39 protein-coding genes are annotated in these 44,318 nt (G+C 73.0%); 29 read left to right on the top strand and 10 right to left on the bottom strand.

The genetic code is table 11. The features are described 5' to 3' along the window. Both ACWCPM_RS30595 and ACWCPM_RS30590 read left to right on the top strand, forming a co-directional pair. Positions 1–842: biotin/lipoyl-containing protein (locus ACWCPM_RS30595; RefSeq protein ID WP_450979502.1), on the top strand; the 842-nt coding region annotated here is incomplete at its 5' end. A 5-nt stretch (positions 843–847) separates the two neighbouring features. Further along, positions 848–1,810, top strand: a complete 963-nt coding sequence (locus ACWCPM_RS30590) for a hypothetical protein (protein WP_450979501.1) — start codon at positions 848–850, stop codon at positions 1,808–1,810. Between the two features lie 10 nt (positions 1,811–1,820). Here the strand turns inward: ACWCPM_RS30590 and ACWCPM_RS30585 are convergent, their stop codons facing one another. After that, a complete protein-coding gene (locus tag ACWCPM_RS30585; RefSeq protein ID WP_450979504.1) occupies positions 1,821–3,449 on the bottom strand; it encodes an IS200/IS605 family accessory protein TnpB-related protein in 1,629 nt (542 codons plus the stop codon). A 270-nt stretch (positions 3,450–3,719) separates the two neighbouring features. Between ACWCPM_RS30585 and ACWCPM_RS30580 the strand changes: the two genes are divergently transcribed. The 15 genes from ACWCPM_RS30580 (at position 3,720) to ACWCPM_RS30510 (ending at position 19,855) form a co-directional block, all read left to right on the top strand. Then, the gene (locus tag ACWCPM_RS30580) at positions 3,720–5,186 is read left to right on the top strand and encodes an FAD-dependent monooxygenase (RefSeq protein ID WP_450979500.1); all 1,467 of its coding nucleotides are present in this window, start codon (positions 3,720–3,722) and stop codon (positions 5,184–5,186) included. Positions 5,187–5,257: 71 nt separating this feature from the next. Further along, entirely contained in the window at positions 5,258–5,587 is a 330-nt protein-coding gene (locus tag ACWCPM_RS30575) for a TcmI family type II polyketide cyclase (RefSeq protein WP_450979499.1), read from the top strand. Then, positions 5,584–6,855: a beta-ketoacyl-[acyl-carrier-protein] synthase family protein gene (locus ACWCPM_RS30570; protein ID WP_450979498.1), complete on the top strand. Its 1,272-nt coding sequence runs from the start codon at positions 5,584–5,586 to the stop codon at positions 6,853–6,855. The genes ACWCPM_RS30575 and ACWCPM_RS30570 overlap by 4 nt, the downstream gene beginning before the upstream one ends. After that, positions 6,852–8,072 (top strand): ketosynthase chain-length factor, encoded by a 1,221-nt coding sequence (locus ACWCPM_RS30565; protein ID WP_450979497.1) that lies wholly within the window; start codon positions 6,852–6,854, stop codon positions 8,070–8,072. The genes ACWCPM_RS30570 and ACWCPM_RS30565 overlap by 4 nt, the downstream gene beginning before the upstream one ends. A 489-nt stretch (positions 8,073–8,561) precedes the next feature. After that, positions 8,562–8,834 carry a phosphopantetheine-binding protein gene (locus tag ACWCPM_RS30560; RefSeq protein ID WP_450979496.1) on the top strand — a complete coding sequence of 91 codons (273 nt, stop codon included), beginning with the start codon at positions 8,562–8,564 and terminating at the stop codon, positions 8,832–8,834. A gap of 149 nt (positions 8,835–8,983) precedes the next feature. Further along, positions 8,984–9,769, top strand: a complete 786-nt coding sequence (gene fabG, locus ACWCPM_RS30555) for a 3-oxoacyl-ACP reductase FabG (RefSeq protein ID WP_450979495.1) — start codon at positions 8,984–8,986, stop codon at positions 9,767–9,769. 40 nt (positions 9,770–9,809) lie between these two features. Continuing rightward, positions 9,810–10,754 carry an aromatase/cyclase gene (locus ACWCPM_RS30550; protein WP_450979494.1) on the top strand — a complete coding sequence of 315 codons (945 nt, stop codon included), beginning with the start codon at positions 9,810–9,812 and terminating at the stop codon, positions 10,752–10,754. Between the two features lie 65 nt (positions 10,755–10,819). Next, positions 10,820–13,051: an SDR family oxidoreductase gene (locus tag ACWCPM_RS30545; protein ID WP_450979503.1), complete on the top strand. Its 2,232-nt coding sequence runs from the start codon at positions 10,820–10,822 to the stop codon at positions 13,049–13,051. 4 nt (positions 13,052–13,055) lie between these two features. Further along, on the top strand, positions 13,056–14,477 hold the full coding sequence (locus ACWCPM_RS30540) for an MFS transporter (RefSeq protein WP_450979493.1): 1,422 nt from the start codon (positions 13,056–13,058) through the stop codon (positions 14,475–14,477). 66 nt (positions 14,478–14,543) lie between these two features. Next, entirely contained in the window at positions 14,544–14,993 is a 450-nt protein-coding gene (locus ACWCPM_RS30535; RefSeq protein ID WP_450979492.1) for an acyl carrier protein, read from the top strand. After that, positions 14,990–15,799: a 4'-phosphopantetheinyl transferase family protein gene (locus ACWCPM_RS30530; RefSeq protein ID WP_450979491.1), complete on the top strand. Its 810-nt coding sequence runs from the start codon at positions 14,990–14,992 to the stop codon at positions 15,797–15,799. The genes ACWCPM_RS30535 and ACWCPM_RS30530 overlap by 4 nt, the downstream gene beginning before the upstream one ends. A 10-nt stretch (positions 15,800–15,809) precedes the next feature. Next, a complete protein-coding gene (locus ACWCPM_RS30525) occupies positions 15,810–17,492 on the top strand; it encodes an acyl-CoA carboxylase subunit beta (RefSeq protein WP_450979490.1) in 1,683 nt (560 codons plus the stop codon). Next, a complete protein-coding gene (locus ACWCPM_RS30520; protein ID WP_450979489.1) occupies positions 17,489–17,719 on the top strand; it encodes an acyl-CoA carboxylase subunit epsilon in 231 nt (76 codons plus the stop codon). The genes ACWCPM_RS30525 and ACWCPM_RS30520 overlap by 4 nt, the downstream gene beginning before the upstream one ends. Positions 17,720–17,789: 70 nt before the next feature. Beyond that, positions 17,790–18,716 (top strand): nuclear transport factor 2 family protein, encoded by a 927-nt coding sequence (locus ACWCPM_RS30515; protein WP_450979488.1) that lies wholly within the window; start codon positions 17,790–17,792, stop codon positions 18,714–18,716. 188 nt (positions 18,717–18,904) lie between these two features. Next, positions 18,905–19,855 (top strand): NAD-dependent epimerase/dehydratase family protein, encoded by a 951-nt coding sequence (locus ACWCPM_RS30510; RefSeq protein WP_450979487.1) that lies wholly within the window; start codon positions 18,905–18,907, stop codon positions 19,853–19,855. A gap of 47 nt (positions 19,856–19,902) precedes the next feature. Here ACWCPM_RS30510 and ACWCPM_RS30505 read toward each other — a convergent pair whose 3' ends face one another. The 5 genes from ACWCPM_RS30505 to ACWCPM_RS30485 form a co-directional block, all read right to left on the bottom strand. Further along, positions 19,903–21,066, bottom strand: a complete 1,164-nt coding sequence (locus ACWCPM_RS30505) for a serine hydrolase domain-containing protein (protein ID WP_450979486.1) — start codon at positions 21,064–21,066, stop codon at positions 19,903–19,905. 88 nt (positions 21,067–21,154) lie between these two features. Further along, positions 21,155–21,601: an organic hydroperoxide resistance protein gene (locus ACWCPM_RS30500; RefSeq protein ID WP_450979485.1), complete on the bottom strand. Its 447-nt coding sequence runs from the start codon at positions 21,599–21,601 to the stop codon at positions 21,155–21,157. A gap of 136 nt (positions 21,602–21,737) precedes the next feature. After that, on the bottom strand, positions 21,738–22,502 hold the full coding sequence (locus tag ACWCPM_RS30495) for an energy-coupling factor ABC transporter ATP-binding protein (protein ID WP_450979484.1): 765 nt from the start codon (positions 22,500–22,502) through the stop codon (positions 21,738–21,740). Further along, positions 22,487–23,251, bottom strand: coding sequence for a cobalt ECF transporter T component CbiQ (cbiQ, locus tag ACWCPM_RS30490; RefSeq protein WP_450979483.1), 765 nt, complete (start codon positions 23,249–23,251; stop codon positions 22,487–22,489). Before cbiQ ends, ACWCPM_RS30495 begins: the two co-directional genes overlap by 16 nt. A 1-nt stretch (position 23,252) precedes the next feature. Continuing rightward, on the bottom strand, positions 23,253–24,311 hold the full coding sequence (locus ACWCPM_RS30485) for an energy-coupling factor ABC transporter permease (RefSeq protein ID WP_450979482.1): 1,059 nt from the start codon (positions 24,309–24,311) through the stop codon (positions 23,253–23,255). Positions 24,312–24,478: 167 nt separating this feature from the next. Here ACWCPM_RS30485 and ACWCPM_RS30480 point away from each other — a divergent pair, with 167 nt between their 5' ends. Continuing rightward, the gene (locus ACWCPM_RS30480; protein ID WP_450979481.1) at positions 24,479–24,838 is read left to right on the top strand and encodes an SsgA family sporulation/cell division regulator; all 360 of its coding nucleotides are present in this window, start codon (positions 24,479–24,481) and stop codon (positions 24,836–24,838) included. A gap of 21 nt (positions 24,839–24,859) precedes the next feature. On the opposite strand, the gene ACWCPM_RS30475 is transcribed toward ACWCPM_RS30480, so the two are convergent. Continuing rightward, a complete protein-coding gene (locus ACWCPM_RS30475; protein ID WP_450979480.1) occupies positions 24,860–26,524 on the bottom strand; it encodes a penicillin-binding transpeptidase domain-containing protein in 1,665 nt (554 codons plus the stop codon). 136 nt (positions 26,525–26,660) lie between these two features. Beyond that, positions 26,661–28,292, bottom strand: a complete 1,632-nt coding sequence (locus ACWCPM_RS30470) for a penicillin-binding transpeptidase domain-containing protein (RefSeq protein WP_450979479.1) — start codon at positions 28,290–28,292, stop codon at positions 26,661–26,663. A gap of 152 nt (positions 28,293–28,444) precedes the next feature. Between ACWCPM_RS30470 and ACWCPM_RS30465 the strand changes: the two genes are divergently transcribed. Beyond that, a complete protein-coding gene (locus ACWCPM_RS30465) occupies positions 28,445–29,272 on the top strand; it encodes a hypothetical protein (protein ID WP_450979478.1) in 828 nt (275 codons plus the stop codon). Positions 29,273–29,287: 15 nt separating this feature from the next. Here the strand turns inward: ACWCPM_RS30465 and ACWCPM_RS30460 are convergent, their stop codons facing one another. Together ACWCPM_RS30460 and ACWCPM_RS30455 are read right to left on the bottom strand one after the other, a co-directional pair. After that, complete coding sequence (locus ACWCPM_RS30460) at positions 29,288–29,479, bottom strand: hypothetical protein (RefSeq protein ID WP_450979477.1); 192 nt, start codon at positions 29,477–29,479, stop codon at positions 29,288–29,290. 143 nt (positions 29,480–29,622) lie between these two features. Beyond that, a complete protein-coding gene (locus ACWCPM_RS30455) occupies positions 29,623–31,368 on the bottom strand; it encodes a dolichyl-phosphate-mannose--protein mannosyltransferase (RefSeq protein ID WP_450979476.1) in 1,746 nt (581 codons plus the stop codon). 62 nt (positions 31,369–31,430) lie between these two features. On the opposite strand from ACWCPM_RS30455, the gene rsmI reads away from it, so the two are divergent. The 10 genes from rsmI to ACWCPM_RS30405 all read left to right on the top strand — a co-directional run bounded on the left by rsmI (position 31,431) and on the right by ACWCPM_RS30405 (position 44,158). Continuing rightward, positions 31,431–32,276, top strand: a complete 846-nt coding sequence (gene rsmI, locus ACWCPM_RS30450; protein WP_450979475.1) for a 16S rRNA (cytidine(1402)-2'-O)-methyltransferase — start codon at positions 31,431–31,433, stop codon at positions 32,274–32,276. Positions 32,277–32,440: 164 nt separating this feature from the next. Next, positions 32,441–32,851: a hypothetical protein gene (locus tag ACWCPM_RS30445; protein ID WP_450979474.1), complete on the top strand. Its 411-nt coding sequence runs from the start codon at positions 32,441–32,443 to the stop codon at positions 32,849–32,851. A gap of 37 nt (positions 32,852–32,888) precedes the next feature. After that, positions 32,889–33,815, top strand: coding sequence for a TatD family hydrolase (locus ACWCPM_RS30440; RefSeq protein WP_450979473.1), 927 nt, complete (start codon positions 32,889–32,891; stop codon positions 33,813–33,815). Positions 33,816–33,933: 118 nt separating this feature from the next. Next, positions 33,934–35,502 (top strand): ubiquitin-like domain-containing protein, encoded by a 1,569-nt coding sequence (locus ACWCPM_RS30435; RefSeq protein ID WP_450979472.1) that lies wholly within the window; start codon positions 33,934–33,936, stop codon positions 35,500–35,502. Between the two features lie 53 nt (positions 35,503–35,555). Next, positions 35,556–36,455: a 16S rRNA (adenine(1518)-N(6)/adenine(1519)-N(6))-dimethyltransferase RsmA gene (rsmA, locus tag ACWCPM_RS30430; RefSeq protein WP_450979471.1), complete on the top strand. Its 900-nt coding sequence runs from the start codon at positions 35,556–35,558 to the stop codon at positions 36,453–36,455. Beyond that, positions 36,452–37,351: a 4-(cytidine 5'-diphospho)-2-C-methyl-D-erythritol kinase gene (locus ACWCPM_RS30425; RefSeq protein WP_450979470.1), complete on the top strand. Its 900-nt coding sequence runs from the start codon at positions 36,452–36,454 to the stop codon at positions 37,349–37,351. The genes rsmA and ACWCPM_RS30425 overlap by 4 nt, the downstream gene beginning before the upstream one ends. An 89-nt stretch (positions 37,352–37,440) precedes the next feature. Then, positions 37,441–39,246 (top strand): ABC-F family ATP-binding cassette domain-containing protein, encoded by a 1,806-nt coding sequence (locus ACWCPM_RS30420; RefSeq protein ID WP_450979469.1) that lies wholly within the window; start codon positions 37,441–37,443, stop codon positions 39,244–39,246. Positions 39,247–39,477: 231 nt separating this feature from the next. Beyond that, entirely contained in the window at positions 39,478–41,286 is a 1,809-nt protein-coding gene (locus ACWCPM_RS30415) for an outer membrane protein assembly factor BamB family protein (protein ID WP_450979468.1), read from the top strand. A 49-nt stretch (positions 41,287–41,335) separates the two neighbouring features. After that, positions 41,336–43,168: an outer membrane protein assembly factor BamB family protein gene (locus ACWCPM_RS30410; protein ID WP_450979467.1), complete on the top strand. Its 1,833-nt coding sequence runs from the start codon at positions 41,336–41,338 to the stop codon at positions 43,166–43,168. A gap of 303 nt (positions 43,169–43,471) precedes the next feature. Continuing rightward, complete coding sequence (locus ACWCPM_RS30405) at positions 43,472–44,158, top strand: helix-turn-helix transcriptional regulator (protein ID WP_450979466.1); 687 nt, start codon at positions 43,472–43,474, stop codon at positions 44,156–44,158. Positions 44,159–44,318 lie beyond the last annotated feature (160 nt).

Below are 44,318 nucleotides of genomic sequence, written 5' to 3'. Positions count from 1 at the left end.
TCGCCGACGGCGAGGCCCTCGGCTACGACGACCCGCCGCTGCGCGGACACTCCTTCGAGTTCCGCATCAACGGCGAGGACCCGGGCCGCAACTTCCTGCCCGCCCCCGGCACCGTCACCACCTTCACCGCCCCGTCCGGGCCCGGCGTGCGCCTGGACGCCGGCGTCGAGTCCGGCAGCGTGATCGGCCCCGCCTGGGACTCCCTGCTCGCCAAACTGATCGTGACCGGCCGCACCCGCGCCGAAGCCCTCCAGCGCGCCGCACGCGCCCTCGAGGAGTTCCAGGTCGAGGGCATGGCCACCGCCATCCCCTTCCACCGCGCGGTCGTCACCGACCCGGCGTTCGCCCCCGAACTCACCGGCTCCACCGACCCCTTCACGGTCCACACCCGCTGGATCGAGACCGAGTTCGTCAACGACATCAAGCCCTTCACCGCACCCATCGACGGCACCGACGACGAGGACACCGGCCGCGAGACCGTCGTCGTCGAAGTCGGCGGGCAGCGGCTCGAGGTGACACTGCCCGCGTCGCTCGCCCGGCTGCCGGAGCGGCGGCCGAGCCTCGTCGGCGCCGCCGCCACACCGCGGCGCCGCGGCTCCGGCGGGGGCAAGGGCGCCGCGGCCTCCGGCGACACGCTCACCTCTCCGATGCAGGGCACCGTCGTCAAGATCGCCGTCGCGGAGGGGCAGCGCGTCGAGCAGGGCGAACTGGTCGTCGTCCTGGAGGCGATGAAGATGGAGCAGCCGCTCACCGCCCACAAGTCCGGCACCGTCACGGGCCTGACCGCCACGGCGGGTCAGGCACTGTCCTCCGGTGCCGCCGTCTGCGACATCAAGGACTGATCCACGTGGCAGCACTCACCTACACCGACGCCGTGGGCGAGGCACTCCAGCGACTGCGCGGAGTGGGCTTCGAGCACGGCGGGTCCTTCGTCAACCACGCGCCGATGGCCGCGGAGGCGCTGGCGCACATGGGATACGCCGACGAGGTGCCCGGCTGGGTCGACCACAACCTGCGCAACCGCGAGTACCACGACGTCCCCGAACGCCGCTGGGCCATCGACCCCGCCGACCCGGCGGACTGGCGCTCCGCGCTCGGCACCTTCTCACGGGTCGCCGACTGGACCGCCCTGTTCGAGCGGGAGCTGGCCGAAGAGCCGTGGACCGAGGTGCTGGCACGCTGGTGGCCCCGGCTGCTGCCCGGCATGTCGGCGATGCTGACGCACGGCGTGATCCGCACCGCGCACGCGGTGCGGGCCGTCGCCGCCGCCGGCGAGGACGACCGGCTCCGACTGGCCGAGCTGGCCCAGGGACTGGGCTACTGGGCCGCGCGGCACTCCACCGGCGGGATCGTCCTCGACGAGGAGCCGACGCCGGTCCTGCCGGACGGCGACGACGCGCGGGACCCGGTCGCCCGCGCGCTGGACGAACTGGTCGCCGAGTACGCCGGGATCTACGCCACCGTCGCCCAGCGGCACCCGATCCCGCTGATCCACGCGGTCACCGGACCGGCCGCCGTACGGCTGGTCGTCGGGCATCTGCCCGAGGAGCAGCGGCTGCCGTCGTACCGGGTCGCGCGGGCCGTCAGCCGCAGGATGCTCGACTGGTTCCACGCCACGCCCCGGCCGGCCGCGCCGCTGCCCCGGGCACCGGACGTGGCCGAAGTGTTCGCCCGGGCCGCCGAGATCGGCGACGAGCACACCATCAAGCTCGCCGAGGTCGCGGTGCGGCACGAGGCGATCGCCCCCGACCCGCGGCACGCCGCCGCCGCCCAGGTGGCGAACGAGGGCATCGGCCGCTTCTACCGCTGAACCACCGTTCCTATTCAGTGTGCAGGAGTGGGTCTTGGGCCCATGCCTGGTCACTGCGGACATCCCGAACGGTTTTGGGTGTCCTGGTCGCCCGCGTTCTCGCCGCGTCCGGCGGCACGGATCGTGTCCGTGGTCCGGGAACGCGGGGGCGGGGTCCCTCACGCCCAGGGGCACGCCGGTCGGCCTGGACGGTCCGATGCCCGTGCGCATCGCTCTGGTGTGCACGGGGCGGTGTCGTCCGTCGCCGGATCGGATGCCCTTGGGCGCGCCTGCCGATCGCGATGCTCGCCGCATCGTGACGGGTGGTCTTACGTCGCGGTGCGGCCAGCGGCTTCTGCCAGTGCTGCGCGCCCCACTTCGAGGTGTAGGCCGGGTCGACGGCGATGACCGCGATGCCGGTGGCGTCGGCCATGGAGGTCAGCCGGGCGCGCAGCCTGCCGGTGGGCATGCCCGAGATGAGCTGCCGGAAACGGCGTCGACGGCCGTGCTTCTCGCGGGTCTTGTCCGCTGTGAAGTCGAGGTCCTCGACCGCGATGGCCTTGACGCCGCAGGACTTCGCCCAGTGCAGCAGCCGCGACAGGGCGTGGCGGACCTGGGCGTCACGATGGTCCGCGCTGCCGGACAGGTCGTAGAAGAAGCGGCGGGGACGGCCGGTCGGGTTGCCGTGGACGTCGAGGCGCCAGGCGGCGAGGTGGTCGGCGTTGGTGTCGACACCGATCACGCCGTGGGCGAGGGCTGCCTCGATCGGGACGGTCTTTGTCGGTGGGAGCTGCCAGGAGGCCGTCACATACCAGCGTCCACGCCGCGTGTCGTGGTGGATGCGGTAGGCGACCGCCCGGTTCGCTTCGACACGGTCGGCCCACTCCGCGCCCCGGTGAGGGAAGCGCACCGTGGCGGCGAGGACGTACCGGCCGTGCCCCGTGTTGGCCAGAGCGGCGAGCGGGGCCGGGAGCCTGATCGACACCGCACCCTGCGGCGAGATACGGATCGTCTCGTTCCCGAACCTCTTGCCGGACTCCCCGTCAGCGGACAGGAACCAACGCTCAGCCTCCCAGCGTGTCCGCCACTCGGTCTCGGTGAGCTGCGCCTCGTCGAGATGGTGGCGGGTGCCCAGCAGACGCTTACCGCCCCGCACCACGTGGACGACGCCCTTGTCCCGGTCGGCGCGGACCGTAGCGAGCCGATCCTCGAGGACATGGAGGCGACGCGTCTTGTTGAACCATTCGCGGGCGGAGCGGTAGCCGCCGGGAGCGCGCTTGCTGCCCTTCTCGCCGACCGGGAGCGACAGGCGGTACCGGATCGTCTGGACGCCGGCCTCGAGAGACTGCACATGCGCGGCCTGTCCGCGCCGGGCCAGCGCCCACTGGTCGTGCGTGGCCTTCGTGATCGACCCGGCCCACCTGGATGACGACTGCGCCGTCAGCTCCCGCTTCCGCGCCGCCCACCTGTCGGCGGAGTGCGCAAGCCCGTCCACGCACCGGGCTTTGAGGTCTTTCGACGCCAGCGACCCCAGATGCGCGCCCACCAGCCCGAGCACCCTCTCGTCCTCGGGCGTCAGATGCCTCAGACGGTCACGCACCGCCACCCCGGACGGGCCAAGGACGACGAACGGCGCCGCCACCTCCCGCAGCCCACCCACCACGAACACCCTCGCTCCAAGCCAAGACCCGAGACACCCGCCATCACACCCAACGAACACCACCGGGAAAGGTCACCCATTCGAAACAAGAACCCCCGTTCCAAGCGCAGCCTCACCACAAGGCACCGACCCTCACCCATGCGCACCCGAACCCACTCAAACGCTGTCATCTGACAGCAGCTCACAACCCCCGCCCGGCGCCGGATCGCCGCCGAGCCGCCTTTGACCCGTTCCTTCCCCGCCCGGAGGGCGGTTGTCCCGAGGAGTGTCATGGACGCACAAGTCATCGTCGTGGGCGCAGGACCGGCCGGGATGATGCTGGCCGGAGAGCTGCGGCTCGCCGGCGTCGACGTCATCGTCCTGGAGAAGCTGCCCGCGCGGACCGGGGAGTCACGCGGCCTCGGCTTCACCGCCCGCACCATGGAGGTCTTCGACCAGCGCGGACTGCTGCCCCGGTTCGGGGACATCGAGGTCAGCAACGTGGGCCACTTCGGTGGCCTGCCGGTCGACTTCGGTGTCCTCGACGGGGCCCACCAGGCCGCCAAGACCATCCCCCAGTCGGTCACCGAGACCGTCCTGGAGGAGTGGGCCGGCCGGCTCGGCGCGGACGTCCGGCGCCGGCACGACGTGCTCTCCGTCAAGGAGAAGGAGGACAGCGTCGAGGTCGAGGTGCGCGGCCCCGAGGGCGTGCACCGGCTGCGCGCCGACTACCTCGTCGGCTGCGACGGCGGCCGGTCCACCATCCGCAAGGCCGCCGGCTTCGACTTCCCCGGCACCGCCTCGACCCTGGAGATGTTCCTCGCCGACGTCAGGGGCATCCAGCTGGAGCCCCGGATGATCGGGGAGACCCTGCCCGGCGGCATGGTCATGGTCGGCCCGCTGCCCGGCGGGATCACCCGGCTGATCGTGTGCGAGCGGGGCACCCCGCCGCAGCGCCGGGAGCAGCCGCCGACCTGGGACGAGGTGGCGGCGGCCTGGCAGCGGCTGACCGGCGACGACATCTCGCACGCCGAGCCGGTGTGGGTGTCGTCCTTCGGCGACGCCACCCGCCAGGTCACCGAGTACCGGCGGGGCCGGGTCCTCCTCGCCGGCGACTCCGCGCACATCCATCTGCCGGCCGGCGGCCAGGGCATGAACACCAGCATCCAGGACTCGGTCAACCTCGGCTGGAAGCTCGGCGCGGTGGCCCGGGGCCGGGCGCCCGAGGCGCTGCTCGACACCTACCACGCCGAGCGCCACCCGGTCGGCGTGCGGCTGCTGATGAACACCCGGGCGCAGGGGCTGCTGTTCCTGTCCGGGCCCGAGGTGCAGCCGCTGCGCGACGTGCTCCACGAGCTGATCCGCTACCCCGAGGTCAGCCGGCACTTCGCGGCGATGGTCTCCGGCCTGGAGATCCGCTACGACCTCGACGGCGGCCCCCACCCGCTGCTCGGCCGCCGGCTGCCCGACGTGAAGCTGACGGGGCACCGGCTGGTCGCCTCCAGCACCGAGGCGCTGCACCCGGGCCGGGGCGTGCTGCTGGACCTGGCGGACAACGAGCGGCTGCGCGACCGCGCCTGGGACTGGCAGGACCGCATCGACATCGTCACGGCCGAGCCCGTCCTGCCCGAGGACAGCCCGCTCGCCGGCACCACCGCCGTCCTCGTCCGCCCCGACGGCCATGTGGCCTGGGCGGCCCCGGGCAGTCACGCGGACCTCCCGATGGCCCTGGAGCACTGGTTCGGCCCGGCGCGCTGACCCCGGGCGACACCCGCACGCCGTCGACCGACCCCCGCGACCCCCGCGACGCACCGCCGAATGGAGAGATCATGCACAGCACCCTGATCGTCGCCCGGATGGAACCGGGTCTCAGCCCCGAGGTGGCCCGGCTCTTCAAGGAGTTCGACCGGACCGAGATGCCGCATCTGATGGGCACCCGGCGCCGGCAGCTCTTCGCCTACCGCGGCTTGTACTTCCACCTCCAGGACTTCGACGGCGACAACGGCGGCGAGCTGATCGAGGCGGCCAGGACCGACCCCCGCTTCGTGCAGATCAGCGAGGACCTCAAGCCGTTCATCGAGGCCTACGACCCGGCGACCTGGCGGTCCCCCGCCGACGCGGTCGCCACGCGCTTCTACGACTGGGAGGGCCGGGCGTGAGCGCCAGGCGAGTGGTCATCACCGGGGTCGGCGTCACGGCCCCCGGCGGTGTCGGCACCAAGGACTTCTGGAACCTGCTCAGCGAGGGACGCACCGCCACCCGGGGCATCACCTTCTTCGACCCGTCCTCCTTCCGCTCCCGGGTCGCCGCCGAGATCGACTTCGATCCGCACGGGCACGGGCTGAGCCCCCAGGAGATCCGCCGCATGGACCGGGCGGCCCAGCTGGCGGTCGTCACCGCCCGCGAGGCGCTCGCCGACAGCGGCCTGGACCTGACCGGCGCGGACCCGCACCGGGTCGGCGTCACCATCGGCAGCGCGGTCGGCGCCACCATGGGCCTCGACCAGGAGTACCGCGTCGTCAGCGACGGCGGGCGCCTGGACCTGGTGGACCACACCTACGCCGTGCCGCACCTCTACGACTACCTGGTGCCCAGTTCCTTCGCCGCCGAGGTGGCGTGGGCGGTGGGCGCCGAGGGCCCGGCCACGGTGGTCTCCACCGGCTGCACCTCCGGCCTGGACTCGGTCGGCCACGCCGCCGAACTCATCCGGGAGGGCTCGGCCTGCGCGGTGGTGGCGGGCGCGACGGACGCCCCGATCTCACCGATCACCCTGGCCTGCTTCGACGCGATCAAGGCCACCACCCCGCGCAACGACGACCCCGAGCACGCCTCGCGCCCCTTCGACGGGACCCGCAACGGCTTCGTGCTCGGCGAGGGTTCGGCCGTGTTCGTCCTGGAGGAGCTCGAAGGAGCGCTCCGGCGGGGCGCGCACATCTACGCCGAGATCGCCGGCTACGCCTCGCGCTGCAACGCCTTCCACATGACCGGACTGCGCCCGGACGGCGTGGAGATGGCCGAGGCCATCACGGTCGCGCTGGACGAGGCCCGGCTGAACCCCGAGGCCGTCGACTACGTCAACGCGCACGGCTCCGGCACCAAGCAGAACGACCGGCACGAGACCGCCGCTTTCAAGAAGAGCCTCGGGGAGCACGCCTACCGGACCCCGGTGTCCTCCATCAAGTCGATGGTCGGGCACTCGCTCGGCGCGATCGGCTCGATCGAGATCGCCGCGTCCGTCCTCGCCATGGAGCACCACGTGGTGCCCCCGACGGCGAACCTGCACACCCCCGACCCGGAGTGCGACCTGGACTACGTGCCGCTGACGGCCCGTGAGCACCGCACCGACGCGGTGCTGACCGTCGGCAGCGGCTTCGGCGGCTTCCAGAGCGCCATGGTCCTCGCCCGACCGGAGAGGAGCGCGGCATGAGCACGGCCGCGACGCGCACCGTCGTCACGGGGCTGGGCATAGCCGCCCCCAACGGCCTCGGCATCAGCGACTACTGGGCGGCCACCCGCTCGGGAAAGAGCGGCATCGGCCGCATCACCCGCTTCGACCCCACCGGTTATCCGGCGAAGCTCGCCGGTCAGGTGCCCGGCTTCCACGCCGGCGACCATCTGCCCAGCCGGCTGCTCGCGCAGACCGACCACATGACCCGCCTCGCCCTGGTCGCCACCGAATGGGCACTGGCCGACGCGGGCATCACGCCCGCCGAACTGCCCGCGTACGACATGGGCGTGGTCACCGCCAGCTCCTCCGGCGGGTTCGAGTTCGGCCAGGGCGAGTTGCGGAAGCTGTGGAGCCAGGGCAGCCAGTACGTCTCGGCGTACCAGTCCTTCGCCTGGTTCTACGCCGTCAACAGCGGCCAGATCTCCATCCGCAACGGCATGAAGGGCCCGAGCGGGGTGCTCGTCTCCGACCAGGCCGGAGGTCTGGACGCGATCGCCCACGCCCGGCGGCAGATCCGCAAGGGCACCCGGCTGATCGTCTCCGGGTCGATCGACGCCTCGATCTGCCCGTGGGGCTGGGTCGCCCAGCTGGCGAGCGGACGGCTGTCCGAGGGGGAGGAGCCCGACCGGGCCTATCTGCCCTTCGACGCCGCCGCGGGCGGGCACGTGCCCGGTGAGGGCGGCGCCATCCTGATCCTGGAGTCCGCCGAGGCCGCCGCCCGGCGCGGGGCCAGGGTCTACGGGGAGATCGCCGGCTACGCGGCCACCTTCGACCCCGCTCCCGGCAGCGAGCGCCCGCCCGGCCTGCGCAAGGCGATCGAACTCGCCCTCGCCGACGCGGGCGTGGACGCCGGGGACGTCGACGTCGTCTTCGCCGACGGGGCGGCCGTGCCCGAGCTGGACCGGATCGAGGCGGACGCGCTGAACGAGGTGTTCGGTCCGCACGGGGTCATGGTCACCACCCCCAAGACGATGACCGGCCGCCTCTACTCGGGCGCCGCCCCGCTGGACGTGGCGACCGCGCTGCTGGCCATCCGGGACGGCGTAGTGCCGGCCACCACCCATGTGCGCCCCGACGCCTCCTACGACCTCGACCTGGTCACCGGCGAGGCACGCGCCACCGAGGTCCGCACCGCGCTGGTCCTGGCCCGCGGCCACGCCGGCTTCAACGCGGCGACGGTGGTCACGGCGGCGTAGGCCGTCCGGCGGTCTCGGAGCGGGTGCCGCGGGGGCGGGTGCCGTGCGCGTGGGTGCCGGGGGTCTGTCCGGTGCCCGCGGTGCGGGCCGGTCCCCGGCGATTCCGCCCCGCGGCGCGCCGCAGCGGCGCGTACCTCGCCGGTGCCCGCCCGCGACCGCGCTGACCGCGTGGACCGCGCAGGTCGGCCGGCGCTCGTCGTGGCGTTCCTCGCCCGCTGCCGGCCCCCGGAGCCCGCCGCTTCGGCACGCCCTGGTCGCCTCGGTCGCTTCCGGTGACCGGAATGCCTCCGGTGGCCCGGAACGCGTCCGGCGCCCGCCGTGCGATGGCGCTTCCGGCGGCCCGGAACGCTTCCGATGCCCGCCGTGCGACGGCGCCCGCGCCGTCCCTCGAACGCGCCCGCGTGCCCGGTCCGTTCGTCTCTCCCACGCCCGGTCCGGGCCGCGGGCGTCCGCATGTTTCCCGCAAGACCCAGACGAGAGGAACCTCCCGTGTCCACCCAGTCCTTCACCCTCGACGACCTCAAGCGCATCCTCCTGGAGTCGGCCGGGGCCGACGAGAGCGTCGACCTGGACGGCGACATCCTCGACACCGACTTCGAGGAGCTGAGCTACGAGTCGCTGGCCATCCTGGAGACCTGCGGCCGTATCGAGCGCGACTACGCCATCTCCCTCGACGACGGCGTGGTCACCGAGGCCAGGACGCCGCGCGCCCTGCTGGAGGTCGTCAACGCCCAGCTGGCGGAGTCGGCGCGGGCCGCCTGAGCCGCCCTGGCCACGCGTCGCTCCGAGGCCGTACCCCTCACCCTCACCCCTCACCCCCAGGTGCGCCGGTGCCCGTCCCCGAGCGGGGCACCGGCGCCCCCTCGACCTGCCCAGACACGCCCACACTTCGCGACAAGGGAGCAGCAGACATGTCCGACAAGCACGAGCGGGTCGCCCTCGTCTCCGGGGCCACCAGCGGAATCGGCCTCGCGGTGGCGCGGCTGCTGGCCCGGCAGGGCCACCGCGTCTTCCTCGGCTCCCGTGACGCCGACAACGTCGCCCGGACCGTCAAGGAGCTGACCGCCGAGGGCCTCGACGTCGACGGCGCCACGCTCGACGTGCGTTCGGCGCTGTCCATCGAGAGCTTCGTCCAGGCCGCCGTGGACCGCTTCGGCCCCGTGGACGTCCTGGTCAACAACGCGGGCCGGTCCGGGGGCGGTGTCACCGCCGACATCGACGACGAGCTCTGGTACGACGTCGTCGAGACCAACCTCAACAGCGTCTTCCGGCTCACCCGCGCGGTCCTCACCACCGGCGGCATGCGGCACAAGAACCGCGGCCGGATCATCAACGTCGCCTCCACGGCCGGCAAGCAGGGCGTGGTCCTCGGCGCCCCCTACTCCGCCTCCAAGCACGGCGTCGTCGGTTTCACCAAGGCACTCGGCAACGAGCTCGCCCCCACCGGCATCACCGTCAACGCGGTCTGCCCCGGCTATGTCGAGACGCCCATGGCGCAGCGGGTGCGCGCCGGTTACGCGGCGGCGTACGACACCACCGAGGACGCGATCATGGAGAAGTTCACGGCGAAGATCCCGCTCGGCCGCTACTCCACCCCCGAAGAGGTCGCCGGGCTGGTCGGCTACCTCGCGTCCGACACCGCCGCCTCCGTCACGGCGCAGGCCCTCAACGTCTGCGGCGGCCTCGGCAACTTCTGACCGGCCCGCCACCCGCCCCCCTTCTCCGAGGAGTTCACGCATGTCCGCATCCGAGCTGCGGGAAGTCGAGCACGAGATCACGATCGCGGCCCCGGCCGCCGACGTCTACCGGCTGATCGCCGACGTGGCGAACTGGCCGCGGATCTTCCCCCCGACCATCTACGTCGACCATCTGGAGCGCTCCGGCGACGAGGAACTGATCCGGATCTGGGCGACCGCGAACGGCGAGCCCAAGAACTGGACCTCGCGCCGTGTCCTCGACCCGGACGCCCTGCGGATCACCTTCCGCCAGCAGGTCTCCACCCCGCCGGTCGCCACCATGGGCGGCACCTGGATCATCGAGCCGCGGGACGCGGACGTCTCGCGTGTGCGGCTGCTGCACGACTACACGGCCGTCGACGACGACCCGGCGAGCCTGAAGTGGATCGACGAGGCCGTGGACCGCAACTCCCGCTCGGAACTCGCGGCCCTGAAGACCCACGTCGAACTCGCCGTCGCCTCCGAGGAGCTGACGTTCTCCTTCGAGGACACCGTCGAGGTCGAGGGCTCCGCCAAGGACGTCTACGACTTCGTCAACGAGGCCGGTCTGTGGTCCGAGCGGCTGCCGCACGTGGCCACCGTCCGGCTCACCGAGGACGCCCCGGGACTGCAGACCCTGGAGATGGACACCCGCGCCAAGGACGGCTCCACCCACACCACCCGGTCGTACCGGGTGTGCCTGGAGGGCCGGAGGATCGCCTACAAGCAGACCACGCTGCCGGCCCTGATGAACCTGCACACCGGCTACTGGACGTTCACCGACTCCGGCGCCGGCAGCACCGCCTCCTCGCAGCACACGGTGGTGCTGCGGCCGGAGAACATCGAGAAGATCCTCGGGCCCGGTGCGGGCGTCCCCGAGGCCCGCGACTACGTGCGCTCCGCGCTGAGCACCAACAGCCGCGCCACCCTCGGCCACGCCAAGGCGTACGCCGAAGCGAGGCGCTGACCGTGGCCGGCGCCGGCGCCGCAGTGACGGACGTCGTCGTGGTCGGCGCCGGACCCGTCGGGCTGATGCTCGCCGGGGAACTGCGGCTCGGCGGCGCCGAGGTGACCGTACTGGAACGGCTGGACGCCCCCACCGCGGAGTCACGGGCCTCCACGCTGCACGCGCGGACCATGGAGCTGCTGAGGCAGCGCGGACTGCTCGACGGCCCGGACGGACTCGGCGACCCGCTGCCGCCGCACGAGCCGCGCGGCCACTTCGGCGGGCTGCCGATGGACCTCACGCTGCCCGGCCCCTACCCCGGGCAGTGGAAGGTGCCGCAGGTGCGCACCGAGGAGCTCCTGGGCGCCCGCGCGGCCCGCCTCGGCGTCCGTGTGCTGCGCGGCCACGAGGTCACCCGTCTGACCGAGCGGGAGGGCCGGGTGACGGTGACGGCCCGGCACTCCGGGCGGCCGGTGGACCTCACCGCGCGGTACGTCGTCGGCTGCGACGGCGAGCGGTCGGCCGTACGCCGGCTCGCGGGCGTCGGCTTCCCCGGCGATGACGCCGAGCGGGAGCTGATCCGCGCCGACGTCGCCGGCATCGACATACCGGCCCGGCGGTTCCAGCGGCTGCCGAACGGGCTCGCCATCGCCGCCCGGCGCGGCGACGGCGTGACCCGTGTGATGGTCCACCGCTTCGGCACCCCGCCCCGGGACGGTGAGGCACGCTTCGCCGACCTCGTCGACGCCTGGCGGGAGGTCACCGGAGAGGACATCGCCCACGGCACCCCGCTGTGGGTCAACTCCTTCGGCGACGCCTCCCGGCAGGCGGCGCGCTACCGCCGCGGCCGGGTCCTGCTCGCCGGTGACGCCGCCCACCAGCAGATGCCGATCGGCGGCCAGGCCCTCAACCTCGGCCTCCAGGACGCCGTCAACCTCGGCTGGAAACTGGCGGCGACCGTGCGCGGGCGCGCCCCCGAGGGGCTGCTCGACACCTACCACGAGGAACGGCACGCGGTCGGCCGCCGGGTCCTGTCCGGCATCCGCGCCCAGGCCCGGCTGCTGCTGGGCGGGCCGGAGGTGGAGGCGCTGCGCTCGGTGATCGGCGAGCTGACGTCCTACGAGCCGGTGCGCGCGCATCTGGCGGGCGTGATCAGCGGCCTGGACGTGCGCTACGGCACCCGCGACGGAGCCGCGCTCACGGGGACCCGGCTGCCGGAAGCGGACCTCGTGGGCGCCACCGGGCCGTGCTCCACCCTGGACCTGCTGCGCGAGGCACGCGGTGTGCTGCTCGTCCTGACCGGCGCGGAGGAGCCGTTCGCGGAGGCCGCGCGGGCATGGTCCGGCGCCGTCGACACCGTGACCGCCCGCCCCGCCTCCGGCGGCGCCCTGCCCGACGTGGCCGCCCTCCTCGTACGCCCCGACGGCTACCTCGCCTGGGCCGGAGACACCCCCCACGGACTCGAAGCGGCACTCGCCCGCTGGTTCGCGCCCGGCACGCACACCGCACCGCACCGCACTCACCCCCACCCACAACACGACGTCAGGAGAGAGAAGATGGGCAACCTGACCGGCAGGACGGCGCTCGTCACGGGCGCCAGTCGAGGCATGGGCCGGGCCACCGCCGAGCGGCTCGCCCGCGACGGCGCGCTGGTCGCCGTGCACTACGGCACCGGCGAGGACGCCGCCGCCGAGGTCGTCGCCGGGATCGAGCGGGACGGCGGCCGGGCGTTCGCCGTACGCGCCGAACTCGGCGTCCCCGGCGACGTGCACGAGCTGTTCCTCGCCCTGGAGCGCGGGCTCAAGGAGCGCACCGGCTCCACCGAGCTGAACATCCTGGTCAACAACGCCGGTGTGATGGGCGGGGTCAAGCCCGAGGACACCACGCCGGAGATGTTCGACCGGATCCTCGCCGTCAACGCCAGAGCGCCGTTCTTCCTCGTCCAGCGGGCCCTGGCCAACATGCCCGACGGCGGGCGGATCGTGAACATCTCCTCGGGCCTGACCCGGTTCGCCAACCCCGACGAGATCGCCTACGCCATGAGCAAGGGCGCCGTCGAGCAGCTCGCGCTGCATTACGCGAAGGCCCTCGGCCCGCGCGGCATCACCGTCAACAGTGTCGCCCCCGGCATCACCCGCAACGGCAACGCGCTGTTCGACATCCCCGAGGCCGTCGAGGCGATGGCGGCCCTGTCCACCTTCAACCGGGTCGGCGAACCGCAGGACGTCGCCGACGTGGTCGCCTTCCTCGTCTCCGACGACGCCCGCTGGGTCACCGGCTCCTTCGTCGACGCGAGCGGCGGCACCCTCCTGGGGTGACGCCGTGACCAGGACGCATCCCGCGCCCGCGGTCGCCGCCGGGGACGGGCGGTGGAGCCCCCGGCTGTGGGGGCTCCTGCTGGTGCTCGCCGGCAACATGCTGATCGACGCGCTCGAGGTGTCCGTGGCGGTCGTGGCACTGCCCTCGATCGGCTCGGACCTCGGGCTGCCGCTGACGGACGCGCACTGGGCGATGACCGGCTTCGCCGTCGGCTTCGGCGGACTGCTGCTGTTCGGCGCGCGGGTGGTGAGCCTGCTGGGCCGTCGCCCGGTCTATCTGGCGGCGCTGCTCGTGTTCGCCGCCGCCTCCGTCCTCAGCGCGCTCGCCCAGGAACCGGCGCTGCTCGTCGCCACCCGTCTGGTCAAGGGCTTCTGCGCGGCGCTGACCGCCCCCACCGGCCTCGCCATCATCGCCACGGCCTTCCCCCAGGGCCAGGCCCGCGACCGGGCGGTGTCCGTCTACGCGCTGTTCGGCGCGGGCGGCTTCACCGCGGGACTGCTGCTGTCCGGCCGGCTCACGGAGATCAGCTGGCGGCTGGCCTTCGCGTTCCCGGCCCCGGTCGTGCTGATCCTGTTCGTCCTCGGCCTGAAGCTGATCCCGCGGGAGCCGCCGGCCCCGGCGCGAAGCACCCCCCGCCGCTACGACCTCACCGGCGCCGCCACCTTCACGGCGGCGCTCCTCGCCCTGGTGCACGGCATCGGCGCCGTGCCCGCGCACGGCTGGACCGCGCCCCGGACCGCCGGGTCGCTCACCGCGGCCGTGCTGCTGTTCGCGGCCTTCGCGGTCGTCGAACGCACCACGTCCGCACCCCTGGTGAGACCGCTGCGCGACGCCGCGCTGCTCCGCTCGGCGCTCGGCGCGGCCTGCCTCAACGGCTCCTATCTGGGGCTGCTGTTCGTGCTGACCCACCAGATGCAGACCGTCGCCGGCCGGCCGCCGTCGACGGCCGCGCTGGCTCTCGTCCCGGCCGCCGCCCCACCGGCGCTCACCGCGCTCGCCTCTGCGCGCCTGGTTGCCCGCTTCGGCGCGCCCCGGCTGATCGCGGCGGGCGCCGTCTGCGCGTTCGCCGGGTATCTGCTCCAGCTCGGCCCCGCCTGGCCGTCGCACTACCCCACCCGGCTGCTGCCGACGCTGCTGCTGGTCGGGGCCGCCTTCGTGCTGTCCTTCGCCGCGCTGAACATGCAGGCGACCTCGGGGCTGGGCCCCGAGGAGCGGGGCGCGGCGAGCGGCCAGTACCAGACGGCCGTACAACTGGCCGCGGCCGTCGCGGTCGCGGCCGTCGCCGCGCTGCTCACCTCCGCCGCGGCGGGCCCGGGCGCCACCGCGGCCGAGGCCGTCGAGGCGTGCCGGCCCGCGCTGGTCCTCGTGGCCGCGCTCGGCGGGCTCGGCACCCTCGTCGCCCTCACCGGCCTCAGGCGCCGCTGAGCCCTCCGGGCCCGGCCGTCCCACCCCGCGCCTCCTCCATCTACCTCCTCCCAACGGGGCACGCCCATGGACCAGACAACGAAGACCTGGGTCTTCGACGACCTCGACGAATTCGACGACCTCGACTACGAGTTCGCGCAGGACACCGTCGTCGACGTGGACCCGCCGGACCCGGCCCACCTGGCCGTCTGCGGCGAGAGCGAGCGGGTCCGGCTGATCGACGACTACGTACGGGCCGAACTCGCCCGGGTGCTGCGGGTGCCGCCGCACACCATCGACACCGAGGGCCGCCCGATGAACAGTCTCGGCATCGGCTCCATCACCGGCCTCGAACTCCAGCGCCGCATGGAGGCGGCCCTCCACCTCGACGTCAACCTCAACATGCTGCTGCGCGCCAACAGCGCCGCGGAACTCATCGCGTGCCTGTCCGGACAGCTCGGCCCCGGGGACAGCCCGCACAAGCGCGGCGGGCGGGGCGTCCACCCGGTCCCGCACGACGGGCCGGGCACGACGTGATCCCGGAGCTGGTGGTCCGCGAGGGACCCGGGACCGCGAGGACGCGGCTGCCGGCCCCGGGGCAGCTCGACGTGTGGCTGGTGCGCCGGCCCCGGCTGGAGGCGGCGGCCGAGCTGCTGGACCTGTCCGAGCTGGACGAGGCGGAACGTCGGCGCACCGCCTCCTTCGTCCGCCCCACCGACGGCATCACGTACGCGTCCGCGCATGTCGCGCTGCGCCGGCTGCTCGGCGGCTACCTGGGACTCGCTGCGCGTGCGGTGCCGTTCGTGCGGGAGCCCTGTCCCGGCTGCGGCGGACCGCACGGACGGCCCGCCGTCGCCCACCCCGACCCGCCGCTGCACTTCTCCCTGGCGCACAGCCACGGCGTGGCCGTCGTCGCCGTCGCCGCCACGGTGCTCGGCGCCGATGTGGAGCGGCTGCCGAGGGACGAGACCGTCGAGGTGTGCTCCCCCGCGCTGCACCCGGGGGAGCAGCGGGAGCTGGCGGGCCTGCCGCCCGAGGAGCGGCGGGCGCTCTTCGGGCGGATGTGGACCCGTAAGGAGGCCTATCTCAAGGCGCTCGGCACCGGCCTGTCCCGTGACCCGGGCCAGGACTACCTGGGGGCCGACCGGCGCCGCCGCCCGGCCGGGTGGACGCTGCTGGACCTGCCGTCCGGGCCCCGCCACAACGCCGCCGTCGCGGTGCTCGGCGGGGCCCCGGACCGGGTCACCGTGCGCTGGGTGCCGCCCACCGCGCTGTACGCCGGCGGGACGGTGGACCTGGACACCGACGGCATGACCACGCACGAACCTGACTGGGGAGCGTGAGAGGCACCAGATGACGACCGACCAGAAACCCGATCAGAAACCCGATCAGAAGGCTGATCGCAGGGCGGACCAGAAGTCCGCGGTGAAGCAGTCCGCCCCGGCGGCCGACCGGCCGAGCCTGCACGACCGTGAGCACCGCGGTCAGTGGAGCGCCGCGGAGCGGCTGGAGGAACTCGGCCTGATCAAGCAGGCCGCACGGCACGGCGATCCCCTGGCGACCGAGCGGCAGCACGCCAAGGGCAAGCTCACCGCGCACGAACGTATCGAACTCCTGCTCGACGAGGGGTCGTTCGCCGAGGTCGAGATGTTGCGCCGGCACCGTGCCAGCGGCTTCGGGCTGGAGAAGAAACGTCCCTACACCGACGGTGTGATCACCGGCTGGGGCACGGTCCACGGCCGTACCGTCTTCGTCTACGCGCACGACTTCCGGATCTTCGGCGGCGCCCTCGGCGAGGCCCACGCCCAGAAGATCCACAAGATCATGGACATGGCCATGGCGGCCGGAGCGCCGCTGGTGTCGCTCAACGACGGCGCCGGCGCCCGGATCCAGGAGGGCGTCAGCGCCCTCGCCGGCTACGGCGGCATCTTCCGGCGCAACACCCGCGCCTCCGGCGTCATCCCGCAGATCAGCGTGATGCTCGGCCCCTGCGCGGGCGGCGCCGCCTACAGCCCCGCCCTGACCGACTTCGTCTTCATGGTCCGCGACATCGCCCAGATGTTCATCACCGGACCCGACGTGGTCAAGGCGGTGACCGGCGAGGAGATCACCCAGAACGACCTCGGCGGCGCCGACGTCCACGCCACCACGTCCGGCGTCGCCCACTTCGCCTACGACGACGTCCGTTCGTGCATGGAGGACGTGCGCCACCTGCTCTCCCTGCTGCCGGCCAACAACCGCGACCTGCCGCCCCGGGTGCCCAGCGGCGACCCCGCGGACCGGCGCACCGACCGGCTGCTGGAACTCGTGCCCGAGGACCCGAGCCGGGTCTACGACATCCGCTCCGTGATCGAGGAGATCGTCGACGACGGCGACCACTTCGAGGTCCACCCCGGCTGGGCGACCAACGTGGTGTGCGCGCTGGCCCGGCTGGACGGCGAGGTCGTCGGCGTCGTCGCCAACCAGCCCGCCTCCTACGCCGGGGTGCTCGACATCGACGCCAGCGAGAAGGCGGCGCGGTTCGTGCAGTTCTGCGACGCCTTCAACATCCCCCTCGTCACCCTGATCGACGTACCGGGCTTCCTGCCGGGTGTCGACCAGGAGCACAACGGCATCATCCGGCGCGGCGCGAAGCTGCTGTACGCCTACTGCAACGCCACCGTGCCGCGCGTCTCGCTGGTGCTGCGCAAGGCGTACGGCGGCGCGTACATCGTCATGGACTCCCGGTCCATCGGCACCGACCTGGCGCTGGCCTGGCCGTCCAACGAGATCGCCGTGATGGGCGCGGAGGGCGCGGCGAACGTCATCTTCCGCCGGGAGATAGCCGGTTCGGACGATCCGGACGGAACCCGCGCGCAGAAGATCAAGGAGTACCAGGCGGAGCTGATGCACCCCTACTACGCCGCCGAGCGCGGTCTGATCGACGACGTGATCGACCCCCGGGACACCCGAGGGACCCTTGTCCGCGCCCTGTCGATGCTGCGCAGCAAACAGGCCGACCTGCCGTGCCGCAAGCACGGCAACCCGCCGCAGTGAGCACGGCGGACGCGCCGGTCGTCAAGATCGTCAAGGGCACGGCGACACCGGCCGAACTCGCGGCCCTGACCAGCGTGCTGCTCTCCCGTGCCGCCGCCCGCGCGGCCGCCGGCCCCGGCCCGCAGGACCGGGCCCGCCGCCCCACGGCGGCCTGGCGCCGCCCGGAACGCCTCCCGGTGCACCGCGACCCCCGCGGCTGGCGGGCGGCGGGCAGCCGGGTGGCGTAGGCGCCGCGCCGAAGGTCCCGTCGATCGCCCCCCTCAGCGGGGGGCGCTGCCGAAACGGAGCTTGTTCCCCATGACCTTCCCGCACCACGAACGGACCGATACCGTCACGCTCCCGCGGGCCGAACTCGGCGCCCTGCGGGAGCGGTTGCGCGACCTGGCCGACCGGGCCGAGATCACCGAGCTCGTCGACCGCTATGTCACCCTGCTCGACGTCCAGGACGCCGACGGCTACGACGAGAGCTGGCCCCGCACGGTCTTCACGGACGACTGCCGGCTGGACTTCCCGGTCGGCACGGTGCGCGGCCTCGACACCGCCGCCGCCTTCCACTTCGACCGCAAGTCGCGCTTCGCCCGCACCCACCATCTGGCCGCGAACCACGGCATCACGCTGGACGGTGACACGGCCCGTGTCCGGGTCCACATCCTCGCCTCCCACATCCACCACGACGACGGCCCCGACCCCGGCGGGCGCTTCGACATCGGCGGCTACAGCGAGGCCGAGGCCGTGCGCACCCCGCGGGGCTGGCGGATCAGCCGCTGGCGGTTCCACCTGGTGTGGTCCGACGGGGCGGGACCGCGCCCGGGTCCGCCGCCCGCGGCCCTGCGCAGCTCCCAGCCCCGCCCGCGCACCGCCCCCACCTCACGAAAGGACGACACCGTGTCACGGACTCCGGCCGCCCTCCTGGACCTCGGCGCGCTGCGCACCGCCACCGGCGAGGACCGGTTGCGGGCCCTCGAGGCGTTCGTCTCGCGCACCCTGGAGACGTACCTCGACGTCCCGCCCGCCCACCGCGTCCACCGCGACCGCCCGCTCTACGCCCAGGGCATCGACTCCCTGACCGCCCTGGCCTTCCAGCGCAAGCTGGAGAACGCGCTGCGCGTCCCGGTGCCCACCCACCACCTCCTGCGCGAGCAGTCGGTCAGCGAACTCGCCGCCACCCTCGACGAACTGCTCTCCCCCGCGGAACGCCGGGAGGCCGCCACCGCGTCCGTGTAGGGGCTCGGGCACGCGGGCGTGCCGCCACCGACGGGCGGCGGCACCCGCGCCCTCCCGGTCCCCCTGACCGCGGGGTCGTCCACGGGGAGACCGGTGTGGAAAGGTGACGCGACGGGACCGGCGCGGGGAGAGCGGCGCGACGGCACGGCACGGGCACCGCTCACCGACCTCTCGGCGGAAGGCCGCACTTGAGCACCGAACGCATCCTGGTGACCGGCGGCACCGGTTTCATCGGCTCGCACGTCGTCCCCCTGCTGAGGGCCGCCGCGAGCGCCCCGCACGGCCCCGCCCTGCGGCTCCTCACCCATCGCCGCCCCGGTCCCGACGCCGCCGGCCTGGAGAGCGTGCACGGCGACCTCGCCGACCCGGCCTCGCTGCAGGGCGTCTGCGACGGCGTCACCACCGTCCTGCACCTCGCGGCCCGTATCGGCGGCACCCCGTCGGAGTGCCGGACCGTCAACGAGGAGGGCACCCGCGTCCTGCTCGCCGAGGCGGAAAGGGCCGGCGTACGCCGGATCGTGCAGCTCGGCACCGCCGCCGTCTACGGCGACGGACCGCATCGCGGGGAGCGCGAGGGCCGTATCGCCGAGGCACCGGTCTCCGTGACCAGCGAGACCCGCCTCGCCGGCGAACGGCTGGTCCTGGCCGCCGGCGGCACCGTCGTCCGCCCGTTCCTCGTCTACGGCGAGGGCGACACCTGGGTCGTACCCGGCCTCGTCCGGCTGCTGCGCCTCCTGCCGCACTGGGTGGACGGCGCCGGCTCCCGCCTCTCCCTGATCTCGGCGCCCGTCCTCGCCCGCGCCCTGGCGGAGCTGGCCCTGGCGCCCGGGGCGCCCGTCGCCGGTGTCCTGCACGCCGCGCACCCCGAGCCGGTGACCCTGCGGGACCTGCTCACGACGGTCTGCGGTGCCCTGGACCTGCCCCTGCCGGGCGGTGAGATCACCCTCGACGAGGCGCTGGCCCGGCTCGACGCCCACGGCCCCGGCGCCAGGCGCCCCCTGACCCTGGTCGCGGCCGACCGCTGGTACGACACCACCGCCCTGTGGTCCCGGCTGGCCACCACGCCGGGAGCCCCCTTCGCCGTCGCGTTCGAGGAGTGCGCCCCCTGGTACCGCCGCGTCCTGGCCGACGTGTCGTAGCCGCTTCCGGCCGGTGAGGCCGCGGCCGCTCCCGGCCGGCGCGGGGCTCAGCCGCCCAGCACGCCCCGCAGCGCCCGCACCAGCGCCTGGGCGCGCGGGTCGGCCGTCACGCTCTTGCGGAAGCCGTTGGTGACATAGCCGAACGCGATGCCCGATCCGGGGTCCGCGAAGCCGAGGGAGCCGCCGCGGCCGGGGTGGCCGAAAGAGGTGCCGGACAGCAGCGGTGCCGCGCTGCCGTGCAGCATGTAGCCGAGGCCGAAGCGGGTCCCGATGACGAGCACCCGGTCGGGCCCCGCCGCCTGCTCCCCGCGCGCCAGCTCCGTCGTCTCCGGCGTGAACAGCCTCACTCCGCCGTCCACCTCACCGATCAGCGCGGCGTAGAAACGCGCCAGCCCGTCCGCCGTCGCGATGCCGTTGGACGCGGGCAGGACGGCGGCCCGGTAGCCGGGGTCGTTCTCGTCCGGCAGCGGCGATATCGCCCCGAAGGCCCTGCGGGTGACCGACTCCGGGTCGGCGTAGGCGTCGGACACCGCCTGCTTGGGCCGGGTCCTGAGCCCTTTCGCCGCTTCCGGGCTCTCGACGTTGCCGACCCGGCCCACGCGGGCCGCCTCCCGCTCCGGCAGTCCGAGCCACAGGTCGGCGCCCAGCGGCGCGGCGATCTCGTCGGCGATCCACTCGCCGGCCGAGCGCCCGGTGACCCGCCGTACCACCTCACCGACCAGCCAGCTGTACGTCTGCGCGTGATACCCGTGCGCGCTGCCAGGCGCCCACACCGGCGCCTGCGCGGCCACCGCCGCCGCGCCGAGATCGGGGTCCGCGGCCTCGGCCGGGGTCAGCGGCCGGTCCAGGACGGGCACCCCGGCCCGGTGCGAGAGCAGATGCCGCAGGAGGGTCCGCTCCTTGCCCGCCGCCTTGTACTCCGGCCACACCTCACCGACCGGCGCGTCCAGGTCCAGCTCGCCCCGCTGCCGCAGCAGCAGCGGGACGGCGGCGGCGACGCCCTTCGTCGCCGAGCGCACGATCTGCGCGGTGCCGTGCTCCCACGGAGCCGTGCCGTCGACGTCCTTGGTGCCGCCCCACAGGTCGACGACCTTGTGCCCGTCGCGGTAGACGGTCACCGCGGCGCCCCGGTCGCCGAGCGTCTCGAAGTTCCGCGCGAACGCGTCCCTGACCGGCTCGAAGCCCTCGGCCACTGTGCCGTTCACGTCCACGTCCGTACTCCGTCCACTCCGCTCTCCGAACACCCGTTGCAACGCCGCCGGGCGGCCCGCGATTCCGTCGGGCCCGCGCCGGTGCGTCTCAGCCCAGCAGGACCGTGACGTCGATGTTGCCGCGCGTCGCGTTGGAGTACGGGCACACCTCGTGGGCCTCTTCCACCAGCTTCGCCGCGATCTCCGCGTCCAGGACCGGCAGCGAGACGCTCAGGGCGACGGCGAGGCCGTAGCCGCGCCGGGCGTTGGGGCCGATGCCGACCTTGGCGGCGACGGTGGAACCGGCGAGGTCGTAGCCCGACCGGTTGCCGACCAGGATCAGGGCGTTGTGGAAGCAGGTGCTGTAGCCGGCCGCGAACAACTGCTCCGGGTTGGTTCCGTCGCCGTCGCCGCCCAGCTCCGGCGGCATCGCCACCTTCAGCTCGATCTGCCCGTCCTGGCTGGTGACATAGCCCTCCCGGCCGCCGTGCGAGGTGGCCTCGGCGACGTAGGTGATCTTCCGCGGGCGGGTGTCGGTGGCGGTGCCGTCGGACAAGGGTGGCCTTCCCCAGAACAAAGAACGTGAACCTGGCAACTACTTCGAGCACAAGGTACTGGCCGGGTTCCCGCCCTGGTCAGCGGGGGGTGGCGAGGCGGTGTGGCACCGCCCCGTCCCCCTTCGCCGCCCCGCCTCACGCTCCCGTCGGCACGGAGCGCGGGTCGAAGCCGAAGGGCAGCTCCAGGCGGTGGGCGCGCATCAGGGTGTCGTCGCAGAGCAGTTCACGGGTCGGCCCGTCCGCCGCGATCACGCCCTCGCTGAGGATCAGCGCACGCGGGCAGAGCTCCAGGGCGTACGGCAGGTCGTGGGTGACCATCAGCACGGTCACGTCCAGCGCGCGCAGGATGTCCGCGAGCTCGCGCCGCGAGGCGGGGTCGAGGTTGGACGAGGGCTCGTCCAGCACCAGGATCTCCGGCTCCGTCGCGAGCACGGTTGCCACCGCCACCCGGCGCCGCTGCCCGAACGACAGATGGTGCGGCGGCCGGTCCTGGAACCCGGCCATCCCGACCTGCTCCAGCGCCCGGTCCACCCTGGCCCGCAGCTCCGCGCCCCTGAGTCCGGCCGCGGCCGGACCGAAGGCCACGTCCTCCCGGACGGTCGGCATGAAGAGCTGGTCGTCGGGGTCCTGGAAGACGATCCCGACCCTGCGCCGGATGTCGGCCATGTGCGCGCGGTCCACGGGCAGCCCGGCGACCCGCACCGAACCCGTGCCCCCGCCGAGGATGCCGTTGAGGTGCAGCACCAGCGTGGTCTTGCCGGCGCCGTTCGGCCCGAGCAGCGCGACCCGCTCGCCGCGGCCGACGCGGAAGTCCACGCCGAAGAGCGCCTGATGCCCGTCGGGGTAGGCGAAGGCGAGGCCGGAGACCTCCAGGGAAGCTTCGGTCACGACAACACCCATCCCAGCAGACAGACGAACAGGGCGGCACACGGCAGGGCGAGGGCGTACGACCACTGCGCCCGGGATGCGGTCACCTCGTCGATCACCGGCATGACGCCGGTGTAGCCCCGGCTGAGCATGGCCAGATGGACGCGCTCGCCGCGCTCGTAGGACCGGATGAACAGCGCGCCCGCCGACCTGGCGAGCACCCCCCAGTGCCGCACACCGCGTGCCGTGAAACCGCGCGACTCCCGGGCGATCCGCATCCGGCGCATCTCGTCGGCGACCACGTCGCCGTAGCGGATCATGAACGACGCGATCTGCACCAGCAGCGGCGGCAGCTTCAGCCGTTCCAGGCCGAGCAGCAGCTCCCGCAGTTCGGTGGTGGCGGCCAGCAGGACGGACGCGGCGACCCCCAGGGTGCCCTTGGCGAGCACGTTCCAGGCGCCCCACAGTCCGCCGACGCTCAGCGACATGCCCAGCACCTCGACCCGCTCGCCCTCGGCCACGAACGGCAGCAGCACGGCGAACGCGACGAACGGCACCTCGATCAGCAGCCGCTTCGCCAGGAAGAGCGGGGGCACGCGCGCGATCCCGGCCACCCCCGCCAGCAGCACGGCGTACGCCCCGAAGGCCCACATCGCCTCGCGCGGGGTGGACACCACGACCACCACGAAGGCGAACGCCGCGGCGAGCTTGGTGTGCGGGGGCAGGGCGTGTACGGGTGACGAGGCCCGCCGGTAGAGCTTGTGGGCGTGCCCCGCACCCATGTCAGACGCTCGTTCCGGTGGGAGAGACGTCGCCGGCCCCGTCCGTACGGCGCCGGCGCACCGCCCAGAAGACCGCGCTGCCCGCGACGACGGTCGCGCCGACGCCGATCACGCCGGCGAGCCCGCCGGAGAGCCGGGCGTCGCCGATGCCGCTGACGCCGTAGTCGGCGAGCGGGGACTCCGCGTAGTGGTGTTCCTCGGCGGACGCGAGGAAGCCCTTGTCCTCGGCGACCCTCTCCAGCCCGTCCGGGCTCGCGGAGGCGTAGAAGCTGACGATCCCGGCGAGCACCAGGGAGGCGGCGAGACCGCTGAGCAGCAGCGTGCGGTGGGAGGTCCGGGGCACGAGGACGGGCGCCGCGGCGGCCGGGGCGTCGACGAGTTCGCCGCCCACGCGCAGCTTCAGAGGCCGGCGCAGGTCCCGCGCGCCGTACACGAGGTCGGGCCGCACGGCGATCACGGCGCTGACGGTCAGCGCCGTGATCGCGGCCTCGCCGATCCCGATGAGCACGTGCACGCCGACCATCGCCGTGGTGACCTTGCCGATCGGGACGTCGGTGGTCCCGCCGAGCGCGTAGAACGCCGTGAAGGCGAGGGCGGCGGCGGGCACCGACAGCAGGGCGGCGACGAACGAGGCGGCGGTGACCGACCGCCGGGTGCGCGGCAGCAGCTTCACCAGACCGCGGAAGAGGAGGTAGGCGACGCCGACGCCGACCACCGACATGTCGGTGATGTTCACGCCGAGCGCGGTCAGACCGCCGTCGGCGAAGAGGATGCCCTGCATGAGCAGGACGACGGCTATGCACAGGGCACCTGTACAGGGGCCGACGAGTATCGCGGCGAGGGCGCCGCCCAGCAGATGGCCGCTCGTCCCGGCCGCGACCGGGAAGTTCAGCATCTGCACCGCGAAGATGAAGGCGGCCACCAGACCGGCGAGGGGCGCGGCCCGCTCGTCCCCGAGCTCGCGGCGGGCGCCGCGCAGACTCACGGCGACGGCGCCGGCGGCGACGACTCCGGCCACGGCGGACACGGGCGCGTTGATGAATCCGTCAGGTACATGCACAACTCGATGATGTGGCTTGATGCGAACCACTTGCAAGAGCGAGTCGTTGCCCGTTGTGAAGCTGAGATAAGTCGTTCCGCCAGGCGTAATCCAGTAAATATGGGACATTGGAGGGGTGGCGGATCGATACTTTCCGCTCTCGTGACGCACGGTGAAGGGGCCCTCCGATGTCCGTGGTCGAGCAGTACGCACGTGCCCATATGGTCACGGACACGGACGTCCAGCCGCTGGACGAACGAGGGGCGATCCCGGTCGTTCTGCGCTACGACCCCGACCGCGACCCCCGTGCCGTACGAATAGGTCTGCCGGGCCCGAACGAGTGGACCTTCGCCCGTGAACTCCTCGAACGAGGTCTGCGCGCCCCGGCCGGCACCGGTGAGGTCCGGGTGTGGCCCTGCGGGCGGGTGCAGGCCGTCGTCGAGTTCCACTCCCCCCAGGGGACGGCGGTCGTCCAGTTCGACACCAAGGCGCTGATCCGCTTCCTGCGGCGCACCTATATGGCGGCCCCCACCCCCGTCGGAGGGTGACGGGACCGCCGCGCCTCCCGGTCAGCCCTGCTTCAGCAGCGCCGCCACGATCGGCCCCGCCGTCTCGCCGCCGTGCCCGGCCGCCTGGACGACACCGGCCGCGGCGAGATCGCCCCGGTACGCGGTGAACCAGCCGTTGGGCTTCTTCTGCCCGTCGACCTCGGCGGACCCGGTCTTGGCGCCCACGTCACCGGTGACCCCCGCCATCGCCTCCGCCGCCGTGCCGTACGCCGCCGTGTAGGCCATCAGCCCGCGCAGCTTCGCCAGCGTGTCCCCGGACATCGTGCGCGAGGCCTTCGCCAGGGTGCGGTCGTCCACGGACGGCGCGACCAGATATGGCTGGTGGAAGACGCCCGCCTTGACCGTCGCCGACACCGACGCCATGTTCAGCGGGTTCATCCGCACCCCGCCCTGGCCGATCAGTGACGCCGCCATCGGCGCGGCCGACTGCACCGGCACGGCACCGTCGAAGGTGGGCACACCGATCGCCCAGTCGTTCCGCGACAGGCCGAACACCTGCTGCGCCTGCTTGGTCAGGTCGTCGTCCTTCAGCTTCGGCGCCTGACTGATGAAGGCCGTGTTGCAGGACCGGGCGAAACTCGCCTTGAACGTGCCGCCCTTGATCTCGAACTTGTCGTCGTTCTGGAACTTCCAGCCGCCGTAGCTGAAGTACTTGGGGCACGGATGCGTCTTGTCCGGCGAGGCCAGCCCCTTCTCCAGGAGCATCGAGGCGGTGATGACCTTCATCGTGGAACCGGGCGCGAGCGAGCCCTGGAAGGCGGTGTTGAAGTTGGTGTTGGAGTTCGCCACCGCGAGGATCTCGCCCGTCGAGGGCCGCAGGACGACCACCGAGGCGCGGGAGCGGGACCCGACCTGCTGCTCCGCCGCCTTCTGCAGGGACGCGCTGAGCGTCGTCCGCACCTCTCCCGGCGTGCCCTCGCTCAGCTCCAGGACCGTCTTGTCGGACAGCTTCGCCTTCTCGGAGGCCTTGCCGCGGACCACCCGGAGTTCGACGCCGGCCTTGCCGCCCGCCGTCTTGCCGTACTTCTCGCGCAGCCCGTCCAGGACCGGACCGAGCGACGCGTACTTCTCCGTGGACAGCTCGTCGCCGTCCCGGTCCAGCGCGGTGACCGGCGGCGTACCCGCCTCGCCGGTCACCAGCCGGTCGCCCTCGCGCAGATCGGGGTGGAGCACCGACGGCTCCCAGCCCACCAGCGGCTCGCCGTCCGCGGCCCGGCGCACCACGGTCAGCGAACTCCGGTAGGACAGCGGCTTGCTGACGCCCTGGTAGGAGACCGTGCCCTTCACCGTGAACGGCACGCTGTCGCCGGTGCGCGCGCCCGGGGTGAGCGTGAGGTCCTTGACGCGGGCGTCCTTGGCGTACGTGGCCAGCAGCGCCTTCGCCGCCGAGGCGTCGTCCGTGGCCTCCGCCGCGCCGGCCACCTCGCCCTGCTGCCAGGCCGTGAGGAACGCCTGGGCCGTGGTGCCGACCTCCTTCGCCGACAGCGGGCCCGTCTTCACCGACCTCTCCCGCCCGGCGGCCGTCGCGGACGCGCCGTCCCCGTCCGAGCCGCCGAACAGCGCGTAGGCACCGACACCGGCGCCGACCACGGCCACGGCGATCACACCGCCGATGACAGCGGGACTCGTCTTCCGTCGCTCGGCGACGCGCCTTCTCTTGCCCACTGCTTCCCGATCCTCCGCGCAATCCCCGGACCCCGCCCCTCGCGAGCGGCCCGGCCCTTACGGCCGTACCGGCCGCGTGGTCGTCACAGTCCCCAACGACGGCACCACCCTAGAGTCCCCGTCTGTGCGGGTGACGTCAGCCACCCGCGCGCAGCACGGCCGCCACGATCGGACCCGCCGCCTCGCCGCCCCGCCCGCCCTGCTGGGCCATGGCCGCCGCGGCGACGTCGTCGCGGTAGCCAGTGAACCAGCTGTCCGCATTGGCGTTGCCGTCGACCTCGGCCGAACCGGTCTTCGCGCCGATGTCGCCGCCCAGCCCCGACATCACGGAGGCGGCGGTGCCGCTGGCGGCGGTGCGGTTCATCATGGCGCGCAGCTGTGCGACGGTGCCCCCGGACAGGCCCCGCGCCGTGGCCAGTTCCCGTCCGTCCAGGCTCTGCGGCACGATCACCGGCTGCCGGAAGGCACCCGTCGTCGCGGTCGCCGTGATCGAGGCCATGTTCAGCGGGCTCATCTGCACCTGGCCCTGGCCGATCAGGTTGGCGGCGGTGTCCGGGCCGCCGGAGGCGGGCACCGAGCCGTCGAAGGAGGGCACCCCGACCTTCCAGTCGTCGCGCCCGATCCCGAACCGGTCCTGTGCCTCCCGGGTCAGCGAGTCCACCTTCACCGAGTCGGCGAACTTGATGAAGGCGGTGTTGCAGGAGCGCGCGAAGCTCTCGGAGAGCGTGGCGCCCTCGTTCGGGGCCATGCCCTCCAGGTTGTGGAAGGTCTGGCTCTCCGAGACCGCGTTCGGCGGACAGGGCGCGGGGCCGTTCATGCTGGTGAGACCTTTGTCGATGAACGTCGCCGCGCTGACGATCTTCATCGTGGAGCCCGGCGCCACCTGCCCCAGGAACGCCGCGTTGAAGGCGTCCGCACGGTTGTTGGCGACCGCCAGGATCTCGCCGGTGCTCGGCTTGACGGCGACGACCGAGGACTCGTCGTACTGGCCGACCGCCTTCTCGGCGGCGGCCTGAGCGGTCGCGCTCAGCGTCGTGGGCAGCCTGCCGGGCTCACCCTCGGCGAGGGTGAGCAGCGTGGTGTCGGCGGCCTCGGTGGCGGTGTGCCGGACGGCGAGCTCGACGCCGGGGGTGCCGCCGGCCCGCTCGCCGTAGCGGGCGCGCAGTTCGTCCAGGATCGGCCCGAGGGACGGGTACTTCTTCCTCGACAGCACGGTGCCGTCGCGGTCCACCGCCTCGACCTCCGGGGCCGCGGACTCCCCGGTGACAAGGATGTCACCGTCCTTCAGGCTCGGGTGCACGACGGACGGCTCCCAGTCGACCAGCGCCCGCCCGGTGGTCTGCCCGCGCACCACGGTGAGCGAGCTCCGGTACGCCAGCGGCTTCGTCTTCCCGCGGAACGACACCGTCGCCTCGACCGAGAACGGCACCGTCCGCCCCCGCGTCGCACCCGGCGTGATCTTCACGTCGGTGAGGTGCGCCGCCTGCCCGAAGGACGTCAGGACGGGCTCCGCCTCCTGCGCGAAGTCGGTGAGGGACGCGGCCTTCGCGCCCTCCCCCCGCTCCCAGGCCGCGAAGAACGCGCGGCTCGCTTCCCGGACCTCCGCGTCGCTCGGCGGCCCACTTGGCAAAGGCTTGTCCTGCCCGGCGGACGCCGTGCCCCCCTCGCCGTTCAACGCGGAGACGAAGTTGTAGGCGCCGTACCCGGCTCCCGCGACCATCGCCGTGAACACACCGCCGACGACGACGGCCTTGACCCCCTTGCGCATGACGCGCTCCCTCCCCGTGGACAGACCTCCGCACTCTAGGCGCGCGCTGTGACGAGCGTGGCGGGAGTTCCCAGATCGTTAGACCGTCCGTCGATATCGGCGCTCGGTTAAGCTGCCGCCCTTTGCAAGGCTGTTCATCCGAAGAGGTGTGCATGAAGACAGACAGACGGGCCGTGGCGGTCGCCACGCTCGTGGGGGCGCTGGGGCTCTCGGTGCTGAACGCGCCGGCGGCTCAGGCAGCGGACACGGGCATCACCGTGTCGGACATCGTCATCAACGACGGCAAGTCGATCGTCGTCGGCACGGCGAAGGAGGTCGAGCCGTCCATGAGCTTCAACATCGCTCTGCCTCCCGGGTACAGCACCGCCGATCCCTTCCGGTACAGCGCGAACCCCTTCCTGTACCGCGGCAGCATCAAGACGGCGGCCGACACCGGAGAGAACTACATCGGGCCGGGCGGCTACACCTGCTACGAGATCGACGCCAGGCACGCCCGCTGCGAGGGCGGCCTCTACATCGACCCGCACCGGACCCAGGAGCACGTCGACTCCAACAGCGACGCCACGACCTGGAAGGTCGGCGTCTCGCTGCGGCTGTGGAAGGCCGACGGCGACCTCAAGACCGGGGAACTGGAGACGCGCTCCAAGACCGTCCGGCTCAAGCGCTGGGCCAAGGTCACCGTCAACGCCGCGCCGGAGCCCGTCACCAAGGGCAAGCCGATCACGGTCACGGGCAAGCTGACCCGGGCGAACTGGACCACGAAGAAGTACGACGGCTACGGCGGCCGTCCGGTCAGCCTCCAGTTCCGCCCCAAGGGCAGCGCCGCCTTCAGGACGGTCAAGACGGTCACCACCAGCAGCACCGGCGGCCTGAAGACCACGGTCACCGCCTCGGCCGACGGCTCCTACCGCTGGCTCTACGGCGGCAACTCCACGACCGGCGTCGCCACCGCCGCGGCGGACTACGTCGACGTCCGCTGACGCCCCGCCGGGGCGCTAGTCGTCGCCACCGCCGCGCCGCGAGCGGGAGTTCCGGCTCGCGCTGCCGGCCAGTTCGCTGCCGAGCAGCGTCGCCCTGGCGACACCGCGTGCCCAGCGCGGGGCGTCTCCCCGGGCCGCCCAGAAGACGCAGACGCAGCCGCCGATGAGGAGCAGGAGGACGACCGACAGTATGGCGAGCACGAGCATGCTGGACCCCGTTTCGTGTGATGGTCCGCGCCATTCTCTCAAGCGGTCCTGACCTCCGGCAGGCCTTGGTCCATGGGCGTCGGGCGATGGAGAAACCGAGGGGGCACGGCCGTCGGCCGTGCCCCCTCGGTGCGTTTCCCCTGCTAGACCCAGGTGTCCAGCCACATCCGGGAGCGCCAGTCGTCCATCGGGATGGACTGGCCCGTGTAGATGGGCCAGAAGTAGATGAAGTTCCAGGCGATCAGCAGGACCAGGACTCCTGCCCCCGTGGCGCCCGTCACGCGGCGGGTGTCGGTGGAGCCGGGCGGTCCGACCAGGGCGCCGATCAGCATGGCGACCGCCAGGCAGAGGAACGGCACGAAGACCACGGAGTAGAAGAAGAAGATCGTCCGCTCCGGGTACAGGAACCAGGGCAGATAGCCGGCGACGATCGCGCAGGCGATGGCGCCCGCGCGCCAGTCGCGGCGGAAGAACCAGCGCCACAGCACGTACAGCAGCGCGAAGCAGCCCACCCACCACAGCATCGGCGTGCCCAGCGCCAGCACCTCGCGCGCGCACTTGTCGCCCGCGTCCACCGGGCAGCCGTCCACGCCGGCGGCGGGGGACTCGTAGAAGTAGGAGACCGGGCGGCCGGTGACGATCCAGCTCCACGGGTGGGACTGGTAGGTGTGCGGCGAGGACAGGCCGACGTGGAACTCGTACACCTGGCTCTCGTAGTGCCACAGGCTGCGCCACCAGTCCGGGAACAGCCACGACCAGGCGCTGTCCTTGCCGTCGGTCGCCGCCCAGTTGCGGTAGTAGCCGCCCGAGCCGTCGGAGGAGGAGAGGATCCAGCCCGTCCAGGACGCGACGTAGGTGACGATCGCGACCGGGACCGTCGACAGGAACGCCCAGCCGAGGTCGCGCTTGACGACCGCCGTGTACGGGTGCCGGGCGCCCGCGACCTTGCGCGCGCCGACGTCCCACAGCACCGCCATCACACAGAACGCCGCCAGGATGTACAGGGCGTTCCACTTGGTGCCGATGGCCAGGCCCAGCATCAGGCCCGCGACGATCCGCCACGGCCGCCATCCGATGCGGGTGTCCTCCGCCGTCCACGCGTCCGGCCGGACCCGGCCGTCGGGATCGGCGGGCAGCGCGGCGGCCAGTTTCGCCCGTGCCCGGTCCCGGTCGACGAGCAGGGCGCCGAAGGCCGCCAGCACGAAGAACATCAGCACGCCGTCCAGCAGCGCGGTGCGGCTCATGACGAAGTGCAGCCCGTCCACCGCCACCAGCGCGCCCGCGAGGCAGCCGAGGAAGGTGGAGCGGAACAGCCGGCGGCCGATGCGGCACAGCAGCAGGACGGAGAGCGTGCCCAGCAGCGCGGTCATGAACCGCCAGCCGAACGGGTCGAAGCCGAACATCAGCTCGCCGAGCCCGATCACGTACTTGCCGACCGGCGGATGCACGACGTACGCCGCGTCCGTCGGGATGGGCACGTCGCCGTTCTGGGACAGGATGAGGTCGTTGACGTTCTTGTCCCAGTTGACCTCGAAGCCGCGGTGGACGAGCGCCCAGGCGTCCTTGGCGTAGTACGTCTCGTCGAATATCACCGCCTTCGGGCTGCCCAGGTTCCAGAACCGCAGCACACCCGCGAACAGCGTCACCAGCAGCGGCCCGCCCCAGCCCGACCAGCGGGCGATCCGCGTGGCCGGCGGATACCGGATGCCGAGCGCCGCCCACATCCGCGGGCTCGGCTCGGCGTACGGCGGCACGAGGCGGTCCCGGACGTCGCTGCGGGGGCCGGCGGGCATGTACCCGAAGCGGCGCAGCCGCTGCTGCCACGAGGGCCGCTGCTCGTGGGAGGCCTGGTCCTGCCGGATGTCCGTGGAGGACGCGGTACTGGTCACCGCGCCATCGTAGGGAACCTGTCTGTGGGAGTCCCGTGGACCGCCCCTGCGAGGATGGAAACGTGACAGGAACCCTTGTTTTGGCAGGCACCCCCATCGGCGACATCGCGGACGCGCCGCCGAGACTCTCCCAGGAACTGGAGCGGGCCGACGTCGTCGCCGCCGAGGACACCCGGCGGCTGCGCCGGCTGACCCAGGCGCTGGGCGTGACGCCCAAGGGCCGGGTCGTGTCGTACTTCGAGGGCAACGAGGCGGCGCGCACCCCGGAGCTGGTCGAGGAGCTGGCGGGCGGGGCACGGGTGCTGCTCGTCACGGACGCCGGGATGCCCTCGGTCTCGGACCCCGGCTACCGGCTGGTGGCCGCGGCGGTGGAGCGGGACGTCCGGGTCACCGCCGTGCCGGGGCCGTCCGCCGTGCTCACCGCCCTGGCGCTGTCCGGGCTGCCGGTGGACCGGTTCTGCTTCGAGGGGTTCCTGCCGCGCAAGGCGGGGGAGCGGCTGTCGCGGCTGAGGGAGGTCGCGCAGGAGCGGCGCACGCTGGTCTATTTCGAGGCACCGCACCGCCTGGACGACACGCTGGCGGCGATGGCGGAGGCGTTCGGGCCGCAGCGGCGGGCGGCCGTCTGCCGGGAACTGACCAAGACCTACGAGGAGGTGCGGCGCGGGACGCTGGAGGAACTCGCCGCGTGGGCCGCCGAGGGGGTGCGCGGAGAGATCACCGTGGTGGTCGAGGGCGCCGCCGACACGGGGCCCGAGGACGTCGGGCCCGAGGAACTGGTGCGGCGGGTGCGGGTCCGCGAGGAGGCCGGCGAGCGGCGCAAGGAGGCCATCGCCGCGGTGGCCGTGGAGGCGGGGGTGCCGAAGCGGGTGGTCTTCGACGCCGTGGTCGCGGCGAAGCGCGCGCCCTGAGTCTCGTACTCGTGCCAACCGCCGGTAAAGGGTGACGGGGTCTTCGGCAAGACACCGCCAAGTCCCTCCCAATACTGGACAGATCGCGTGCTTCCGGTCTTCTTCGGGAGTCCACTGGGGTGACGGAGCGCAAGGCGCTCCTCCAGCGGACGACAGGAGCCGGCATGACCGAGATCGCAGGGCACATCGGCCTTCGCAACGGGGCGACCGCCGTGGTCGACGAGTCCTATTCCTTCGCCTGCATGCGATGCGGGCACGGGTGGGAGCAGTCGTACGAGATAGAGCACCACGTCGACGGCGAGGGCCGTGAGTTCGTGCTGTACGTGGCGGACGGGCGGGTCGTGCCGTCGCCGCTGAGCAGGCCGGGCTGCCACAACTGCGACGGACATCTGGTGCGGATCATGCGGGCGGGCCAGGTGTCGTCCGCGCGGGAGGCGGGCCGTGGGCGGCCGGCGGGCGGGGTGGCGGGACCGGTCGCCGTGCCGCGGCAGGGCGGGGAGCGAGGGGAGCCCGGGGAGCCGCGTCACCGGCACCTGTCCGACCTGCTGCACGTCTTCCAGCGCAAGGCGGGCTGACCGAGTCGCGGGCGTGCCCCTCTCGTACGATCGGGGCATGCCCACCTCCGACAAGAACGCCGCCTCCGACAAGAACGCCGCACCGCCCCTCCCGGCGCCCCTGGCCGTGCCGGTCGCCGACTCGCACACGCACCTCGACATGCAGTCCGGCACCGTGGAGGAGGGCCTCGCGAAGGCCGCGTCGGTCGGTGTCACGACGGTCGTGCAGGTCGGCTGCGACGTGAACGGCTCGCGGTGGGCGGCCGAGACGGCGGCGGCGTACGCGAACGTGCACGCGGCCGTGGCGCTGCACCCCAACGAGGCCCCGCGCATCGTGCACGGCACACCTCTTTCCGGGGGGCAAGCCCCCCAGACCCCCCGCGACGGCTGGTCCCGCCAGGTCGCGCGCGAGCCCGGCGGGGACGCGGGGCTCGACGAGGCGCTCGCCGAGATCGACCGGCTGGCGGCGCTGCCCCATGTGAAGGCGGTCGGCGAGACGGGCCTGGACAACTTCCGTACCGGGCCCGAGGGCAGGGCGGCGCAGGAGCGGTCCTTCCGCGCGCACATCGAGATCGCCAAACGGCAGGGCAAGGCGCTGGTCATCCATGACCGCGACGCCCACGAGGACGTGCTGCGCATCCTGAAGGAGGAGGGCGCGCCCGAGCGGACGGTGTTCCACTGCTACTCCGGCGACGCCGAGATGGCCGGGGTGTGCGCCCGCGCCGGGTACTACATGTCCTTCGCCGGCAACGTCACCTTCAAGAACGCCCAGCATCTGCGGGACGCGCTGGCCGTGGCGCCGCTGGAGCTGGTCCTGGTGGAGACGGACGCGCCGTTCCTGACGCCCGCGCCCTACCGCGGACGGCCCAACGCGCCGTATCTCGTTCCGGTCACGGTGCGCGCGATGGCGGCCGTGCGCGGCATCGACGAGGACGCCCTCGCCACGGCGCTCGGCGCGAACACCGCACGCGCGTTCGGCTACTGACCCTCGACATGCCACTCTGAGTAGCCGCGCCACTTTGGAGAGTGACGGGTGCTCCGCTAGGTTCTGGGAGCCCGATCCGGACCCCTCTGGACCCCTTCGGCCCCTGGAGCGTGTCGGCGTGAGCAACTCGCAGTACGAGACATACGGGACCAACCAGCCGTACGAGACCTTCGGCGCGATGGATGCCTTCGACGCCGTCGACACCTTCGAGGCGTACGGGCCGTCGCCCGCGTACGACGGCCCGGACGGCCTCGACGCGCCCGACGGCCTCGACGCGCCCGACGGGTACGACGCGCCCGACGGGTACGACGTGGGCGACGGCTACGACGTGGGCGACCTGGGCGACGGATGGGACGCGGGTGACGGCTGGGACGTGCACGGCGCGCCGACGCTGCCGCACGGCACCGCCCACGCGGCCCACGCGCCGTACGACCCGTACGGCGCCCCGGCCGGCGACACCTACCGGCCCGCCTACGAGACGGCCGAGCCGCTGGTGCCCCGGCAGGGCACGTCGGACACGTCCCTCCCCGGCGCCAGCCTCCGGTCCGGCGGGCGTGCCGCGCGCCGGCGCAGGGGACGGACCACCGAGCGCCCGGACACCTCGGTACGCCGTCTGCTGCCCCGGGCGCTGGTCGTCGCCTTCCTCGCCGGCGGCACCACCGCCTTCGTCGCCGAGGACAAAGCCGTCGAGCTGACCGTCGACGGCGAGCCCCGCGAACTGCACACCTTCGCCGACGACGTCGGTGAACTGCTCGCCGAGGAGGGCGTCCGGATCGGCGAGCACGACGTGATCACGCCCGCGCCGGGCGCAGAACTCGGCCATGGCGACGAGATCGCCGTGCACTACGGCCGCCCCGTGCGGCTCACTCTCGACGGCCACCGGCAGGAGGTGTGGACGACGGCACGGACGGTCGACGGGGCGCTCCGGCAGCTCGGCGTCCGGGCCGAGGGCGCGTACCTGTCCGTCGCCCGCTCCCAGCACATCGGGCGGGCCGGTCTCGCCCTCGACGTGCGCACCGAGCGGTCCGTCACGGTCATGGCCGACGGCCGGGCCCGCACCGTGCGCACCAACGCCGCCACCGTCGGCGAGGCCGTCCGGGCGGCCGGCGTCACCCTGCGCGGCGAGGACACCACCTCCGTCCCGCCGGACAGCTTCCCGCGCGACGGGCAGACGGTCACCGTGCTGCGGATCACCGGCGGCGAGGAGATCCGCGAGGAGGAGGTCCCCTTCGACGTGCGGCGGGTCGAGGACCCGGCGGTGTTCAAGGGCACCGAGGTGGTCGAGCAGCCGGGCGAGCCGGGGCTGCGCAGGATCACGTACGCCCTGCGGACCGTCAACGGGGTCCGCCAGAAGCCGCGCCGGATCCGGACCGAGCTGGTGCGCGAGCCGACCGCGCAGATCGTGAAGGTCGGCACGAAACCCATGCCCACCTCGGTCCAGGGCGCCGACCACCTCGACTGGCAGGGCCTGGCCGTCTGCGAGTCCGGCGGCGACCCGGGAGCCGTGGACCCTTCCGGGACGTACGGCGGCCTGTACCAGTTCGACACCGGCACCTGGCAGAGCCTCGGCGGCACCGGCCGCCCCCAGGACGCCCCGGCGGCGGAGCAGACGTACCGCGCGAAGAAGCTGTACACCCGGCGTGGTGCGGGCCCCTGGCCGCACTGCGGGGCGCGGCTGCAGGGATAGGCGCGGCGACCGCCACGGAGAGGTGCGGCGACGGTCACGGATAGGCTGTCGCCGTGAGCAGCCCCACCCCCGACGCACTCCTGGGCCCCGCCGACATCCGCGAGCTGGCGGAAGTCCTCGGCGTACGGCCCACCAAGCAGCGTGGCCAGAACTTCGTCATCGACGCGAACACCGTCCGCCGTATCGTCCGCACCGCCCAGGTCCGGCCCGACGACGTGGTCGTGGAGGTCGGGCCCGGGCTCGGCTCGCTCACGCTGGCGCTGCTGGAGGTCGCCGAGCGGGTCACCGCCGTCGAGATCGACGACGTGCTGGCCGCCGCGCTGCCCGCCACCGTCGCGGCACGCATGCCGCAGCGCGCCGACCGGTTCGCGCTGGTGCACTCCGACGCGATGCGCGTCACCGAGCTGCCCGGCCCCGCGCCGACCGCGCTGGTGGCGAACCTGCCGTACAACGTGGCCGTCCCCGTCCTGCTGCACATGCTCGACACCTTCCCGAGCATCGAGCGCACCCTCGTGATGGTGCAGGCGGAGGTCGCCGACCGGCTCGCGGCGCCGCCCGGTTCCAAGGTGTACGGCGTGCCGTCGGTGAAGGCCAACTGGTTCGCCGAGGTGAAGCGGGCCGGCTCCATCGGCCGCAACGTCTTCTGGCCCGCGCCGAACGTGGACAGCGGGCTCGTCTCCCTCACCCGGCGCGCCGAGCCGCTCGCGACCACCGCCTCGCAGCGGGAGGTCTTCGCCGTGGTCGACGCGGCGTTCGCTCAGCGCCGCAAGACCCTGCGGGCCGCGCTCGCCGGGTGGGCCGGTTCCGCGGCGGCCGCCGAGGCGGCGCTCGTCGCGGCGGGCGTCTCCCCGCAGGCCCGCGGCGAGTCCCTCACGGTCGAGGAGTTCGCCCGCATCGCGGAGGCAGCGCCCGCGCGCGGGGCGGCCCCCGAGCCCCCGAAGGAGAGCATGTGAGCGTCACGGTACGGGTCCCGGCCAAGGTCAACGTCCAGCTCGCGGTCGGCGCCGCCCGGCCCGACGGCTACCACGACCTCGCCAACGTCTTCCTGGCCGTCGGGCTCCACGACGAGGTCACGGTCACCCCGGCCGACGAGCTGCGCGTCACCTGCGACGGGCCCGACGCCGCCCAGGTCCCCCTGGACCGGACGAACCTCGCCGCCCGCGCCGTCGAGGCGCTCGCCGCGCGTCACGGCCGCGGCCCCGACGTCCATGTGCACATCGCCAAGGACATCCCCGTCGCCGGCGGCATGGCGGGCGGCAGCGCGGACGGCGCGGGCGCGCTGCTCGCCTGCGACGCGCTGTGGGGCACCGGCGCCTCCCGCGAAGAACTCCTCGACATTTGCGCGGAGTTGGGCAGCGACGTGCCGTTCAGCCTGGTCGGCGGGGCGGCGCTCGGCACCGGGCGGGGCGAGAAACTGACGCCGCTCGATGTCGGGGGCACCTTCCACTGGGTCTTCGCCATGGCCGACCGCGGACTGTCCACGCCGGCCGTCTTCCGGGAGTTCGACCGGCTCGCCGAGGGCACCGACGTCCCCGGGCCCGTCGCCTCCCGGGACCTCCTCGACGCCCTCGCCAAGGGCGACCCCGACGCGCTCGCGGCGGCCGTCTCCAACGATCTCCAGCCTGCCGCCCTCTCCCTCTTCCCCGCCCTCGCCGACACCCTCGCGGCCGGCCGCGCCGCCGGCGCCCTCACCGCGCTGGTCTCGGGCTCCGGGCCGACCACCGCCTTCCTCGTCCGCGACCCGGAGTCCGCGGCGAAGGTGGCGCACGCGCTGAGCGCGTCCGGCACGTGCCGCACGGTGCGCACGGCGTCGGGGCCGGTACCGGGCGCGACGGTCCTCGGCGGCTGACCGCGGCCATCCCTGGAATCGCGAGGCTCGGTCACCTCCCCGCGACCGTTAGGCTGGGAGGCTGACCGATCCCCGCGAGCAGGAGTGAAATGGCCGTCAACCTGGTCAATGTCGAGAACGTCAGCAAGGTGTACGGCACCCGGGCGCTCCTCGACGGCATCTCCCTCGGCGTCTCGGAAGGGGACCGCATCGGCGTCGTCGGCCGCAACGGCGACGGCAAGACCACGCTCATCCGGATGCTGGCCCGCCTGGAGGAGGCCGACACCGGCCGCGTCACCCACTCCGGCGGCCTGCGCCTGGGCGTCCTGACCCAGCACGACTCACTGGACCCCGAGGCCACCGTCCGCCACGAGGTCATCCGTGACATGGCCGACCACGAGTGGGCCGGCAACGCCAAGGTCCGCGATGTGCTCACCGGCCTGTTCGGCGGGCTCGACCTGCCCGGCTTCCCCCAGGGCCTCGACACCGTCATCGGCCCGCTCTCCGGTGGCGAACGGCGCCGCATCGCGCTCGCCAAGCTCCTCATCGACGACCAGGACCTGATCGTCCTCGACGAGCCCACCAACCACCTCGACGTCGAGGGCATCGCCTGGCTCGCCCAGCACCTGCGCGAGCGCCGCTCGGCGTTGGTCTGCGTCACCCACGACCGCTGGTTCCTGGACCAGGTCTGCACCCGGATGTGGGACGTGCAGCGCGGCGTCGTCCACGAGTACGAGGGCGGCTACTCCGACTACGTCTTCGCCCGTGCCGAACGCGAGCGGATCGCCGCCACCGAGGAGGTCAAGCGGCAGAACCTGGTCCGCAAGGAGCTGGCCTGGCTGCGCCGCGGTGCCCCCGCCCGCACCTCCAAGCCGCGCTTTCGCGTGGAGGCCGCCAACGAGCTGATCAAGGACGTGCCGCCGCCCCGGGACAGCTCCGAGCTGATGAAGTTCGCGTCCTCACGGCTCGGCAAGACCGTCTTCGATCTGGAGGACATCACCGTCCAGGCCGGTCCCAAGGTGCTCCTCAAGCACGTCACCTGGCACCTCGGCCCCGGCGACCGCATCGGCCTGGTCGGCGTCAACGGCGCCGGCAAGACCTCGCTGCTGCGGGCCATGGCCGAGGCGGCCCGCACGGAGGGCGAGGCGCAGCCCGCCGCGGGCCGGATCGCCGTCGGCAGGACGGTCAAACTCGCCTACCTCTCCCAGGAGGTCGCCGAGCTGAACCCCGCGCTGCGGGTCCTGGAGGCCGTCCAGCAGGTGCGCGAGCGCGTCGACCTCGGCAAGGGGCGCGAGATGACCGCGGGACAGCTGTGCGAGACGTTCGGCTTCAACAAGGAGAAGCAGTGGACGCCGGTCGGCGACCTGTCCGGCGGTGAGCGGCGCCGGCTGCAGCTGCTGAGGCTGCTGATGGACGAGCCGAACGTCCTCTTCCTCGACGAGCCCACCAACGACCTCGACATCGAGACGCTGAACCAGCTGGAGGACGTCCTCGACGGCTGGCCCGGCTCGATGATCGTGATCTCCCACGACCGGTTCTTCGTCGAGCGCACCACGGACCGGGTGTTCGCCCTGCTCGGCGACGGCACACTGCGGATGCTGCCGCGCGGGATCGACGAATACCTGGAGCGGCGCCGGAAGATGGAGGAGGCCGTCGCCGCCGCCTCCCCGGCGGCACCGGTGAAGCCGGCCGCCGAGAAGAGTGCCGCCGACCAGCGCGCGGCCAAGAAGGAACTCCAGAAGGTCGAGCGGCAGTTGGACAAGGTCTCCGCACGGGAGACCAAGCTGCACGCCCAGATCGCCGACAACGCCACGGACTTCGCGAAGGTGGCCGAACTGGACGCCGAACTGCGCGGATTGGCCGGGGAACGGGAAGAGCTGGAGATGCGGTGGCTGGAGCTCGCCGAGGACGCATGAGTCCCGGCGCGTTCCCCTCGCTGCGCGCAGGGCGCGCGCGTCGCGTGAAGGGCGCGTGAAGGCGCGTAACAACGGCATCACGGGCCGGTGCTCCCTTGGGAACAGGGGTGCACCGGCCCCGGCTTGTCATGGCCCCCGGGTGATAGAAATGGGCGGTCTGAGAATCGTGGGTGTGGCGGAGACGCAGCGCCAGGGGCGCGGAGCCACATCAGTCACAAGGGGGAACCGCTGATGACCCAGCCGCCCAACCAGCCGCCGGGTGGCGGCTTCGGCGCGCCACAGGACCCTCCGCCCGGTGGTGGCTTCGGCGCACCGCAGGACCCGCGGCAGTCCGGTGGTTTCGGCCCGCCGCAGGACCCGTCGCAGGGCACGCCCCCGCCGCCCGCGCAGCCTCCTCAGTCCCCGCCGCCCCCTCAGTCCCCGCCGCAGCCGGGCTACGGGCAGCAGCCCGGACCGTACGGACAGCCCCAGCAGCCCGGCCCCTACGGCGCCCCGGGCCCGTACGCGCAGCCTCAGCAGCCGGGTCCCTACGGTCAGCAGCCCGGCTACGGCTACCCGCAGCCGCAGTACCCCGGCGCCCCCGGCACGCCCCCGGGCTCCGGCTCGCGCAACCCCTTCCGGGGCAAGCCCCTGGTGGCCGTCGGCGCCGCGGTGGCCGCGCTGCTGCTGATCGGCGGCACCGTCTACGCCGTGACCAGCGGTGACGGCGACGGCGGCGAGAAGAAGCCGGTCGCCCAGCAGACCGACGACCCCAAGCCGTCCGCGCCCGACGCCCCGGTCGACCCCGGTGACGGCAGCGGCGACGGGGGCGCGGACCCGGACGACCTCAACGCCGGCCGCAAGGCGGGCGAGGCGAAGGTGCTCTGGTACAAGGAGGCGCCCGACGCCCCCGGTTCGGGCGCCGACGCCCCCGGCATGTGGATCACCGACAAGGCGGCGGTGAAGGCGGCCTACAAGGAGCTCGTCGCCTACAACGTCGGGGACGGCGACCCCGCCTGGGACACGATCACCTTCCCGCAGGAGATCTGCTCGGTCACCCCGGGCAGGACGGCCGACGACAAGATCGTCGTGGCGTACATGAGCGGCGCCGGCGACCGGGCCAAGTGCAACCAGATCCAGCTGATCGACCTCGCCACGGGCGAGAAGGGCTGGAGCGGAGAGGTCGCGGACGGGGCGCTCTTCGACAGCGCGATCAGCATCGAACTCGCCCTGGCCGGTGAGACGTTGATGGTGGGCCGCTCGCAGTCCGGCACGGCCTACGACGTCCGGACCGGCAAGAAGCTCTTCGACAAGAAGAAGTACGGCGACGCCTGCTTCCCGAGCGCCTTCGCGGGCGGGTCCCGGCTGATCTCCGTCGCGTCCTGCGGCGCGGCGACCGACAACGAGCACGACGAGATCCAGGAGCTGGACCCGCGGACCGGCAAGGTCAAGTGGACCCGCGCCTTCGACAAGGGCTGGCGGGTCATGCGCACCTACTCCGTCGACCCGCTGGTCGTCTACAGCACCAACGAGGACAAGGACGCCTGGAACATCTCGACGCTGGACGCCAAGGGCGGCTTCCGCTCCCAGGTGAAGATCGACGAGAGTTTCGCGCCCGAGTGCGGCTGGTCCGTCCTCCAGCGCGACCTGACCGGCTGCGAGGGTGTCGCCGCCGACGCCGACACGCTCTATCTGCCCACCGAGGCCAGTGGCGGCGCCAACGAGATCGTCGCCGTCGACCTGGCCACCGGCAAGGAGAAGTGGCGCGTGAAGTCCCCGGCGGAGGAGTCGATGCTGCCGCTCCAGATCGAGGACGGCAAGCTCATCGCCTACGTCCAGCCGTCGTACGACGCGGGCGGCCGGATCGTCGCCGTCCCGACCACCGGCAACAGCCATGTGCCGATCGGGCTGCTGCAGCACCCCGCGGGCGCGGCGGAGGTCGAGGACAGCTTCTTCTCGCGGGACACCGCCTGGGTGGACGGCCGCTTCTACCTCTCCACCACGCGGCTGTCGGGCACGGACGAGGCCAAGGAGAAGCTGATGCTCGCCTACGGCAAGTGACGCGCCCCCACGACTCGTTCCGTCCCCGTCTCCCCGAGGTACCCACGTCATGACGCAGCCGCCGCCACCGCCGCCCCACCAGCCCCCGCAGGGGGGTGCCGGGTTCGGTGATCCCCAGCCCCAGCCCCAGTCCCAGCCGCAACCGCAGCCCCAGGACCAGCCGGCGCCGCAGCCGCCCGCCTTCGGCGCGCCGCAGCCTCCGGCCGGGACGCCGCAGCCGCCCGGTCAGGGCTACCCGCCGCAGCCGCAGCCGCAGCCGCAGCCGCAGCCCGGTTACGGCTACCCGCAGGGTGCGCCGACGCCTTCGCAGCCGCCGCAGGCCCAGCCGGGGTACGGCTATCCCGGGGCGCCGGTGTCTCCTCCCTACGGGCAGCCCGCTCCGGCCTACGCGCAGCCGACCGTGCCGATGTACCCGCAGCCCGGTGGGCCGGGCGGCGGCGGGGGCAAGTTCAACGCGCAGGTGGCCATCATCGTGGCCGCCGTCGTCGCGATCGCGCTGATCATCGGTGGCGGCGTCTGGTACGCGAAGTCGACGGCCGACGGTGGCAAGGACGACACCACCAACTCCCGTGGCGGCAAGGGCGACGGGAAGGGCGGGGGCGGCGAGGGCACCTCCAAGGGCTCCGAGAAGGTGCCGGCCGACCCCGGCTCCAAGGTGCTGTTCCAGGTTCCGGCGCCCAAGGTCGACAAGGACGACTCCGTGGTCGTCTCCGGCTCCTGGCTCACCGAGAAGGTGTACGCCAAGGCCGGCGTCGCCGAGATCGTCGGCTACGACCGCGACAAGGGCACCGAGCTGTGGACGATCCCGCTGCCCGGACCGGTCTGCGAGGCCACCGACCACGTCACCGCGGACGGGCGGACGGCCGTCGTCTTCCAGCCCCGGATGCCGGCGAAGAACTCCTCCGAGGGGTGCAGCCAGGTCGCCGCGATCGACCTGAACGCGGGGAACAAGCTGTGGACCAAGACCGCCAACTCCGGTGACCAGCCGATCAACTTCGACAACGTCACCGTCAGCGCGGGCACGGTCGCCCTGGGCAGCACGAGCGGTGGCGCCGCGTTCGACATCGCCAGCGGCAAGGCGCTGTGGTCGCCGAAGCCCGGGGACACCTGCTACGACGCCGGGTACGGCGGCGGCGCCAGACTGGTCGCGGTGCGCAAGTGCGGGCAGTACGACGCGCGGGAGCTGCACATCCAGACCATCGACCCGAAGTCCGGGAAGGTGATCTCGGAGTACGTGATGACCAAGGGCATCGAGTACGCCAGCGTCGTCTCGACCGAGCCGCTGGTGGTGGCGGCCGACGTGGGTGACTCCGCCGGGGACGGCAGCGGCATCTCGGACTTCTTCTCCGTCGACAACAAGACCGGCAAGCTGCGGGCGCGGATCTCGGCGCCGGGTGACTCCTACGCCGCCGAGTGCGACGGGATCTCGCGCGTCGAGGACTGCACGGGGCTCGCGGTCGGAGGCGACCGGCTGTACGTGCCGACGGAGGAGCAGGACACCACCGGTGACTTCGGCCGGACGAACTCGGTCGTCGCCTTCGATCTGGCCTCGGGGAAGCAGACGGGGCAGCGGGCGGACGCCGGCGACGGGTACACGATGACCCCGCTGCGGATGGACGGCGCGAACGTGATCGCGTACAAGGGCGGGCGCTACGACAAGGGCGGGCAGATCGTCAGCATCGACGGGGAGAGCTTCAAGCAGGTCAAGCTGATGGAGAACCCGGCGACCGAGGCGGTGCGGGACGTGGAGTCCGGCAAGGCGCCGCAGTACGGCGAGGTCCTGTACGGGCAGGGGCGGCTGTACATGTCCGAGGTGTACGTCAGCGGGGCGACCGTGAGCGGCGAGGAGTACCTCGTGATCGCGTTCGGTGTGAGCGGCTGACGTCCCGGCCGCCTTCGGTGGTGGTGTGCGGCCCCGTCCCTGTTCAGGGGGCGGGGCCGCACTATTGGGGCTCAACACCCCTCGAATGAGCGGATTTTCGGCGATCCGGGGCAGTTCTCACGACGAGAGGCAGCGCGACGTCGAACAAGCGTGTAGCTTCCGGGGGCATGGCGGACGTCGATGCCGGGGGGCTGTCGTCCCGGGGGCTGGACTTGGTGTGTTCCGTGTTCGTTCCGGGTCTGTCCGTGGGGACCTTCGGGCATCCATAGTGGGCGTCCGTTGGGGGGACTGGGGGGTTGCTCGATGGGAGTGCGGCTGATGGTGGTCGACGACCACCGATTGCTGGCAGAGGCGCTGGCCTCGGCACTGAAGCTGCGGGGGCACCGGGTGCTGGCCGCGGCGGCGCCGGCCGCGGGGGCGGCGGAGTTGGTGATCGCGCGGGCGCCGGAGGTGTGCCTGTGGGGGACGGCCACGCCGGCCGAGGCGGGGGCGTTCGATCCCGTCCTGAGGATCAAGCGGGAGCGGGGGCAGGTGGCGGTCCTGGTGCTGGGACCGGTGCCGAGTCCGCGGGGGATCGCGGCGGCGTTCGCGGCGGGGGCCTCCGGCTATGTGCGGCATGACGAGCGCATCGAGGGGGTGGAGCGGGCGATCATGAAGGCGCGGGCGGGGGAGGCGGCGGTCGCGCCGCAGTTGTTGCAGGGGGCGTTCGCTGAGCTGCTGAATCCCGCGGCGCAGCCGGACGACGAGGGGCAGCGGCTGTTGCAGATGCTCACGCCCAGGGAGGTGGAGGTGCTGGTCCGGGTGGCCGACGGGGAGGACACGCGGCTCATCGCGGCGGGGATGGGTATCGCGCCGTCCACGGCGCGTACGCATGTCCAGCGGGTTCTGATGAAGCTCGGCGTGGGGTCGCGGCTGGAGGCCGCGGCGCTGGCCGCGCGGACGGGGCTGCTGGATCGGGCCGGGCCGTTGACGGAGCGTGGCGAGGGCTGAATGCCTGCGGCGCCTGTCTCTGTCCGGTGGGGGTTGCTGTCGCGCCTCGGGTGGGGGTTTCGTCGGGGTCGGGCCGGGGGGTGTCCGTCCTCGGAACGGCGCGGAATCGGTCACTCACCGACTCACCCGGGTTGACGCGCCAACCGCTGCGGGCGGACAC

Source organism: Streptomyces sp. NPDC002309 (assembly GCF_053593375.1).
This window is presented reverse-complemented; position numbering and strand designations above follow the sequence as displayed.

What these genes read in the sequence shown, in the direction of transcription:
- ACWCPM_RS30580 (WP_450979500.1), top strand. Translation starts at nt 3,720, where the DNA reads ATGGACGCACAAGTCATCGTCGTGGGCGCAGGACCGGCCGGGATGATG.
- ACWCPM_RS30575 (WP_450979499.1), top strand. Translation starts at nt 5,258, where the DNA reads ATGCACAGCACCCTGATCGTCGCCCGGATGGAACCGGGTCTCAGCCCC.
- ACWCPM_RS30565 (WP_450979497.1), top strand. Translation starts at nt 6,852, where the DNA reads ATGAGCACGGCCGCGACGCGCACCGTCGTCACGGGGCTGGGCATAGCC.
- fabG (WP_450979495.1), top strand. Translation starts at nt 8,984, where the DNA reads ATGTCCGACAAGCACGAGCGGGTCGCCCTCGTCTCCGGGGCCACCAGC.
- ACWCPM_RS30550 (WP_450979494.1), top strand. Translation starts at nt 9,810, where the DNA reads ATGTCCGCATCCGAGCTGCGGGAAGTCGAGCACGAGATCACGATCGCG.
- ACWCPM_RS30545 (WP_450979503.1), top strand. Translation starts at nt 10,820, where the DNA reads ATGCTCGCCGGGGAACTGCGGCTCGGCGGCGCCGAGGTGACCGTACTG.
- ACWCPM_RS30535 (WP_450979492.1), top strand. Translation starts at nt 14,544, where the DNA reads ATGGACCAGACAACGAAGACCTGGGTCTTCGACGACCTCGACGAATTC.
- ACWCPM_RS30525 (WP_450979490.1), top strand. Translation starts at nt 15,810, where the DNA reads ATGACGACCGACCAGAAACCCGATCAGAAACCCGATCAGAAGGCTGAT.
- ACWCPM_RS30515 (WP_450979488.1), top strand. Translation starts at nt 17,790, where the DNA reads ATGACCTTCCCGCACCACGAACGGACCGATACCGTCACGCTCCCGCGG.
- ACWCPM_RS30495 (WP_450979484.1), bottom strand. Translation starts at nt 22,502, where the DNA reads ATGGGTGTTGTCGTGACCGAAGCTTCCCTGGAGGTCTCCGGCCTCGCC.
- cbiQ (WP_450979483.1), bottom strand. Translation starts at nt 23,251, where the DNA reads ATGGGTGCGGGGCACGCCCACAAGCTCTACCGGCGGGCCTCGTCACCC.
- ACWCPM_RS30480 (WP_450979481.1), top strand. Translation starts at nt 24,479, where the DNA reads ATGTCCGTGGTCGAGCAGTACGCACGTGCCCATATGGTCACGGACACG.
- ACWCPM_RS30470 (WP_450979479.1), bottom strand. Translation starts at nt 28,292, where the DNA reads ATGCGCAAGGGGGTCAAGGCCGTCGTCGTCGGCGGTGTGTTCACGGCG.
- ACWCPM_RS30465 (WP_450979478.1), top strand. Translation starts at nt 28,445, where the DNA reads ATGAAGACAGACAGACGGGCCGTGGCGGTCGCCACGCTCGTGGGGGCG.
- ACWCPM_RS30460 (WP_450979477.1), bottom strand. Translation starts at nt 29,479, where the DNA reads ATGCTCGTGCTCGCCATACTGTCGGTCGTCCTCCTGCTCCTCATCGGC.
- ACWCPM_RS30445 (WP_450979474.1), top strand. Translation starts at nt 32,441, where the DNA reads ATGACCGAGATCGCAGGGCACATCGGCCTTCGCAACGGGGCGACCGCC.
- ACWCPM_RS30440 (WP_450979473.1), top strand. Translation starts at nt 32,889, where the DNA reads ATGCCCACCTCCGACAAGAACGCCGCCTCCGACAAGAACGCCGCACCG.
- ACWCPM_RS30420 (WP_450979469.1), top strand. Translation starts at nt 37,441, where the DNA reads ATGGCCGTCAACCTGGTCAATGTCGAGAACGTCAGCAAGGTGTACGGC.
- ACWCPM_RS30415 (WP_450979468.1), top strand. Translation starts at nt 39,478, where the DNA reads ATGACCCAGCCGCCCAACCAGCCGCCGGGTGGCGGCTTCGGCGCGCCA.
- ACWCPM_RS30410 (WP_450979467.1), top strand. Translation starts at nt 41,336, where the DNA reads ATGACGCAGCCGCCGCCACCGCCGCCCCACCAGCCCCCGCAGGGGGGT.
- ACWCPM_RS30405 (WP_450979466.1), top strand. Translation starts at nt 43,472, where the DNA reads ATGGGAGTGCGGCTGATGGTGGTCGACGACCACCGATTGCTGGCAGAG.